The following is a 56,574-nucleotide window of genomic DNA, read 5'->3' on the forward strand; positions in this document are numbered from 1 at the left end:
TCGTATAGCTCGTCCGCCACGGTGGCACTCTTTCTCTGCGGTTACGCAACTGGAGTTAGAAAGACACGATACTTCATTCAAGGAGGTCCGCAATGTGGCGGTGGCCTCCGTGATTTTTAGCCGCAGCAATGCAGTATCGTGTCGCTTTTAGCCCCAGTGCTTAAGCGCTATTATCGCGATCTAATTATTAGTCGAGCTAATTAATGGCGAACGAAAACTTCAATGATTTGGCTGCATTTGCCGCCGTCGCTAAGGAACGGAGTTTCACGCGTGCTGCGGCGAAGCTCGGAGTGTCTCAATCCGCCCTGAGCCAGACGATCCGGGCGCTGGAGGAGCGGATCGGCCTGCGTCTATTGACCCGGACGACGCGAAGTGTGGCCTCTACGGAAGCTGGCGAACGCCTTTTACGTACTGTCGCGCCAAGGTTCGAGGATATCGAAGCGGAACTCGCTGCATTGAGCGAATTGCGCGACAAACCGGCTGGAACCGTCCGCATCACCGCCGGGGAACATCCGGCAATCTCGGTCCTGCAACCCGCTCTGAAAAGGTTCCTGCCGGACCATCCCGATATCAATGTCGAAATCATCGTCGATTACGGCCTCACCGACATCGTCGCCGAGGGATACGACGCCGGGGTCCGGCTGGGTGAGCAGTTGGCCAAGGATATGATCGCCGTGCGCATCGGCCCGCAGATGCGGATGGCGGTCGTCGGGTCGCCCGATTATTTCGAGCGGCATCCACCGCCGCAGGCACCGCAGGATCTGACCGCCCATAAATGCATCAACATGCGGCTTCCGACCTATGGCGGGCTGTTTCCCTGGGGCCTTGAGAATGGTGGCCGCGAGGTGAAGGTGCGCGGCGAAGGTCAGCTTGTATTCAACAATCTCGCCATGCGGCTACACTCGGCTCTGGACGGGCTCGGGCTCGCCTACATGCCGGAAGACCAGGTTCTCCCCCATATTTTGGACGGGCGGCTGATCCGGGTTCTGGAGGATTGGTGCCCCTGTTTTCCCGGATACCATCTCTACTATCCGAGCCGCCGGCATTCATCGCCGGCCCTGAGCATGCTGGTAGACGCGCTACGCTACCGCGGAAGCTGACCTCATGCGACGCGTGCGACGCTGGATCCACCCCATAATATAGTAAGTCAGCACGACATAGAGCCCGGCGGCCGCGATACAGTGGACGAAAAATCCAGCGACCGAGGCCTCGAAATTCCACCAGTCGAGAGTCATCCGCATCATAAGCTTGGTGCCGAGGCCAAGCTCGAACGAACTCCATACGCCATGGATCGCGATCACAGCGGCGACGGTCCGGAGCACGGCGGTACGGGCGGCGTGTGGGCGCGAGATCCCGAAAAGAGTACCGGCCACCCCCATAAGCAGGGGCCATCGCAGCCCCAGATGGACCGCTACCAGCACCAGCCCCCAATAGGCAGCGAGTGTATGGATTTGCCTCACGGTGAAGCCGCCAAAAGGCGACATGAACCCGGACAAGGCGTCGGAGATCAGCACGCTGCTACCGAGCAGCACGAGCATCGTCGCAAGCAGTGCCGCGGTAGCCAGAATGTTGACCAGACCGCGCGGCTGGCGACGCGCCCTCGATATCGTGCCGTACCAGCGTCGATTTAAGACGTTATGCGTAATGACAAGCAGGAACATCGCTGTTCCCGCCAGTTCATGCGCGGCGTTACCGAGCCACCAATAGGAGAAGCAGAACAGCAGGAGGGCCGCCGTAACGAGATCGAACAGCAGACGCGTGTGAAAAAAGGAGATCATCAGCAGCCCTATCGCTTACTCGACGGGCGAGCCGTCGAACCGGGGAATGCGGTAGCCGGTGAAGAGGTACTCGCTGTCTTCCTGGCTGCTGTGGCAGGATTGGCAGCGGGCGGTGTTCTCGTCCATGTTGATTGACCTGTCCGGCCAGAACCACTGGAACTGCCAGTCACCGGTGCGGCGGCGTTCCTCATACTCGGCCCCGTACCCTTTGCCCTTTTCCATGACAAAGTACCGGTAGACCTCCTCATCCCGGTAATCGACCAGGACGAAATGCGTGCCGGAAGGGATAGGCTGGCCATTCCGGACCGCGTCTATCGCCTCGCGCGTGGTCATGATGTGTTCCGTCACTTCACCACGTCTGACGGTGGTGTAGTGCACCAGTTCATCAAGATTCTCAGGGAACATGACGCGGTTCGGCTCCGCCCGGACTGGCGTTCCGGCAAACAGGGCGCCAGCGGCGAACAGGGACGCAAGAGAAAGCCGGACAACAAGCTTCATCATTGATGACCTCGTTTGGTTATGTGGATCGAAACGGACTTTCGGAGCCGCCAATTTGGCGGATCAATCGAGGTCCTTTTCCGTAAGGAACTTCGATACAAGGTCCGCGATTTCGACATTGTTCAGATCTGAGAACGGGAAGTGGGTGTTGCCTGTAATGCCGATATCCGGGAGATGCACGAGGGTTACGTCTCCGCCGTGCTTGTTCACCGTCTCTGACCAGATACGCGCCATCTCGAGACGCACCCGCCACGCATCCTGCGTCGGGATATTGGTTGGCGTGCCGGGGATATTGTCCCCGTAGAAAATGATGATTGGGATCTTGGTCAGCTTCAGGAAGTCCGACATGGCCACAGGCACGCCTTTCAGCGTGTCGAAGGAACTCGGCAGCGGGTCGGGCACTTCACTTTCCGGGAACGTAAACCCGCTGCCCGGCTCGAAGGCGACGATTGCCTTGATATCGGCACTCTTCATCGCAGCCGACCAGCCCATGCCGCCGCTATGGGAATGGGTAAAAAGAATCCCCGGGCCGATTTTGTCGAAAAGGTCCGAGACAGTGTCGGACATGAGATTTACGTCGAGAGGACCGGTATCCGGAGTCATCGCCCGGAAATACTGGTCCAGCGATTCCGCATCGCGTGGAAACTGCACGCCATCGAAATAGTTAGGCCAGACTCCCACCCGGAACTGACCGAACCAGAACTGCTCATCCGGCTTCGGAGTGAGCGTCGTACCGGCCATGCTGCGGCCGGCATTGCCGCGGCGCGGCTGATCTATGAGATAGACCGGAAATTTCCGGCGCAGAAAGATGTTCTGGAACCCCTCCCGGCCATCCGCAGTGGTCTCCCAGGTCTTGGAAAACTGGCCATAGCCATGCCACATCACGATCGGGTATTTACGCGGCGAGACCGGGATCTGGTAAAATGTGTATAGATGATCGCCACGGTAGGTTTGGCCCGCTGGTTCAAACGGTTTCCGCGGATCAAAAGAGCCCGGCTCTGTCGAAATCGTTCCACCGGCGGTAAAGCTGCCCTGCTCCCTGATCGTCAGTGGTCCGTGTTCGCCGCCCCCCTGGGCCAGGGCCATTGGCACCGAACCGATGCACGCCGAAGTAAGCAGCATCGCTGCGAGAATTGTTCTGGACATCAAGATCGTCGCTCCCTGCCGAAATGCGGACCGACCTCAATATGACCTCAGAGCAAATAATTATTAGATCGCAAAATCTGATAAGTTTAATTAGCCACTCTAATAAGTAATCCGCATTGAAATGGCAGGACGTTCGATTCAGGAAAGTCGGACACGGGACGGGCACTAAATAAACGGCCCACCGGCCGTCAGGATTAATGCTCTTTTGACCGACGCGCACGAGACTTGGCGAGCCTCACACCCAAGGGTCGCCCCTTGCCAGACCCGCCACTCCGTCCGACACTCTCCCCATCTCGCGCCCGACCGGCGCACATCAATCAAAAAAACGGCGAGGAAACCATGAACAAGCGGTGGAAAAACCGTCCCGAGGGGTCGACCTGGGGGGATTTCGGGGCGGATGACGAGAAGGGCCGGATCAATCTGCTGACGGCCGAGAAGGTCCGTCAGGGCGTGGCCGAAGTGCAGACCGGCGAGACCTTCTGCCTGTCCCTGCCGCTGGATTATCCGGGCAAGCGCTTACTGAACCCCCGGCGCTTTCCGCCCCGGCATTTCGCCACCGCACGCGGCGGGCTGGCGAATTTCAACTTTCCCCTCAGCCTCAACGACGAACGTCTGGTCGATGTGATCTCGGACGATTCCGTGCTGCTGTGCCTGCAATACTCGACCCAGTGGGACAGCCTCTGCCATATCGGCGCGCGGTTCGATGCGGACGGCGATGGCGAGGCCGAGATCGTCTATTACAACGGCTGGCGCGGCGGTGAGGACATTACCGGGCCGACCAGCGAGCAGCCGGGCAGCGAGCATACCCGCTTCGAGGGCACCGACGCCAAGCGGCTCGGCATCGAGAACATGGCCGAGACCTGCGTCCAGGGCCGCGGCGTGCTGATCGACATCGAGAAGCATCTCGGCCGCGAGCGAACCTATGTCGGCTACGACCAGCTCATGAAGATCATGGAAGCGGACAAGGTGGTCGTCGAGAAAGGCGACATGGTGCTGCTGCATACCGCCTTCACTAAGGTCATCATGGACATGAACAAGGAGCCGGACGAAGACACGCTGCTGCATGCCTGCTGCGTGCTGGACGGCCGGGACGAGCGCCTGCTGAACTGGATCACCGACAGCGGTCTCTCGGTCCTGATCGCGGATAATTACGGCGTCGAGGACCCGCACGCACCGCTACCGGACGACGCCACGGTGTTCATGCCGCTGCATCACCATTGCATCTTCAAGCTCGGGGTTCATCTCGGCGAGCTGTGGTACCTGCACGACCTGGCGCTGTGGCTGCGCGCCCAGAACCGGTCGCGCTTCCTGCTGACAGCCCCGCCGCTGCGCCTGCCGGGCGTCGTCGGCTCGCCGGCCACGCCGGTCGCCACGGTCTGACGGCGCACCGCTCTTCGCCGCCCGCCATTGCGCTGGACAGCGGGCGGTGATCCCTGTCAATTGACTCTCTGCGGCACGACGTTCGGGATCGTGCAGCACCGGCAGAGGGCGCGGCTGAAACATGACGATGGATCGTTTCGGAGCGTCCGAGGACGCGGACGGCACGCGCGCCGGTGTCGGCATCATGTTCGCCGTCACCTTCGCCTTCTCGGTGATGGACACGCTGACCAAGATGGCGGCGCAGATCTATCCGGCGCCGCAAATTCTCTGGGTCCGTTACATGGTGTTCGGCAGCGTGACGCTGGCGCACGGCCTGCGCAAACGCGGCCGCCGGGTTTTCGCCTCCCGCGCGCCGCTCCTACAGCTCACCCGCGGGTTCCTGCTGGCCGGCGAAATTCTCGTCTTCATCGTGGCCCTGCGCCATCTGCCGCTGGCGGATGTCCAGGCCATCGCCGCCGCCGGTCCGCTGATCACCACCGCCCTTTCCGTGCCATTGCTGCGGGAGCAAGTCGGGATCCGGCGCTGGAGTGCGATCGGTGTCGGTGCAATTGGGGTCATGATCATCATCCGGCCGGGCTTCGCCGCCTTCGATGCGATGCTGCTGGTACCGCTGTTCGGCATTGCCCTCTTCGCCCTCTACCAGGTGCTGACACGCCGAGCCTCGCGGCATGACGATGCCAGCACGACGGTGCTCTATACGGGCATTACCGGGCTCGTCGCGATGACCTGTGTCGGCCCGTTCTTCTGGATCACGCCGGACTGGCAGGGGCTGGCCTTGATGGCGGGTATCGGTGTCATCGGCCTGACCGGTCACGGATTGCTGATAAAGGCCCTGTCGCTGGCGCCGGCGAGCGTGCTGCAGCCGCTGAACTACCTGATGCTGCCCTGGGCGGTGTTGTGGGGATACCTGATCTACGACGATCTGCCGGACCTGGCGACAATCATCGGCGCCGCCATCGTCGTCGCCAGCGGCATCTACACCTTCCACCGCGAACGGATCGTCCGCAGCGGCGGCTGACAGGCAACAAAAAACGCCAACCCATAAAATGGATTGGCGTTCCTTGGACCGTCGCGGAAGAGGCTCAGGGAGCCGCTTTCCGAAAGGCCGGTCCGGGGGCGCTGTTCTCAGGAACAATGCCGCCCGGAGCTATCTCTGAAAGGGTCTGACTTAGACCATTTTCAGGTTAGCAGCAGAAGACTTGCCGCGCTGGCGGTCTTCTTCGATGTCGTAGCTGATCTTGTCGCCTTCGTTCAGGCCGTGCATGCCTGCACGCTCAACGGCAGTGGCGTGAACGAACACGTCGTTGCTGCCATCATCCGGCTGAATGAAGCCATAACCCTTGGTGGTGTTGAACCATTTCACTGTACCTGTAGCCATGATCATATTCCTTATACTGATCGTTGTGGTCTGGTAGTCATTCCTGTTGCCGCCTTCAGGCGGGGACAGCTGGTGTTGTGGCGCCGATATTGCCCAACATACGGAAAAGTCCCGCCATTGGAGCATCGGGGCCAGGTGTGCGTTCGCCCGACATATCGGTACGTCGCGCATTCTTTTCAATCCGACGCGGGCCCACACCGGGGCGCCGGGATTTCGTCCCGGACCGGTTAGAGGCTGCAGTCTTCATGGAGATGTTTTCGCCATTGGCGTGAGCAGGCACGCGCCCAGCCGCCTTGATGGCAGGGGTCACTTCGTCCTGAATGGGAGCTGGAGTGGGAATGCTGTGTCCTTCGGCTGATACGGCTCGAAGGTGGGACTTGGCTTGGCCAAGGTCGTTAAGCTGTTTCAAGTAGGCTCTTTCATCGGTCACCCCCTGATCGCGCCGAACTGGCTGCGGAAGGTGACCACTTTTCTGTTCTGGTAGCTTGCGTAGATCAGCTGCCGTTCTGTTAATCTGCCCAGTTGGGCGTTCTGGCAACGATCGATACGACGTATTGCGAGAATAGACGCTACTGACGATACATTCATCATCTACGCGCAGCGCACTGCCCGCAAGAGGCCACGTCGCGGCCACAGTTGCAAGAGAAATTTTTGACATACCTGAACATAAGCCCCTACCCGACGTCCATTCTCCCTCGAAAACCACCCGTTCTTCACGTAGCGTGAGCTTCTCCACTTCAACTCCCCGGGGCTGCCTGCGACAAAGTGCGCGCACCACGAAGCGGAACTGGCTTTCATTCTTCTGGTATTTTGTATCCCAGAGAGGCAATACTTTGCCCGAGCGAATATTTATCGGCCCGCCGTGCCGGAAGAAGCACGAGGCGCCGGCACGGGAGGAGATGAGAGATGAGCGACCGTATCGAACGGGATCTGCCGGTCGACCTGGAAAAGGCGACACTGCTGGGCCGGGTGTCCACACCGGAAGGTCCAGCCGTCTGTACCCTGCGCGGCGATGACGTTATCGACATCACTGCCCGCATCCCGACCATCGCCCATGCGCTGAAAGCCGCCTGCCCAGCCAGTATCGTGCGCGGCGCCGAAGGCACTGTTATCGGCAAGATCGGCGATATCCTGGAGACGAGTTTCGATCCGAAGGCCGCCGGGCCGCGCCTGCTCTCCCCGATCGACCTGCAGGCCATCAAGGCCGCCGGTGTGACCTTTCCGAACAGCATGATCGAGCGCGTGGTCGAGGAGATGACCAAGGGCGATCCGCTGAAGGCGGACGAGGCCCGGGCGCAACTTGGCCGGGATATCGGCGACGATGTCTTCTCCATCGTACCGGGCTCGGAAGAAGCGATAAAACTGCGCAAGACCCTGCTGGCGAAGGATCTGTGGTCCCCCTATCTGGAAGTCGGCTTCGGCGTGGACGCCGAGATCTTCACCAAGGCGCAACCGATGTCGTCTGTCGGACACGGCGCCGGCGTCGGACTGCATCCGCGCTCGGACTGGAACAATCCGGAGCCTGAAGTCGTCCTGGTCTGCGGGCCGGACGGCAAGATCGTCGGCGCCACCCTCGGCAACGATGTGAACCTGCGCGACTTCGAGGGCCGCAGCGCCCTGCTGCTCGGCCGGGCCAAGGACAATAATGCATCCGCCAGCCTCGGACCGTTCATCCGACTCGTGGACGATCATTTCACCATGACCGATATCCGTAATGCGGACCTGTCGCTCGAGATTGCCGGTACGGACGGCTATACGCTGAGCGGCTCCAGCACCATGCGGGTGATCAGCCGTGACCCGGAAGACCTGGCCCAGCAGATGTTCGACTGCCATCAATACCCGGACGGCGCCGTACTCTATACCGGCACCCTGTTCGCCCCGACGGACGACCGGGACCGGCCGGGCGAAGGCTTCACCCACAAGCTGGGCGATGTCGTGCGGATTGCCAGTCCGCGGCTCGGGTGTCTTGAGAATGTCGTTGGCCGATCCGACGCCCTGCCGGAGTGGGAGGACGGTGCGCTTGCGCTCTTCCGTTCGCTCTCCAAACGTGGGATCGCGCTCTGACGGGCCGGCCTGCCCCTACTCTTTCCGCGCAGGCATAAAATAAAAAACGGCAGAGCCCATTGATCCCTGCCGTACGCGGCGTAAGCTCCCCTCCGATTCAAAACCCGGCCCGAACGGCGCCGGAACCGAGAGAGGGAACTCATGACACTGCACCGCAATCTGATCGCCGGAGACTGGGTCGAGGGCACGAACGCGAGCGATAACATCAACCCGTCCAACACCGGCGACGTGGTCGGCCAGTTCGCGCAGGCCGATGCCGCCGCAACGGAGCAGGCTATCGACGCCGCCGTCGCTGCTTCCCACGCCTGGGCTCGCAGCCCGATCCAGCAGCGCCACGATATTCTGGCCGCCGCTTCCGCCGAGATCATGGCCCGCAAGGAAGAACTCGGCCGTCTGCTCGCCCGCGAGGAGGGCAAGACCCTCCCCGAAGGTATCGGCGAGACCATCCGCGCCGCCCAGGTGTTCGATTTCTTCGCCGGCGAGTGCCTGCGTCTGTCCGGCGAGAAAATCGCCTCCACCCGACCGGGCCTCGAAGTCGAGATCACCCGCGAGCCGATCGGTGTCGTCGGCATCATCACGCCGTGGAACTTCCCGATCGCCATCCCGGCCTGGAAGATCGCCCCGGCGCTCTGCTACGGCAACGCCATCGTCTTCAAGCCGGCCGGCCTGGTACCGGGCTGCGCCTGGGCGCTGGTCGATATCCTGAAAAAGGCCGGGCTGCCGGACGGCGTGCTGAATCTGGTAATGGGCAGTGGCGGCGTCGTCGGCGAGGCCATCCTTTCCAGCACCAAGATCAATGCCGTGACCTTCACCGGTTCTGTCGCGACCGGTGCGCATGTGGCAGCGAAATGCTCCGCCTCCATGAAGAAGTACCAGCTCGAGATGGGCGGCAAGAACCCGCTGGTCGTGCTGGACGATGCCGATCTCGCAACCGCCGTCGACGTTGCCGTAAACGGCGCCTTCTTCTCCACCGGCCAGCGCTGCACCGCCTCTTCCCGGCTGGTTGTGACCGAAGGTATTCACGACAAGTTCGTCGCCGCTTGCATCGATAAGCTGAAAAGCCTGAAGGTCGACGACGCACTTGCCGAGGGCACACATATCGGCCCTGTGGTCGATGCCAGCCAGCTCGCGCAGGACGAGGAATATATCAAGATCGGCCAACAGGAAGGCGGCAAGCTCGCTTTCGGTGGCGAACGCCTCGAACGGTCCACACCGGGCTTCTATCTGCAGCCGGCTTTGTTCACCGAGACCACCAATTCCATGCGCATCAACCGCGAGGAAGTGTTCGGCCCGGTCGCCAGCGTGATCCGGGTGAAGGATTATGACGAGGCCCTCGCTGTCGCCAACGACACGACCTTCGGTCTGTCCTCCGGCATCTGCACCTCCAGCCTGAAATTCGCCAGCGACTTCAAGCGTAATTCCGAGGCCGGCATGGTCATGGTCAACCTGCCGACGGCGGGCGTTGATTATCATGTACCGTTCGGCGGCCGGAAAGGCTCCAGCTACGGCGCCCGCGAGCAGGGCCGCTATGCGTCGGAATTCTACACAACGGTGAAAACCGCCTATATCCTGCCGATCTGACGAAATCAGATTGAGGAACGCGCCGGCGCAACCTTGCGCCGGCGCCTTTCATGACCGGAGAAATCTCATGTACACACCGCCGCATTTTCGCGAAGACGATATCGCCCTGCTGCATGAGACCATCCGCCGTATCGCCTTCGGCACCCTGGTAACGCTCGGGCCGGACGGGCTGGTGGCCAGCCATGTGCCGATGTTGCTCGACACAAGCAAAGGCGAGAATGGAACTCTGACCGGCCATCTGGCGAAAGCGAATATACAGACCAAGACCGAGGCATCGGACATCGAGGCGCTGGCAATCTTTCAGGGGCCGGAGGCCTATATCACTCCGAACTGGTACGCGACGAAGCAGGAGCACGGCAAGGTGGTGCCGACGTGGAACTACGTCGCCGTCCACGCCTACGGGAAGATCAGCTTCTTCGAAGATGCGGAACGTTTGCGCGATCAGGTCTCAAGCCTGACCGACCGGCACGAAGCCGCGAATGCCGAACCCTGGGCCCTGAACGACGCACCGGAAAAGTTCGTCCAGTCACAGCTCAAAGGCATCATCGGCTTCGAAATTCCGATTGCCCGGATGGACGGCAAATGGAAGCTGAGCCAGAACCGTCCGGCAGCGGACAAGGAGGGCGTGATTTCCGGACTTGATGCCCGCGACGGTGCGGACGCGGCGATCTCCTCCGTAACGCGCGAACGCCTGCAAAGCTAAATCCATTCGAAAACGAAGAATGGCCGCCAGGGGAATAGCGGCCATTCTATCGGTGGGAGGATCTCTTGGGGGAAGAGATACTCTCGGGGGAAATCGTCTTTGATCCCAGTCTCGAAGAAAAAGTACTAGTCGACGAGGTAAACGGTACCGGCGCCGACACCGGTACCAACACCGACGCCGCAAGAAACACAGCCGTCATACAGAGCCGTTCTCGAACTCAGCCCCGTACCGATGCCGCCACCCGACAGAACGTGCTGTCTGGTCGAATAGGTATCGGCGCATGCCGACAGCAGAAAACCAGCGGTGATTAAGGCCGGGAGGACAAGCGTGCGTCGCATCCGTCATCTCCTCGATTTGATTCCATGGGAGGCACTGTGCCTCGCTTGAAGGGAAAACGCGGGTGCCTCGGAATGGTTCCATTGAGGGTGATGAATTCTGCCGTCAGCCATCCGCGCGGACGAACCCCCGAAAGCACGTCCGGGCCGCCTGGACCTGCTGGCCTGTTCACCTCGAGTTCCTCGAACTCCGCAAACGACAGCCAGCCGCTCCCGTCGGCATCCGCCTCAGCCACGTGTTACTGAAAACGGGCCAAAAACGCCCTATCATACTGATAAAAATTGTTAATTCAGATAAGGGACATTCATATAGATGAGATATGTGATAGCGGAAAAGCGGAGCTAGGCGGGAACGAAGCTGACGACTTGTTCGATCTGCGTCTCGGTCGAGTCCGTGCCTGAAACCCGAACGACCGGACACGGTAGACGTTCGATCCAGGCCTCATGCATCTTCAGGCTGCGAATTTCGTGGCCGCCCGTATCGTAGGATGCCGCCCATTCTAAAAAGGCCATATGCGCTTCGTAATGCGCCCCGCCCGGCTCAAGAGCCTCGACACCGTAACGGGCCTCCTCGCGGGCGATCAAACGCTCCATGCGCAGGTTGAAGGGTGTGTAGATAAAGACGGCCAGCTGAAAGCTGTCGATCAGCGGCTCGCCCCAGGACACCATGGAGCCCGTCAGGATCCAGCTTTCCTCCTCCTCGAAGGCCTGTTTCAAAAGCCGGATACGCTCCGGGACCGGACGCTTCTCCTGAAAGGCCGGTTCCGTCGGCATCCAGTAAAAGTCGTCCGTATCGAGATGCTTGTGGCCAAAGCGGGCGGCCCAGGCTCGACCGAAAGTGGACGTGCCCGATCCGGAGGCGCCAAAAACATGCAGTCTTTGCGGCAGTTCCCGGTCGACGGTACCCGTGCCGCCCGTCATCACGTCATGCCGATCTGGCGAGCCGGGTTTCGACCAGCTTGCTCCAGTAGCTGGCGCCGACGGTCAGGGCCTCGTCGTTGAAGTCGTATTCCGGATGATGCAAGCCGGCGGTGTCGCCATTGCCACACCAGATATAGGCGCCCGGCTTTTCCAGCAGCATGTAGGAGAAGTCCTCGGCGCCCATGCTCGGCGGCAGCTCCCGGTCGACTGTGCCCATGCCGCCCGAAATCTCGGCGCAGACAGAGGCGGCGAAATCGGCTTCCTTCTCGGTATTCACGGTCGCCGGATAGCCGGAGATGTAGTTCAGCTCGGCCGTCGCCCCGTAGGTCGCAGCGATACCGTCCGCCACCCGCTTGATGCGCTCCGGCAAGGTCGCCTGCAATTCCGGGTTCAGTACCCGGCAGGTTCCGCGCAGGATGATGTCGTCCGGGATCACGTTGAAGGCATCGCCGGCATGGAACTGGGTGGCGCTGATGACAAGCGCCTCCGCCGGATCAGTATTTCGGCTGGTGATAGTCTGGAGGGCCATGACGATGTTCGCGCCGACCACCACGGGATCGACACCCTGATGCGGCATGGCGGCATGCGCGCCACGGCCGGAGATGAAGATCTCCCAATTGTCCCGCGCTGCCATGACCGGGCCGGCGGAAACGCCGAAGCTGCCGACCGGCATTTCCGGCCGGTTGTGCATGCCGTAGACCTCGTCCACCGGGAACAGCTTGAAAAGACCGTCCTCGACCATCTTCTTGCCGCCACCCTTGCCTTCTTCGGCCGGCTGGAAGATCAGCTGCACAGTGCCGGCGAAATTGCGGGTCTCGGCAAGATACTTGGCCGCGCCGAGCAGCATGGTGGTGTGGCCGTCATGGCCGCAGGCATGCATCTTTCCGTCATTCTTCGACCGATATTCCGGCGTACCCTTTTCCTGGATCGGGAGTGCATCCATGTCGGCCCGCAATCCGATTGCCGGGCCATCCCCGCCATTGCCCTTGATCGTCGCCACCACGCCGGTGCCGCCGAGACCGCGATGGATCTCAAGCCCCATATCCGTCAACCGTTCCGCCACGAAATCGGCGGTCTCGAACTCTTCGAAACCAAGCTCCGGGTTCTGATGGATATGGCGTCGCCAGCCGGTCAGTTCGGCATGGAAATCGGCGATGCGATTGACGATAGGCATGAAGTGGCTCCTTGCGGGCGGGACGAAATCTCGGGAACTGGAACACCTCGCACGATGGCGCACCCGGCGCCCCTGTCAAGTGCCGAACAGGCGCTTAAGACTTACCCCTCTAGAACCTACCAGCGATGCGCGACTTGGAGCCTTTTCGGTTATCCTCCCGGAAAAAAAGAGAACGACTAATAATGGGGAGGACTTAATGACTGCATCGACGCCGCTACTTTTCCAACCGATCCAACTCCGGGGCATAACCCTGCCGAACCGGATCGTGATCCCGCCCATGTGCATGTATTCCGCTGAAGAGGGTTTTCCGACCGACTTCCATATGGCCCATCTCGGTAAGTTCGCCATCGGTGGCGCCGGCATGGTCATTCTGGAAGTCACGGCGGTGACCCGCGACGGTCGGATCACGCACGGCGACCTCGGCATCTGGGATGATGAACACGCCAAGAAACTGGCGCCGCTCGCAGCCTTCCTGAAGTCCGAGGGCAGTGTCCCGGCGATCCAGATCGGCCATTCCGGCCGCAAGGGCAGCATGCAACGCCCATGGAAGGGCAACGGCCCGCTGACACCCGAGAATATTGCCGATGGAGACACGCCCTGGCAGCCCGAAGCGCCGAGCCCGGTGCCGCTGGCCGACGGCTGGCTGACGCCCCGTGAGCTCGATCTCGATGACATGAAGCGGCTCCGCGGTGCCTTCGCGGACGCGACGAAACGCTCGGTCGATGCCGGTTTCGAGTCCGTCGAAATCCATTGCGCGCATGGCTACCTGCTGCAGACGTTCCTGTCCCCGCTCGGCAACTTCCGAACCGATGCCTATGGCGGCGACCTTGAAGGCCGGATGCGCCTCTCGCTGGAGATCGCGGAAGATGTCCGGGCTGCATTACCGGATAATCTGCCTCTGTTTGTCCGCATCTCATCCGTCGATGCCATCGAAGGTGGCTGGGAGATGGAAGACAGCCTGACCTTCGCGCGCGAGCTGAAAGCCCGCGGCGTTGATGTGATTGATTGCTCCTCCGGCGGCCAATCACCGAAAGGCGCAACCAACTTCAAGCTGGTCCGGGAGCCAGGCTATCAGGTGCCCTACGCAGCCCAGATCCGGCGCGAGGTGGATATCATGACCCAGGCCGTCGGGCTGATCACCGACCCGCACCACGCTGAAAGCATCCTGCAAGCCGGGGACGCAGACCTGATCGCCATCGGTCGCGAGGCGCTCTATGACCCGTTCTGGCCCCGCCATGCAGCCGATGCCTTTGGGCAAGACCCTGATTTCAAAACCTGGCCTCCACAGTATGCCTGGTGGCTGGAAAAACGGGCGGCAGGTCAGCGCGCACAGGATAAATCCTGAAATCTCGCTGTCGCGCAGAGCACACGTTTGTTTGAGCAGGCGTGACCCTACATACGTTCGAACTCATGACACTCTCTCCAGAAATAAGAAACAGCACCAATTCAGGTGACTGCCTTTCTGGAGAGAGACATGAAATACACCAGAGCATCGCGTGTTCTGCTTTCGGCGTCGGCAGGTCTGATGGGCCTCGGCATTGTCGCCGGTCTGACTGTGCGGGCCGAGGCCGAAAGCATGGACACGCTGGAAGCCCGCCTTGACGCGGTCTGGAACCACAGCAACCAGCTTGCCGCATCGGCCAGCACCTGCACAGTGAAACGGGTCGAGGACGCGTGGAAAGCCTCCGGGAGCCCGAAAAAGGTCAAGGGAAAGGCCGATTTGACGGATGAGGAAGCGAAAGCGGCTTACGAATGCATCAAAGCCACGATGTATCCGCGCTTCGCCAAGTCCGACCTGCCGGGCGCCAAGGAATTCCACACCTGGAACCAGTACAACACCCAGCCCTACCAGTCCGGCACGCATGGCAACCGTTATGTGAACAACTGGGGCAACGATACCGGCAACGCATATGGTGGGTTCGAGGAAACCAAGTCCGTTCCGGTCGGCACCGTGCTCGCCAAGGACGGCTTCCACGTCACCATGAAAGGCGAGGTCAAGCGCGCGCCGCTCTTCACGATGGTGAAGAAGGAGGACGGCTTCAACGTGGGCACACTGGACTGGGAATACGCACTGATCTTTCCAAACGGAAAAACCATGGGTGTCACCAACGGCAAGAACAGCAAGAAGGTCCAGTTCTGCGCTGATTGCCACAACGCCGCGGAAGACAATGACGGCATGTTCTTCCTGCCGGACGAGTATCGCGTGTCCTCGAACTGAGGTAGCCCAGCATTGTCATTCGTCTTCCGCCGGTCATTAGGATCGGCGGAGACTCAGTACTTGCCGCTCTAGAAACGCGCCGCTTAAATGCCTTTTTCGCGTTAACCAAGAAAACCTCAGGCAATCGACTCAATTTTAGATACTCTTCGTAAAACGCAGTGCCCTCGGGACCTGACGGAGAGAGAAAAAACCTTCCGATATTGACCTGCATCAATGAAGCGGATCCCTCCCCGTGCAGAATGCTGCGCAAGAATTAATAAAAAGCCTTAAACGGGCTTGGGGGGAGAGCAATGGATTCCGATCAGTCGGCCGCAAAGTCGCGCGAGCTCAAATCCTTCCTGTTTCTGACAATCGTCCTGGCACCAGTCGTCGCCGTCACACTCGTCGGCGGCCTCGGCTTTGCGATCTGGATCTATCAGATCATCGCGGGTCCGCCCGGCGCTTAAAGCGTGACGGCGGCCGCTGCGATGCCGCCACATCCATCCACGACCAGAATGTGGGAGAAGCAGATGGCCATGGAACGAGAAGACGGGGTCGACCCGTCAAAGCGGAAAATTCTCTTCGGCGATACAGGTTCCGGCACGAATGACGCCAGCGCTCCCTATCAGATCGCCAGCATTCTCATTCAGGCCGAACCGAAGAACATGCCTGCGATCAGACAGCGCTTTTCACCGGTCTCCTCCATCGAGTTTCACGACGCCCCCGGCATCGGAAAACTGATCGCGACGATCGAGGCGCGCAACGATCACGAATTGGTCGAATTCGTCGACCTTTTCGAGCAGACCCCCGGGGTGATGAGCGTTGCTCTCGTCTACCACCAGATTGATGACGGAGGCGACGATGCCTAGAGACGGCGATAGCCCCAAACTTTCCCGACGCGAATATATCAAGGTCCAGGCGGTCGCAGCCGCGACGGCGGCAGCAGCGGCAAGTGCCGGCCTTCCCATTCCAGCCGAGTCAGCGGAGCTGAAGGCCGCCGCCCAGCTTTCCGAAATGCGCTGGTCGAAGGCCGCCTGCCGGTTCTGCGGCACTGGATGCTCGGTCATGGTCGGCGTCAAGGATGGCCGCGTCGTAGCCACTCACGGCGACGCCAAGGCAGAGGTCAATCGCGGCCTCAACTGTGTGAAAGGGTACTTCCTTTCCAAGATTCTCTATGGCGCCGACAGACTGACCAAACCGCTGCTGCGAATGACGGACGGCAAGTACGACAAGAACGGCGAATTCCACGAAGTCAGCTGGGATCAGGCCTTCGACATCATGGCAGAGAAGTTCAAGGCCGCCATCGCCAAGACCCGCAACAGCGAGGAGATGCCGCCGGTCGGCATGTTCGGCTCAGGCCAGTGGACGGTCTGGGAGGGCTATGCCGCCTCCAAGCTCTACAAGGCCGGCTTCCGCTCCAACCATATCGACCCGAACGCCCGTCACTGCATGGCTTCGGCCGTCGCCGGTTTCATCCGGACCTTCGGCATCGATGAGCCGATGGGGTGCTACGACGACATCGAGGAAACGGACGCATTCGTGCTCTGGGGCTCGAACATGGCGGAAATGCATCCGATCCTCTGGACCCGGATAACCGACCGCCGGCTTTCCGCTCCGCATGTCAACGTCACCGTGCTGTCGACCTATCAGCATCGCTGCTACGATCTGGCGGACAGCGGTCTCATCTTCACCCCGCAGACCGACCTGGCGATCCTCAACTTTATCGCCAACTACATCATCCAGAATGATCGTGTGAATCAGAACTTTGTCGGAAAGCACGTGCGTTTCCGGCTCGGCAATGCCGATATCGGCTATGGCCTCCGCCCGGAACACGAGCTGGAGAGAAACGCCAAGAATGCCAAGAAGGCAGGCGGCTCCACGGATATGAGTTTCGAGGATTACGCCAAATTCGTTTCGGCCTATGACGTCGATAGCGTCTCGAAACTCTCCGGCGTGCCGACGAACCAACTGATCGAATTGGCCGAGCTTTACGCGGACCTGAACCGCAAGGTCGTCTCGTTCTGGACCATGGGTTTCAACCAGCACACCCGGGGTGTTTGGTGCAATAACCTGATCTACAACATCCATCTTCTGACGGGCAAAATCTCCGAGCCCGGCAACAGCCCGTTCTCGCTCACCGGACAACCTTCCGCATGCGGTACAGCGCGTGAGGTCGGGACCTTCGCACACCGGCTTCCGGCAGACTATGTCGTGGCCAAGAAGGAGCATCGGGACATCGCCGAGAAGATCTGGCAGATCCCCGAAGGCACGATCCCCGGCAAGGTCGGCTACCATGCCGCGCTGCAGAACCGGATGTTGAAGGACGGCAAGCTCAACGCCTACTGGGTCCAGTGCAACAACAACATGCAGGCGGCAGCCAACATCAATGAGGAAGGCTATCCGGGTTACCGGAATCCGGACAATTTCATTGTCGTCTCGGACGCCTATCCGACAGTCACGGCGCAGGCTGCAGACCTGATCCTGCCAACCGCCATGTGGGTTGAAAAGGAAGGCGCCTACGGCAATGCCGAACGCCGCACCCAGTTTTGGTATCAGCAGGTGCAGGCTCCCGGTGAAGCGAAATCGGATATCTGGCAAACCGTCGAGTTTTCCAAACGGTTCAAGACGGATGAGGTCTGGTCCGACGATCTTCTGGACAAGAACCCCGAATACCGCGGAAAGACCCTCTATGAGGTGCTCTTTGCCAATGGCACCGCGAACAAGTTCCCGCTGTCGGACGCGAGCCTCGAGTTCGAGAATGCCGAGTCCCAGGATTTCGGCTTCTACCTGCAGAAGGGCCTGTTCGAGGAGTATGCCACTTTTGGCCGGGGCCACGGGCACGACCTGGCGGACTTCGACACCTATCACAAGGTGCGCGGGCTGCGCTGGCCGGTCGTCGACGGCAAGGAGACGCGCTGGCGGTTCCGTGAGGGGCTCGACCCCTATGTCGAGGCGGGAAAGGATGTCCAGTTCTACGGCAAGAAGGACGGCAAGGCCTGGATTTTCGCCCTGCCCTACGAGCCGCCAGCGGAAGCGCCGGACGAGGAATACGATCTCTGGCTCTCCACGGGACGCGTGCTGGAACACTGGCACTCGGGCTCGATGACGCAGCGTGTTCCGGAACTGTACAAGGCGTTCCCGGATGCTGTGGTCTTCATGCACCCGGACGATGCTCAGAAACGGGGCCTTCGCCGGGGCGATGAAGTCACCATTACATCGCGGCGCGGCGAGATCCGTACCCGCGTCGAGACAAGGGGCCGGAACAAGCCTCCGCAAGGGCTCGTCTTCGTCCCCTGGTTCGACGCCAGTCAGCTGATCAACAAAGTCACGCTGGATGCAACCGACCCGATCTCCAAGCAAACGGATTTCAAGAAATGCGCAGTCAAAATCGCCAAGGCCTGATGAAGCCCGTGCGGCACGCAGCGTTTCTTCTGGCGCTGATCGTGACCGCCTCCATGGTCCCCGCACTTGTGAGCTTCGCGGAAGATCCAACCGCAACGCTTCGGGAGGCCGAGATATCGGTGAACAAGGAAGCCCCGCGGATGGGGCGGATCACCAACAACGACCTCCGGCAGGCCCGAAACTATCCGGAACAGCCACCGTTGATCCCCCACAAGATCAGGGGATATCAGGTCGATAAAAACTCAAATCGCTGTCTGACCTGTCACAGCCGCTCCGCGGTCGAGCAGTCCCAGGCGCCAATGATCAGCGTGACCCACTACATGGATCGCGACAATCAGGTGCGGGCCACCGTTTCGGCCCGGCGCTACTTTTGCAACCAGTGTCACGTTCCGCAGACCGACGCCAAACCGCTGGTGGAAAACACCTTCGTTGACGTCGACACTCTGCTGAACAGGTGACGGGAGGGCCCATCAATTGTCGCTTTTCCGGATCCTGAAATCGTACTGGGAGACCCTGACGCGGCCGTCGCGCTATTTCTCCCTCGCCTTCCTGACGATGGGTGGATTCATCGCAGGGATCATCTTCTGGGGCGGTTTCAACACCGCTCTCGAAATTACCAATACCGAAAAATTCTGTATCTCCTGCCATGAGATGCGGGACAACGTTTATGCCGAACTGAAATCCACCATCCACTACACCAACCGCTCCGGCGTCCGTGCGACCTGTCCCGATTGCCATGTCCCCCATAACTGGACGGACAAGATCGCCCGCAAGATGCAGGCATCGAAAGAGGTCTGGGGCAAGATCTTCGGCACCATCAGCACGCGAGAGAAGTTTCTGGAAAAACGCTTCGAATTAGCCAGCCACGAATGGGAACGGCTCGAAGCAAATGACTCGCTCGAATGCCGAAACTGCCATGACTTCACCTACATGGATTTCACTCAGCAAAGTCCACGTGCGGCTGACCACCATGCGCGCCTGCTCGCGACAGGTGAGAAAACCTGCATCGATTGCCACAAGGGCATCGCACACCAACTGCCAGACATGGCACAGAAAAACTGAAACTAGGGTAGCCGCGCCGGTCTGCCACTCACGCACATCGCCGTGCAGGCCAGGCCGGAGAATACGAGCAAAGCGACCTCCCCGCCTTTCCAGTCATAGAGCGCCCCGAAAAGGGGCGCTCCTGCAACCTGACCCGCCGCAATCGCCAGAAACCCGGCCCCCAGACCGAAAGCGGGACTGCTCGGAACCATTTCGACGCCCCATACCAGAATGACGCCCGTCAGCATGATGTAGGCCGCACCGAATAATGCGGCGGCGATAAGGGGCACAGCGCCAGAGGCATTGGAAAAGAGGATCAAAAGCAGGGATAGGGCGAGCGCGACGAGCGAAACCCGGTGCACCGGATTGAGCCCGAAACGCCGGATCAGAGGCCCCGCAGCCGCGCCGACAATTCCCGCAATACCAATCACGATCCAGACCCGTGCAATTGCCTCTTCTCCCCACCCGGCGAGCCCGTGCAACAGCGCTCCCCCGAATGTCCAGACAGCCGTGCTGGTCATGCCCATGAGAAATGCCGCCAAAAGAACCGGTCTCAGAGCGCCGGGAACACGAGCATTCGGGCTGGCGCGTTCCTCTCTACGCGCAGCAACCGAAGCGACGACTGGCATCGCATAACCAAGCCAGACCGTCACTCCGAGTGCCATTACCGCAAAGACCGCATAAGCCTCCCGCCAGGCTTCGGCAAATCCGATCGCCACCGGGCCGGAAAGGATCACGCCCGCACTGGTACCGCTGTTGATCAGTGTGTTTGCCGCACCCTGACGTGCGCCGGAAATGCTCTGCGAAACGGCCAGCGCCAACGGCGGCGATGCCAACCCCGTACTCACCCCAGCGAGGAAAACAGCCGCACCCAATTGCCCGGCCCCATCGGACCATGCAATCCCCGCCATGCCCGTCGTGGCGACAAGACCGGCAATCAGCACAGTCCGGCGCGCGCCGAGCCTGTTGCTCGCCAGAGCCGCGACGGTAATCGCAAGGCAATAGGCCGCAAAGGCACCGGCGCTGATCAACCCGGCCTCGGTCCGGCTGAGACCGAGATCGGCTGTTATCGCCGGAAGAAACAGTCCGTAAGCGAAACGCGCCAACCCGTAGGAAGCGGCAATCAAGGCAAATCCGGCCGCAATGAAGGATATCGTTCCCGCGGGTTTCACCTCTTGGAGGCCGCAGCGACCAGTGCCTCTGCCGCATCCCGCGCGGCATCCACCATCTCGTCACCCGCGACTGCCGCAGCGGAAACCGCCCCTTCGAAGAGCAGCCAAACCTGGTCTGCCAGACGCGGATCGGGGGCTCCGACAGCCGCCTCAACCCGCTCGGCGATCAGCGCGCGCATGCGCTGCTTGTGCGATTGAGCGAAGGCCGCGATCTCCGGATCTTCGGAGTGGTATTCGCCAAGCGCCCGCAGGAACGGACAGCCGACGCCTCCCTCTTCACCCATCCAATCCAGCAAAACATCAAACATACCGGAGACCGGGCCAGTCTCGGCAACGGCATTCATCGCGGCAAAGAAGCGTTGGTCACGGCCCTTCAGAATGGCCAATGCCAGCCCGTTCTTGGAGCCGAAATGCTTGTAGAGCGTGCGGGTCGAGGCTCCGGCCGGCTCCAGCAGGCGGTCGACCCCAGTTGCCCGGAAACCCTCACGGCAGAAAACCTGCTCGGCGGTTGAAAGAATGACTTCGCGCTTATCCATGACGCCAAATGTAAAACGTTCGTTTTACATTTGGCAATCCTTTTACCCGCCGCGGGTTACCCGCCGCTGGCCGCCTGCCGGTTAATGCCATCGTGCCGAGCCCGTATTTCCGCAGGCCATGTGCTCTTGATGAAAGACAGCACGGCGACGATTTCCCTGTCGCTGAGCGTTCCCTCGAAACCGGGCATGTCGCTTTCGTAACCGTCACCGACAATCCGGGCCGGGCCGAGTTTCGTAAGGGCGAAAAGCTGCCCATCGGGATGATGCCAGGTATGTCCGGACGGGTCGTGCGGCGGGGCCGGGAGCCTGCCGTCCGGGTTGCGCTGTTTCCAGTTCGCCTGGCCTTCAAGGGCCGCGCCGTGACAACTCGCGCAGGCCTCTGCGTAAATCTCGCGCCCGTCTGCGACCAGTCCGGTATCCCCGGGCCGCAGCCTGATTACAGTGCTGTTCTCGGCGTCAGTTGCTCCCGGAACGATCTTGGAGATCACGGACGGGCGTTCCGGATCCTGCATACGCGAATAACCGGCAAGGCCGAGCAAGATGAGGACAGCAGCGCCGGAAACCAGAAAGCGCCAGTTCATGCCCCATCTCCGATGCCCGCCAGATCGTCGAGGATCGGACAATCGGGCCGGTCGTCGCCATGACAGGCATGGACCAGATGCGCCAATGTCTGGCGCATCCCTTTCAACTCCCGGATCTTTCGATCGATCTCATCCAGATGGGCTTCGGCAATGGCCCGAACGTCCGCACTCTCCCGGCCCGTCTCGTCATAAAGCGACAACAGCGCCCGGCAATCCTCGATGGAGAAGCCGAGTCCCCTCGCCCGTTGCAGAAAACGCAGCCGGTGCACATCCTCGGTCGAATAGATGCGATAACCGTTATCCTGCCGGTTCGGCCGGACCAGACCTATTTCCTCGTAATAGCGGATGGTCTTGGCCGGCAGTCCTGCGCTCTGTTCAACCTCCCTGATTTGCATCGCCTGTCTCCTCAGAGTTTCGCCGACCGGAGCCGGAGCGCGTTGCTAATGACCGACACGGAACTAAGGCTCATCGCCGCTGCCGCCAGCATCGGGCTGAGGGTCAGCCCGAACAGCGGATACAGCAGACCGGCTGCAACCGGAACGCCCAACGCGTTGTAAATGAAGGCAAAGAACAGATTTTGGCGGATATTCCGCATGGTCGCCCGGCTCAGGCGGCGGGCCTTCACCAACCCGCGCACGTCGCCTTTCACCAAGGTTACTGCCGCGCTCTCCTTGGCGATATCCGTGCCGTTGCCCATGGCGATTCCGATATCGGCCAGTGCCAGTGCCGGGGCATCGTTGATGCCGTCTCCGGCCATGGCAACAGTGCGCCCCGCAGCCTTCAGGTCACGGACCAGATCCGCCTTGTCGGACGGCATCAGTCCGCCATGCACTTCCGATATCCCGAGTTCGGCACCAATGACGGCCGCGGCTTTCGGGTTGTCGCCCGACGCCATGACCACGCGAATACCGTCGCGGCCGAGATCGGCAACCGCCTCCGCCGCACCGACCTTGATCCGGTCGCGTACGGCAAGCAGGCCGATAGCCGCACCGTCATGAGCGATGTAAAGCAACGTCGCCCCTGCTTCAGAAAACCTCTCCGCCGCTTCCGCAAGCATGGATATATCGACATTGAGCGTTTCCATGAAACGGGCGGACCCGGCGGCCACAGGCGTTCCGTCGACCAGCCCGCGCAAACCGAGCCCGGCCTCTGTTTCGACCCCCTCCGCATGCTGCACGGCGATATCCCGCTCCCTGGCAGCCCGGATGACCGCGGCGGCCAGCGGATGTTCGCTACCGCGCTCAATCGCCGCCGCCAGGCCGAGAACCCGGTCTTCGCTCGCGTCTGCCACCGTGGCAATGTCACTCATGTCTGGCCGCCCCTCTGTCAGGGTGCCGGTCTTGTCGACCACCAGCGTATCGATCTTCTCGAACCCTTCGATCGCCTCCGCATCGCGGATCAGGATGCCCGCCGAGGCGCCGCGCCCGGCGCCAACCATGATCGACATCGGCGTTGCCAGGCCAAGAGCGCAGGGACAGGCAATGATGAGGACCGAGACAGCCGCGACAACACCGTGCGCCAGCGCAGGCTCCGGGCCGAGCAACGCCCAGGCCACGAAAGCCGCCACCGACGACAGCACCACCGCCGGCACGAAATACCCGGCCACCGCATCGGCGATTTTCTGCACCGGCGCGCGGCTCCTCTGCGCTTCCGCCACCATTGCGACAATACGGGACAACACTGTGTCCTGGCCGACAGTCTCCACTTCCATGACCAGCGTCGACCGGCCATTCAGAGTGCCTCCGACGAGGCTGTCACCGACATTCTTCTCAACCGGCAAAGGCTCGCCTGTCAGCATCGACTCGTCGACCGCGCCGGTGCCCTCCAGAAGGCGGCCGTCCACTGGAATGCGTTCCCCCGCGCGAATGCGGATACGGTCGCCCTCACGGATGTCATCCACGCCGACTTCTTCATCATCACCGCCGTCGGTGAGGCGTCTGGCCGTCTCCGGCGCGAGACCGAGCAGCGCTTTCAAAGCATCGGACGTGCGCTCGCGCGCGCCGAGCTCCATGACTTGCCCCAAGGCCACCAGACAGATGATGACAGCGGCGGATTCGAAATACAGTCCGACATGTCCGCCCGCGCCTCGGAAGCCCTCCGGGAAAAGATCCGGCAGCAGCAAGCCCGCAAGGCTGTAGAGATAGGCAGCCCCGGTACCGATGGCGATTAGCGTGAACATGTTGAAATGGCCGGTGCGCAGCGACGTCCAGCCACGCTGAAAGAACGGGAATCCGACCCAGAGCACAACTGGCGTTGCCAGCACCGCCTGTATCCAGGCGTTCCAGGGGCCTGCGACCAGTTCGGCCAGCCCGGGCACCATCTCCCCCATCGAAAGGATGAATACCGGCACGGTCAGGACGGCCCCGATCCAGAACCGGCGTCTCATATCGAGATATTCAGGATTGGGCGGCGTGTCCCGGGTGATCATCTCCGGCTCGAGCGCCATCCCGCACATCGGGCAGCTATCCGGCTCCGGGCTCCAGACGCTCGGGCACATCGGGCAGATATACCCCGGGCCGGCACCCTCGGGTTTCCCGGTCATGACTGCCTTGCCAGAACTGACACCGCCGCCATGGCCGTGACCGCAACAGGCACTGACAGGCTTTTCCACCACAGCATGGCAGCAGGATTTAGGCGCCTCGGCTTTTTCAGGGGCGTGGCAGGACATGATGGCTCCGTCGGGTGTTCCTTCAGCCGGTAATTTCCGGCTCTGTGTCCCTGCATAAAGCTTCCAGCTGCTGGAAGGTCAAGTATGAACCGCCGCCGCGCCCTCCTCAGCTGCCGAGCAGATGAAGAACCACTTCGCGGCGGTGCGGCGCACGGCGATGCTCCATTAGATAGACCGCTTGCCAGGTGCCAAGCAGCATTCGGCTGTCAGCCACCGGGATCGAAAGAGTCGTTTGGGTCAGCATGGTGCGGATATGCGCCGGCATGTCGTCCGGTCCCTCGATCCCGTGCCGGTATCGGCCCGGATCTTCCGGCGCGATATCAGCGAGATAGTCCGCAAGATCGGCCCGGACGTCGGGGTCGGCATTTTCCTGGATCGTCAGCGATGCGGAAGTATGGCGAACAAAGAAAGTCAGCAATCCCGTGGATATGCCGCTCTCGGCCAGCCAGGAGGACGCATCCCGTGTCAGGTCATAGAAGCCATGCCCCGCCGTCCGAACCGTCAGAATGTTCTGAGCCTGCCGATCCACATTCAACACAGCCGCACCTCCGTTACTGTCCTTATCAAATCCCCGAGTCGGAACTATGCTCACGACAGTGAAGCGGCACAACAAGAGGGCGGCCATGACAGGCACCGACGGTCAGGACAACGCTCTCCACAAGGCCGTAATCGAATTGACCCGGCGCGATCCCGACATTCAGTCGCTATACGAGAAGCTCGGCCCGCCGCCATCAAGGCGAGAGCCGCCCGGATTCGCGTCTCTGATCCGCATCCTCACGGCGCAGCAGGTCTCGCTCGCCTCTGCAAGCGCCATATGGACAAGGCTGAACCAGCAGATCGACGTCTCCCCCGCCGCCATCGCAGCCGCAACCGACGAAGATTTCAGGCAGGTTGGCTTCAGCCGACCGAAGATCCGCTATGCCCGCGCTCTTGCCGAGTACGTGCTGGACGAGCGGCTCGATCTTGAGAACCTGCAGAACCTGCATGATGAAGCCGTCGTCGGAGCTCTGACCCAGGTCCCCGGCATCGGACGCTGGACTTCCGACATCTATCTCCTGTTCTGTCTCGGCCGGCTGGACGCCTGGCCCGGCGGCGATCTCGCCATTCAGGAAGCCGTGCGGGCCTTGAAAAACCTGGATGTCCGACCGCGGGAAAAAGACACCCATCCAATTGCCGAGCCTTGGCGCCCATACCGCGGCGCGGCGGCGCAATTGCTCTGGCAATACTATCGGATGCTGAAATTTGGCGGTAAAACCTCCGGAATTGGAGTGTTTCCCGTGACAGACGATGCATCGCCCTGATATCTTTCGGGAAATCGATACGAAACTAGGGCAAAAGAGAGCCCGAACAACCGTTCTCCTAACCGCCAGAATCGGTCCAGCGGGCGCCTCCAGGCAACGGAACGGAGAGTCAGAATGACGCACCCCATCCTGCTCCTGTTATCCGGCGGGAAACGGATTTGCGCGGCATGGGAAGTTAAAGTGACGCAATGGGCATGACCAAGCCGGCAGCTCTGGAAAACCACCCGACCGAACTGCTCGGCGCTCTGGAAGAGATTCAGGTCGGCCTCTGTCATTTCGATCAAAACGGCAGCATTACCTCCTGGAATGCCCAGTTTCTCGATCTCTATCCGGAACTCGACGGTATCGCACTTGTTGGAAGAACCCTCGAGAGCCTGCTGAGCGAGCCGGAAATCATACAGCGCTGGGTTACCGACAGCCCGTCTGATCGTCCCGAGCTGTGGCGCGAAAGGCGGCTTCAGGCGCACCGGGAGCCAGGTGGCCGCGTTCTGCTGCACGACCACAAAAACCGCTGGATCGAGATTACGGAACTCAGGACCGCCAGTGGCGGCCTGCTGAGCTTTCACCGGGACATCACCGAGGAAAAAGCAGCCCGGCAGCATGCTGAAGACCAGACCATGCTGCTGCGCGCCACACTCGACAGTATCGATCAGTCCATCGCCGTATTCGATACAGCACTGACGCTCAGGGTCTGGAACGCCAAACTGGTCGAGATGTTCGATTTCCCAGAACACCTCATGCGCATTGGCACGCCGGTTTCCGAACTGGTCGATTTCATGATGGCGCGGGGAGACTTCCTGGAAACCGACCGGGAGACGGTGCTCGAAGAAGTCGTCGGCTATCTGCGGCTGGAACGCTCCATGACCAGCAACCACCGTCTGGCGTCAGGCCGTATCCTTGAGCACTATTTCACGCCCATGGCCAACGGCGATGTCATTATGGCCAGCTCGGACGTGACATTGACCGAGATTGCGCGCCAGGGACTTGCCGAGAGCGAGGAGCGATACGCTCTTTCCGCAGCCGGCTCCAACGACGGCCTGTGGGATTGGGATCTCCGGCGGGAAAAGATCTATCTGTCGCCGCGCTGGAAGGAGATGCTCGGGCTGGAAGACGAGGAGCTTACGGACAGCCCTGTCGAATGGTTCAGTCGCATTCATCCAGATGACGTTGCCCGCGTCACCACGCAGATGGATGCCCATCTGGACGGGAAAATTTCTCATTTCGAGTGTGAATTCCGGGTCCGTCATGCCGACGGCACCTTCCTCTGGATGCTGACCAGGGGGCTCGCGGTTCGAGGCCAGGATGGCACAGCGCATCGCGTCGCCGGCAGTCAGACGGATATCACCGGGCGCAAGCAGGCCGAACAGCAACTTGTACACGATGCCCTGCATGACACCCTGACCGGGCTTGCCAACCGGACACTGTTCCTCGACCTTGTGCGCAGGGCGCTTGCGCGCTTGCGCAGGGAACCCGACGCCCGCTTTGCTGTCGCCTTCCTGGACCTCGACCGATTCAAGATCGTGAACGAGAGTCTCGGGCACGTGCATGGCGACGACTTGATCTTTGCCACGGCCCGGCGGTTCGAGAGCACCCTGCGCGACAGCGATACGGTCGCCCGTCTCGGCGGGGACGAATTCGCCATCCTGCTGGAAAACATCAAGACTCCGGAAGAGGCCACCCGGCTGACCGAGAGCTTGCACCAGGCGCTGGACACGCCCTTCCGTCTCGGCGGCAAGGAGATTTTCGTCTCGGTGTCCCTCGGCATTGCCCATTCCGAACAGGGATACGGGCGGCCGGAAGATATCCTGCGCGATGCCGAGCTTGCCATGTACCAAGCGAAGGAACGCGGCAAGGCCCAGAGCATCGCCTTTCAGGACACCATGCGGGTCTGGCCGGTGACCCCGCTCGACCTCGATTCGGATCTCCGCCGGGCGCTGGAACGCAACGAGATGCAGTTGTACTACCAGCCGATCATCGACATGCGACGCGGGAAGATTGCCGGATTCGAAGCCTTGCTCCGCTGGTTCCATGCCGAGCGCGGAGAGATTTCACCGGTCGAGTTCATCCCGGTCGCCGAAGAGACCGGAAGCATTTTCGCACTCAGCCAGTGGGCTCTGCACACTGGCGGATTACAGATGACAGCCTGGAACGCCGACCGTCCAAAGGACGATCAGCTGGAAATAAGCGTCAACCTGTCTGGCCGGCAGTTCGCCCGCCCGGAAGTCGTTTCCGGAATTATCGATTGCCTGGAAGGCGTCGGCCTGCCGACGACCCAGCTCAAGATCGAGATCACCGAAAGCACCCTGATGCAGGATGTCGCGCTGTCGACCCAGATGCTGGACCGGCTGAAGGCGGCGGATATCAGGATCTGCGTCGACGATTTCGGCACCGGTTACTCGTCCTTGTCCTATCTGCACACTTTCCCGATCGACACCCTGAAGATCGACAAATCCTTTATCGAGGACATGACCAGCAATTTCCAGAACCTGGAGATCGTGCGCACGATCACGATGCTGGGACAGAATTTGCGCCTGGATGTGATCGCGGAAGGTGTCGAGACATCGGAGCAGCTTGCCCAGTTGCGCGCGCTCGATTGTCATTACGCCCAGGGATTTCTTTTCTCCCGCCCAATGAGCGCCGAGAATGCAACGGCGTTTCTTGCGGAAGACAAGAGTTGGTAGCACGGTTATCATCGGGTCCGTCATGAAGCGATACGCGCATTATTATCTCCAGTCCCGCCCCGCCACCGATCGTGGCGGTCATTGGGAAACCGTCGAGCAGGCCCGTGCCTACTCCGTCCTGAAATCCGGATTGGCGCGGGAAATCGCGAACGATCGCGGCGCAGAAATCCGGCTGGTCGGCGCGTATCACGACGACGCATCCGGCGACTGGCAGTATGCCCAGTTGTTCTATCTCGATCAGTCCAGCATCAACCTTCCCATGGCCGAAGATCAGCCGCCCTCGGGTTTCGATGACGATGCCGTAGACGGTTACGGCGAAGAATCAGAACCGGAAGATCATTACGAGGAGCGCACCGAGGCGCCGCGCCGGGACGAAAGTGTCTCGATGAGCTACGAGTCCCCGCCGGAAAGCGAGGACGAAGAGCCCTGGCCGAGCGATCGGGGGGAAGCGTCGGAGCGTCCGGCGTACGATGACCTCCCGCCCGTCTTCCGAAAGCCTGTGCCCAGGAAGAAGCGCTCCGCGTTCAGAACCATCATCCTGCTCCTGCTGGTCTTGCTTCTTGTCGGCGGCGGCGCGGTGTCAGTGATGCTGTATCTGCAGCATCCGGCAATGCTCTCTCTCGCCGACAAAGTCGGGCTCGGCAGCTACGCACGCATGTTCCCGCATGCCTCCATGGCCAATGAAGAGTCCATGATGGATAGCCAAACGGCGGAGGAACCGACTGTGATGCCTCTGACCACCGGCAATGTGATCCGTTACCGGGGCATCGCGCCGACGCTGGTCGGCCGCTGGTCTCCGGACAATTGCGGGCAGAATTACGTGATCTTCACGGATACCGGCTACACGGTAACCCGTGAGGGCAAGACCTCCCCCGAAACCGTCGAGATCACCGAGACCCTGGAAGACGATTTCCAGTTCTATCTGCGGCGGTCTCCCACGCTCGTCGAACATCTGCAAAAGCTCGGGCCGAACGATATCCAGATGGCGGGGTCGACCGGTACAGGCGGCTTCATGGCAAGCGGCAACACAATCCAGATCCTGAACCGCTGCCCCCGGGAATAGCGTCAGCCTGTGTTAGAACCCGGTCTGTATTAAAACAAAGAACCCTGTCGAGGTGCGGGAGGTTCAGGCGTATCCTGTTCCGCCGCGTCCATCTCGGCGACCGGTTCGATCAGCGCTGGATCGTCGTTCCGGACATTGCCGACACGGTTCGAGACTGGCGTGAAAACAAGATCGACCTTGCCGTAAGGCCGCAACAGCGCCGCCCTCTCCTCCGCATCGCCATCCAACCAGCGGGCGAATTCGTCCTGCTCAGACAGCATAACCGGCATCCGGCCGTGGATATGTTCGATCCTGGGATCCGCGTCCGTTGTCAGCAGGGTGAAGGTCTCGACCGGCTCGGCGCCTTTGTCCCAGCGCTCCCAGAGGCCCGCGAAGGCGAACGGGCGGTTCCCCTCAAGTGAAACGCGATAGGGTTGCTTGCCACCTCCGACCTTGCGCCACTCGTAGAATCCGTCGGCCGGTATCAGACAGCGCCGCTTCGCATAGGCATCGCGGAAAGACGGCTTCTCAGAGGCCGTTTCCGACCGTCCGTTGATCAATGAGGCGGCGCGGCTCTCGTCCGGCGCCCAGCTCGGCACCAGCCCCCAGCGGAGCCGGTCCATATGGCGTGTGCCGTCGCGCTCACGGATCACAGGCGCGGTCTGCATCGGCGCCATATTGTAGCGCGGTTCCAGATTCAGCATGTCCGTTACCGCGAATAGTCGGCGCAGGGCCTCTGGTGCCGTTGTGATGCTGTAGCGACCGCACATGCCTGTTCAAATCCGCTCGGTTCCGGTATTCCAAGTCGAAACTACGACCGCACGCGCGCCTCTATCAACACTTTGCCGGACATATCATGGACAAACAGACGCTGCTGAACGAAGTCATCCTGATTGCCCGGGACGCCTCGGCCCTGATCCTGAAGTATTACGAGGGCGAGATCGCCGTCGACGAAAAGACGGACGGCTCGCCGGTCACTGCCGCAGACCGGGCCGCAGACGCGCTGATCTTCCCGGCTCTCGAGAAGCTGACGCCGGAAATCCCGATCATCTCTGAAGAGAGCTTCGCCGACGGCCACAATCCCGATGTTTCCGGCGGCACCTTCTGGCTGGTCGATCCGCTGGACGGTACAAAGGAATATATTCGCCGCAACGGCGACTTCACGGTGAATATCGGTCTAGTGGAGAATTTCGAGCCGACCCTCGGCGTGGTCCTGACCCCGGTCGATGGCCGGGCCTCCGCCGGTTTCGTCGGCGGCGGCGCTTTCGAGGAAGAAGCCGACGGCACCCGCACGCCGATTTCGGTGCGCGAGGCGACGCCGGAGACGCTGACAGTCGTTGGCAGCCGCTCCCACCGCTCACCGGAGCTTGAAGAATATATCGCGACCCTGAAACCGGCCCAGTCCATATCCCGTGGCTCGGCGTTGAAATTCTGCCTCGTGGCGCGCGGTGAAGCGGATGTATATCCGCGCACCGGCCCGACCTGCGAATGGGATACCGCTGCCGGCCATGCCGTGCTGAATGCCGCCGGCGGCACCATGACCGCGTTCGACGGCACGCCGTTCCGCTATGGCAAGTCCGGGGAAAAGTTCCTGAACGGGATGTTCATCGCCAAGGGCCGCAACGTTTAACGCGTAGAGCCGCTTAACCGGCGGCTTTCAGCACCGCCTTGGCGAGCGCGTTGATTTCCTTCGCGGCGACGCTGCTTCTTGCGAATTCCACAACGCCCAGACCGTCCGCCATGCTGCTCGCCAACGCTACGCGATTACCGACCTGCGTTTTGGCCACCGGCAGATTCAACTCGGTCAGCGCCGCCACCATGCGCTCCGTCAGCTTAGCTCTCGGCGGAACCCGGTTAAGCACCAGCAACACAGGGGTCTTCTCCTTGGCGGCCATCTCCAGGGTCGGCTTCGTCGCCCAGACATCCATCGGGCTCGGCTGCACCGGCACGACAGCCAGATGCGCATTGCGCACCGCGATCCGTGCCTCGGTTTCGGCATGTGGCGGGGAATCAACGATGACCACGTCATTCTCTTTCGCCTGACGCTCGATCTCGGACGCCGCGCGCCAGCCGGTGACCTGCAGGATCTCCAGCGCGCCCTTTCCCTTGTAGACAAGATCACCATGCATCTCGGCCCGCATGGCGAACCAGGTGGCCAGACTCATCTGCGGATCGATATCGATGGCCGCGACGCGCTTGCCGCTTTGGGCCAGGGCAACAGCAAGTTGAGCTGCCAGAGTGGTCTTGCCCGCTCCGCCCTTCTGTTGCGCAATGGTGATGATGGTTCCCGTCATGGCCGCACTCCCAGGCTGCTTCACGACTGTATCTCACACGGCACGTTAACACCATTTTTGTGCAGCGCAACATGAGACCGTCTCTTGACCGCACCCGCCGGACCGGCGGATAAGCGGCGGTCATGATCGAAACACGGGTTCTGAAACCAACCGACGCGGCCCTCTACGAAGCCGCCGCAACGCTCGCGGCCGGCGAGCTTGTGGCGTTCCCGACCGAGACCGTCTACGGGCTCGGCGGCGATGCGACCAGCGACACGGCCGTCGCCAAAATATTCGAGGCGAAGGCCCGGCCGAGTTTCAACCCGCTGATTTCCCACGTCCCGGACCTGGACGCCGCCTTCGCGCTCGGGAATTTCAACAAGCGCGCCCGGGCCGTTGCCGAAGTCTTCTGGCCGGGCCCGATGACCCTCGTGGTGCAGCGACGGGAAAACTGTCCGATCTCCCTGCTGGCCAGCGCCGGGCTCGACACCATCGCTATCCGGGTACCGGCGCACCCGCTCGCAGCAGAACTGCTGCGCACCGTTGGTCGGCCGATCGCCGCCCCAAGCGCCAATCCGTCAGGCCGGGTAAGCCCGACCACGGCAGAGCATGTCCTTGCCGGGCTGGCCGGGAAGGTCTCGATCATTCTCGATGGCGGCCCCTGCTCTGTCGGGCTCGAATCCACGGTACTTGACCTCTCCGGAGAGGCCCCGACCATCTTGCGGCCTGGCGCCGTCACGGCTGAAATGCTCGAACCGCTTCTGGGATCGGTCGCGGCGGCCGGCGCCAGCGCGAAGATCGCCGCACCGGGCATGCTGGAAAGCCATTATGCGCCGGCGCTTCCCGTGCGCCTCAATGCCGAGACCGCGGAAGAAGGCGAACTGTTTCTGGGTTTCGGAGAGGTAACCGGGCCAAACGGCGCGGAAACCCTCAGCGCGGCGGGCGACCTCACTGAAGCGGCAGCCCGCCTGTTCTCCCTGCTGCGCGCACTCGACCGGCCCGGCGCAATCGGCATCGCTGTCGCCCCGATTCCGGAGACCGGGCTCGGCGTCGCCATAAACGACCGGCTTCGCCGCGCCGCTGCGCCGCGCGCATAGGTGCCTTCTCAGCGCGGCGGGTTGTCGTTCCGGCGCTGCTGCCTATTATTGCTGCCGAATTGCATTCGCACCGGAGATCCGTTTTATGTCCGCCCCGCGTACCATGGCCCTTTCCGACGCCCCTTATGCGCCGACCGCTATCGAAATCGCCGCCCTTGAGAAGATCAAGGAAATCGTCGGCCCGAAGGGCTGGACCTCCGATCCCTCCGCCATGGAGCCCAATCTTGTTGAGGATCGCGGGCTGTTCCATGGCCGCGCGCAGATGGTGGTCAAACCCACCAGCGCCGCTGAAGTCTCCGGCGTCCTGAAGCTCTGTAACGAAGCGGGCATCCCGGTCGTCCCCCAGGGCGGCAACACCAGCCTTTGTGGCGGGTCCGTGCCGTTCGAGACCGGCAACGAGATCGTCCTGTCGCTGGCGCGGATGAACAAGGTGCGTTCGATCGACCCGCTGAACTATACGATGACCGTGGAAGCTGGCTGCGTACTGCAATTCCTGCAGGAAGAAGCAGCCAAGGCCGACCGTTATTTCCCGCTCAGCCTCGCCGCCGAAGGAAGTTGCATGATCGGCGGCAATCTCAGCACCAATGCGGGCGGCACGAACGTTCTGCGCTATGGCAACACCCGCGATCTGACGCTTGGCCTTGAGGTTGTGCTGCCTGATGGCCGGATCTGGAACGGCCTCGGCAGCCTCAGGAAGGACAATACCGGGTACGATCTGAAGCACCTTTTCGTCGGCGCCGAAGGCACCCTCGGCATCATCACCGCTGCGGTCGTTAAACTGTTCCCGAAGCCGCGCGATATCCGCACCGCCTTCTGCGCCATCCGCGACGTGGACGCGGCCATTGAACTGTTGCAGCGGGCCCGGGCAGAAAGTGGCGACAGTGTCGAGACGTTCGAGCTGATCCCGCGACTGGTCATCGATCTTGTGCTGAAACACATGCCGGACTGCCAGGACCCTCTTGGCGAGCAATACGACATGTATACGCTGATCGAACTGGTCACCACGTCGGACAATGACACCGGTATCGAGGAACGGTTCGAAGCCATTCTGGGCGCCGCCATGGAAGATGGCCTGATCCTTGATGCAGCCCTTGCCCAAAATGAAACGCAGCGTCAGGAATTCTGGAAATTGCGCGAGAATGCGTCCGAGTCCCAGAAGATCGAAGGCGCTTCCATCAAGCACGACGTCTCCGTGCCGGTAGCCAGCCTTCCCGCCTTCTACAAGGCCGCTGCGGAAGCAATCAGCAAGGTGGACGAGAATGCACGCATCGTTGCCTTCGGGCATGCCGGGGATGGCAACCTGCACTACAATGTGGCGGAGCCCGAAGGCGGCGATTCAAACGCCTTTGTCAATCGCTGGGACGAATACAACCGGGCGGTTCACGATGTTGTCGTGTCCTTTGGCGGCTCAATCAGTGCCGAGCATGGTATCGGTCGCCTGAAGCGCGATGAACTGGCCCACTACAAGGATCCCGTCGCCCTCGACCTTATGCGGACGCTGAAGGCCGCCATCGACCCGAACGGGATCATGAATCCTGGCAAGGTCATCTAATTCTTTTTTACCCACTGCGGACGCTCATTGACCTAGCTCAATGAGCCGCGGGCGGCGACAACCTATCCTCTCAGCTCTGAGCATTACTTAATGTTTCTGAGCGAAGGAGAAACGCCATGGGAAACATCACTGAGAGTAAAAGTTCGGAACCCGCGAAGACATATGCCGATCCGTTTTCCGCCTTTCGTGCAGAAATGGACCGTATGTTTCATAACTTTCTGCAATCTCCCGCCATGTCCATGTCTCTACCCTTCACGGGGATGCATGGCGGCCTTGTCGTTCCCACCACGGACATGAAGGAAAGTGACACTCAGATCAGCATCACGACTGAACTCCCCGGCATGGGTGAGGACGATGTCGAGGTCACGGTGAAGAGTGGCACCCTTACCGTCAAAGGCGAGAAGACCGAGGAGAAGAGAGACGAGAAGGACAACTACCACCTGACGGAACGCCGCTATGGCCAGTTCCAGCGCTCCTTCAAGCTCCCGGAAAATATCGATGAGGCGAAAATCAAAGCCTCCTTCGATAAAGGCGTTCTCACCATTACGATGCCAAAGAGCAAAGACGGCACCCACGCCGAGCGCCGCATCAAGATAGGCGCCTGACTGCCTTACCCGGCTCTATTCGGGAGCCGGGTTTTTCTCATCACTTCCTCATCTTGCGTTCTGTCCTATTTGGATTACAACGCGCGCCTCAGGCACTAAACTGCGGCAAACAATTGAGAGCCGGGTGCAACAGCCTGGTCCGACGAAGTGTGAGGAAACCGATGTCTGTTTATTCTGCCCCGCTTGATGATATGCGCTTCACGCTGCGCGAGATTGCCGGCTTCGACAAGATTGCCGCGCTGCCCGGTTTCGAGGGCACCGATCAGGAACTCACGGACCAGATTCTGGAAGAAGCGGGCAAGTTTTCCCGCGATGTCCTGGCCCCGCTGAACGAGATTGGCGACAAGGAAAAAGCGCATCTGGAAAATGGCGTTGTGCGGCCGGTTAACGGGTTTGCCGAGGCCTACAGCCAGTTCTGGCAAGGCGGCTGGAACGCCATGCCGTTCGAGGAAGAGTTCGGCGGTCAGAACCTGCCGATTTCCCTGACCACGGCGGTCTGGGAAATGTGGAACAGCTCCAACCTCGCCTTCGCCCTCTGCCCGCTGCTGACGCAAGCCGGCATCGAGGCCATGACCAAGCATGCGAGCGCCGAGCAGAAAGAGAAATATCTGCATAAACTGGTTTCCGGCGAATGGACCGGAACCATGAACCTGACCGAGCCGCAATCCGGCACGGATCTGGGTGCAATCCGTACCCGCTCCGAGCGCAAGGGCGATCATTATCTTCTGAAAGGCCAGAAGATCTACATCACCTGGGGCGACCACGACATGACGGACAATATCGTCCATCTCGTCCTCGCCCGCTCACCGGACGGACCGCCAGGCAGCAAGGGGCTTTCCCTCTTCATCGTGCCGAAATTCATGGTCAATGACGACGGCTCGCTCGGTGCCCGGAACGATGTTCGCCCTGTCTCTCTTGAGCATAAACTCGGCATCCATGCCAGCCCGACCTGCGTTATGTCCTATGGCGACAACGAAGGCGCTACCGCCTACCTGATCGGCGAGGAAAATCGCGGCATCGAATACATGTTCGTGATGATGAACAATGCCCGTCTCGGCGTCGGCCTGCAGGGGCTCGCCATTGCCGAACGCGCCTACCAGCAGGCTGTCGCCTTTTCCCGTGACAGGGTGCAAAGCCGCGCCATCCAGGGCAGCGACGGGCCGGTTGCAATCATCCAGCATCCGGACGTCCGGCGCATGCTGCTCGGCATGAAAAGCCAGATCGAGGGCATGCGCGGTCTCTGTTATTACACCGCCGCCGAGATCGACCGGGCCAACCGGGAAGAGGATCCGGATACAAGGGCACGCGCGCAGCGCCGGGTCGACCTGATGATCCCGGTGGTGAAGTCCTGGTGCACCGATACCGGCCTCGCCATCACCTCGACCAACATCCAGATTCATGGCGGCATGGGTTTCATCGAGGAGACAGGCGCCGCCCAGCATTACCGCGATGCCCGGATCACCACGATCTACGAAGGCACCAACGGCGTGCAGGCGATGGATCTGATTGGCCGCAAGGTCGCCCGCGACGGCGGTGAAGCGGCAGCAGAACTGTTCGCCGATATCCGCACCGACCTGGAGCCGCTGCGCGCCAGTGACGACCTGTCCGCCCGCGCCATCGTCCGGAACATGGACACGGCACTCGCAGCGGCGGAAAGCGCCGTTCAATGGCTGGTCACGACCTTCCCGGCCGATACCGGCAAAGCCGCCTCGGGAGGCGTCTCCTTCCAGAACCTGATGGGCCTGCTCTGTGCCGGTTGGCTTCTGGCGCGCGGCGTCAGGGCAGCAGCCGAACAGAAGCAAAGCGCCAACGGAAATGCGGCCTTCCTGGAGAGCAAGCTGATCAGCGCCCGATTCTTCGCCGACTATCACCTCAGCCAGGCCCCGGCCCTGCTGACACAGATCACGGACGCAGGCGACAGCGTGATGGCGATGTCGCTGGACCAGTTCTGATTGGCGAGGTGAAGAAGCCTCAGGTCGTCACATCAAGGAACAGCCCGGACGGGCTGCTCTGCGTCGATGTTTTTCGTCGGGAAGACGGCAGTTTCGGGTTTGAGGAGTTTCGCCGAGACCCGGAGGATGCCAGTGGCTGGTATGGCGTTGGCGGTTATAGCAGCTTGCGGTACGCGTCTGCCCATGATGCCGACAAGGACGCTACCGCCCGCGTCTCATGGTACGGAAACGAATAAGCGGCCATGTGACATCAGGGCTACGGTGACGGACCCTCTAAAAATTCGATAAGCGAAGATTCTCGCGATCCCTGTCGCGGTCCCGTTCAATCGGGAAAAGCTCGTTCATCATGGTGCGGATCATCCGGCGGAAAACCGGATCGCTGGCTCCCGCCGGGGCCGGCGCCTCAGACCACGCGGTACTGAGAGGCTCGGATTTGGCGCAAAATGCCGCATCAAGCCGCAATTTACCGACGGTTTGACGCGTCGGAACCGCATCTTCTTCACACAGCTGATCGGGTGAACCGACAATTGCAGCATTTGCCAGAATCACGATCCGGTACTCCGGATGAGCTGTGCTGGCGCAATCGGCGGTGAAGCGTGCCGAAGAGCCGAGGATTGCACCGGAGGCATACTCCGCCGCAGCAGCCGTAACCTCAGAGGCCTTGGCATGAGTGTCCACAAATGCCGCACCGGACAGGGTCATGCAAACAGGCGTTTTCGACGCCGCATAGGTCAGATACTCGCGCTTACCCTCATTATCGACACCGGAATATCCGTGCATCGAGGTTACGCAACCACCGAGCAGACTAACGGTGCAAACCGCGCCGACTGCAATCATCCGCGACGTGATTTTCTGTCCCACAGCACTCTCCCTTTTTAGCGCCTGAAAAGCGCGCGTGACTTAGATATGGGCGCTCCCGCAAAGCGATCAATCGAGGCAGAGTGACGCGGCCCGAAGAACGGATATTTCTAGAAAATTCCTTCGAACGGATTCAGCTTGATCCGGGGCTTCGGATCGAATTCGAGAACACCGAGGCTACCAGTATCATTCGCATCGGCCTGGAACATTTCGCGCGCAGCCTGCAACAGCAGATTGCGGTAGTTCGGGTCCGTCAGCGAGGTCATCCGGTCCGATCGCGCCTTGACCGCCGCGATCGAAACTTCCTGCCGGCAAAACACCATGAAGAGTGTCTGTCGTGCATCGCGCCGGTCATAGCTGAGCGGTTTCTGCGAGCTCGCCGCGCAGACTTGATCAGGTGTCGTCGAGACCGGCGGATCGAATGCAATCCTGAACCTGAATTGCGGCGCCCCAGCAGCAGCCGGGTTCAGCGTGAAACCGCGCGGCACCTCGGAATAAACGCCGGAAAGAATGCGCGCTGAAGCAGCCGCCGTCTCCCCCTTGCCTTCCCGGAACGGCTGACCGGAAACCTGGAGCAGCACCGGCCCCTGCTTTCCGGCAAAGGCCAGCACGCGTTTCTTGGCACCTCCGCTCACTCCGGTCGGGGACTGAACAACGGTTGCGCCGCATCCGGCAACGAGCAATAGAACGATAAGGGACGCAAAGCATTTACTGAGGGGGCGGATCATGTCCTCTCCAAGTCTGGACCGGTGGCAGGCGACTGTCACATGGCGGGTTCCGTCCTGTCACCACTTGGATATCCGCAAAGCGGAAGTCCAGCGCATTTACCTTGTCCGCACCGCCGGTTTATCGTTCCGGTTCAACGGGACGGAACCAAGGCCAAAATATGCGCGACATCGATCAGGTTTACAGCTTCTGGTTCGAGGAATGCTCCGAAAAGCAATGGTTCGAAAAAGATCCGGAGCTCGACCGGCAGATTCGGGAACGCTTCGGCACGCTTGTCGAGGCCGCGGCTGAAGGGAAACTGGAAGACTGGCTGGAAACCCCGCGCGGCGCCCTCGCCTATATCCTGTTGCTGGATCAGTTTACCCGGAACATCCATCGCGGATCGGGCAAGGCTTTCGCCGCCGATGCGAAAGCGCGTGCTGCCGCCATCAAGGTCTTGGTGGACGGCTATGACGGGGAATTTCCAGACCGTGAGAAGACTTTCCTCTACCTGCCGTTCGAGCATAGCGAGAACCTTGAAGACCAGGAACGTTGCGTCGCGCTGTTCGAGGCTATCGGCGATGAAAGGTTGACTGACTACGCGGTGCGCCACCGCGACATCATCGCCCGCTTCGGCCGTTTTCCGCACCGCAATGACGTTCTCGGACGCGAAAGCACCGAAGCTGAACAGGAATTCCTCAAACAACCGGGCTCTTCTTTCTGATCCCAACCGGCACCGACAGGCCAGGACAAGGCCGCAAGAAAAGGAAATATACAGTGGCAGAAAAACCTCACGTCCTGATCCCCGCCCCCTATTACAAGCCGGCAATGGACCGGCTGGACGAGATCGCCACCACGCACCACCTGTACAGCGCGCCGGACCCGAAAAAGATGCTGGCCGAGGTCGGTGAGAAATGCGTTGCCTTCGCCACCTTCATGAAGTGCGACCCGCCGCTGCTGGACCAGGTGCCGAACGCCAAGCTGATCGCCAATTTCGGTGTTGGCTACGACGCCATCGACATAGAGGATGCTAACCGCCGGGGCATAAAGGTCACCAACACGCCCGACGTGCTGAACGACTGCGTCGCCGACCTCGCTCTCGGCCTGCTGATCTCCGCCCGCCGTCATATTGTCGACGCGGACCGTTTCGTCCGGGCCGGACAGTGGCCGGTGAAGAAGCAATACCCTTTCGTGAACAAGGTACATCACTCCAAGGTCGGTATCGTCGGTCTCGGTCGCATCGGACTCGAAATCGCCGATCGCTGCGCCGCGTTCAAGATGGACATTTCCTATCACAACCGGTCCATGAAACCGGACGCGCCCTATCGCTACTACCCCGATCTGGTGAAAATGGCCCAGGACGTGGAAATCATGGTGGTGATCACGCCGGGCGGTGCCGCCACCAACAATCTGGTGAACGAGGCAGTGCTGGAAGCTCTTGGGCCGCAAGGCCTGCTCGTGAATGTCGCCCGCGGCTCTGTCGTTGATATGGATGCCCTGATTGCCTGCCTGAAGGACGGCCGCCTCGGTGCTGCCGGACTCGACGTCTATCCGGACGAGCCGAATGTGCCGGAAGAACTGTTCGGCATGACAGAGAACGTGGTGCTCACCCCGCACATCGCCAGCGCTACGCACGACACCCGCATGGCCATGGGCATGCTGGTCTATGACAACATCAAAGCCCACTTGGCAGGCGAGGACCTGCTGACGCCTGTCAACTGAGCCTTATTGATCAGGCGCGGGAGAAGGCGCGGCGCAGACTGTCGCTCATAGTAGCGCACAGCTCCGGATTGCCGCCCTCTCCCCGCTCGATCACCAGATAGGATGGCGGTAGATCCGAAAACCCGTCAGCGGGCGAAAGCATGACCAAGTCGTCATGGATCGCGGAGCGGTTCAGGACACCCACAGCAATCCCCGCTCGAATGGCCGCAGCCACGCCAACGGCGGTTTCGCTGGAATAGACGATACGGTACCGCCGCCCGCTGTCCCGCAACGATGAGATTGCGACGTCCCGCCACCAGCAGGCCCTGTCGAAGAGAGCAACCGGCAACGGATCGTCCTGCTGCACGGAATGCGCACGGGAAGCCGCCCAGCCGATTGGCTCGGCCCAGAGCTGCTCCATGCCGGGCCCGACGCTGCCAACTTCGTGGACCGCAAGGTCCAGCTGACCTTCCGCCAATGCCTTCGGGAATCCTGCACTGAAGGAGCAATGCACGCTGAGTTCGACACCGGGATATGTCCGGGCAAAATCGGCCACCACACGTGAGAGCCGGCCTTCACGATCATCGTCGGGAATACCTACCCTCAGCTTCCCCGTCAGCACGCTCCCCGTCAGATCCGCCAGGGTTTCATCAAGCTGGCGCACCACACCGCGCGCCACCGGCTCCAGTTTCTCACCGGTCGCCGTCAGACGCACACCACGGCCGTGACGTTCGAACACATCAGCCCCGAGCAGGGCTTCAAGCTTTGCGATCTGGGTACTGGCGGCGGACTGGGACCTGTAGATCCGCGCCGCGCCGCCGACAAAACTTCCCGCATCACTGATTGCGAGGAAAGTCCGCAGCAGATCGCTATCGAGATGAGACATACAAACCAATCGATAAAACCAATACCTGCCTTCAATATTATTCGTTTTTCAAAACGCTTCTCAAGCAGCAATCTGATCTGGACACCTTCCGGAGACGAGACATTGAGCGATTGCGCATCCACCAGGCCAACCATGGGCCGCCGGACCATCTGGACGTTTGGCGCAATCTTCGCCACCCTGCTCGGACTTGCGCTGGTTTTCCCGTCCCTGAGCATGGAAACATTTCAGTTCGTTGGCTGGAGCCTTCTGGAAGTTTCCCCACTCGTCATTCCCGGCGTGCTGCTTTCAGCCTGGGTCCGGGCCAGTGGCGCCAGCGGACGAATATCCGAGATCTTCAGGGGCAATATGCACCGCACCGTCCTGGCTGCGGCGGCGGTAGGCGCAGTCACGCCGGTCTGCGGCATCTCCGTCTTGCCTCTGATGGTCGGGCTGCTTGCCGGCGGCGTCCCGCTCGCCCCGGTCATGGCATTCTGGCTTTCCTCGCCGGTCACCGACCCGGCCATGCTGGCTACGACCGCCGCCACCCTCGGTGTCGAATTTGCTGTCGGTAAAACGCTCGCCGCCTTCTGTATCGGGCTGGCCGGAGGAAGTCTGACGGCAATGATGGCGCACAAGCCCTGGGCCATGGCGGCATTACGGGACAACTCAATCGTCGGCAGTCTCGGCCAGGTCTGCCAGACAAACGGCTTCACCCCTGCGATCTGGAAGGATGCAGAAAACAGAACGGGCTTCTATCGTGAGATCCGGGCGACGACGCGCCTCATCCTGATCTGTCTGATCCCGGCCTTCGCCATGGAGCATCTGCTCGGCTATATGCTGACGCCGGAAGCCCTCTCCGCCTATGTCGGCTCGGGCAACTGGTGGTCGATACCGTTGGCAGTGCTGATCGGCGGGCCGCTCTACCTCGACGGCTTCGCCGCGCTGCCCCTGACGCGCTCCCTGCTGGACCATGGCATGTCGCCAGGAGCGGCCATGGGCTTTCTGGTCTCGGGCGGTGTCGTCAGCATTTACGGGGCGATGGCGATCCTGCCCGTTCTGAAGCTGAAGCCCTTCCTGCTCTACCTGATCGTCGCCCTTACCGGCTCGCTCGCCGCAGGATGGGCCTTTGACATGATTATGTAGGGCTTCAGCCCTCGCCGGTCGGTCCGGCGAGCTTCATCAGACCCGCTCTGACATCGTCGGGAATCGGCATTGATTTGCGGGCCTGCATGTCGAAGCAGACACCGACCACGCGGGCCAGGCCGGTGACCTCGCCGTTGAACAGTATGGCCTGACGCATGACGAGAGAACTGTTCCCCAGTTTCTCGATCCGGGTGCCGACGCGAACCTGCCCCGGATAGTGCATTTCCTTCAGGTAATCGACCTCGATCCGGGCCACCACCCAGGAGAAACCGCCCCGGTTCCCGCCATACATTTCGCCGGCCGCATCCGCGAACAGCATCACACGAGCGGACTCCAGATACACTCCGATCGCGTTGTTGTTCACATGGCCGACGGGATCCAGATCGGCGAAGCGGATTTTCTCCTCGATCCAGTAGCTGTAGCTATCGGCATCGCGTTCGTCGAAGCTTTCGAAATCACTCATTCCGTCCCCGCATACAAAAAGGGCCGCGCACAATGCGCGCCCCTGATGCTCGTGTCCGTCCGGCTCAATCGCCGTCGGGTTCAGGCAGGTCCTCGCGCGTGACGCGGTCGCCCGGACGGTAATCGAGGATCACCGAAAAAACCAGCAACACCGCCATCGCCATCGTGATGCCGACGAAAATATTAAATTGGCTGACATGCAGGTGATAAATGCCGGTCAGGAAGAAGCAGACAGCAACGACCGCGAAAAGCAGCCAGTGCCGGGCCTTGCCGAGAAATATCTCACTCATCTCACATCTCCTACCGTGCTGGCTGAACGGCGGGAACAGCGCGCCGCCAAACATAGATCGAACCGGAAGCAACCAGCCCGACACCAACGATGAGAACACCCGGAACACCAAACGGACTACCCGTGACCGGCACCATCAGGAACAGGGCCGAGACCAGGAACACAGCGCGTTGCAGCGGTCCGATCCGCCCCCGGCACCAGCCTTCGAGGCCAAACGAAAGCACCCAGAGTCCGAACAGCACCAGCGCGGTCGAAGTGAGCGTCATCCAGGTCGGCCCCTCAACCAGCAACGATGGGTTATAGACGAAAGCAAAGGGCACCAGGTATTTCGCAACCCCGACTTTCGTCGCCTCGAACGCCGTTGCCATAGGCGGTGTTCGGGCTATGGCAGCTCCCGCAAAGGCCGCCAGCGCCACAGGAGGCGTGATGGTCGAGACCACACCGAAGTAGAAGGCGAACATATGCGCCGCGATCGGATTCACGCCGATCTTCTCCAGTGACGGCACGATCAGTGCGGCGACGGTGATATAGACGGCTGTCGTCGTCATCCCCATGCCGAGCAGGATCGCGGCGACCGCGGTCATGCTCAGAAGCAACGCAAGATTGCCACCGGACAGCTCGATCACCGACTGGGTGAACTTCAGGCCGAAGCCGGAAGCGAAGATCGAGCCGATGATGATCCCCGCACAGGCGCAGGCGACCGATACCGCTACCGTTGACCGTACGCCGGATTCAAAAGCCGCGAGGATATCGACGGGACTCATCCGGGTGTGAGGGTTGATGAAACTGAGCGCGATCAGGCTGAGAATGCCCCAGAAGGCGGATTTCATCGGCGTATAACCGACCATCAGGAAGGCGATCAGGATGGCAAGCGACAACAGCAGGTGCCAGCCACCCTTGAACACTTCCCAAGCCTGCGGCAGGCGCTCGACCGGAATGCTCTGGATGCCGTGTTTCTCGGCTTCCAGATGCACCATGAAATAGACGGTGACGAAATACAGGAAGGCCGGAATGGCAGCGGCGATGATCACCGTGAAATAACTGACCTGCAGGTTCTCCGCGATGATGAAGGCGGCAGCCCCCATGATCGGCGGCGTGATCTGCCCGCCGGACGAGGCACAGGCCTCCACGGCGGCGGCGAAACGGCCGCGGTAGCCGGTCTTCTGCATCAGCGGAATGGTGAAGGACCCGGTGGTCACCACATTGGCGACGGCGGAGCCGGAGACGGTTCCCATGAAAGCGCTCGAAAGGGTCGCAGCCTTGGCCGGACCGCCGACACGGTGTCCCGTGAGAGCAACCGCAAGGTCGATGAAAAAGCGCCCGGCTCCGGACCTGATCAGGATGGCGCCAAAGACGATGAAGAGCACGATGTAGGTCGACGCCACATAGAGCGGAATGCCGAACACGCCATTGCTGCTCATGAACATGGTGTCGATATATTTCGAGAACCGGGTCGGCGGCCCATAGAAGATCCCGAAGAAATAGTGCGAATAGAGTGTGTGCACGACGAAAAACCCGGTCACGCAGACCATGGCCAGACCAACGGCCCTACGCGTGCTCTCAAGCACCAGCCCGATCAGTATTGCGCCGAAGAACATATCCAGGGGCTCCTTGGAGCCGAGACGCATATGGAAAGCGTCGATGTCCAAAAGCGTCCAAACCTGAATCACGATCACGAATCCGACAAGGATCATATCGATGCCGAAGCCCGCAGCGCGCAACACATTACGCGGATCGCCGGGCAGCAAGATCGGGTCCTTGTGGCTTTTACGGAAGAGCGGATTGACCAGAACCGCCAGGGCCAGCATCACCGTCAAATGGATGGATCGGAAGGAACGTCCCTCCGGCGTGCCGTACAGCGCGACATAGAGATGGAACAGCGCCAGCGCGATGCTGATGGTGCAGCAAACGAGCGTGACGATATAGACAAGGTTCACGCGCCGGGAGACGAGAAGGTCTTCAAGGAAAGAGTATTCCTTGACCTCATCGTACTCTAAGCGCCCCGCCGGCGCGGGCTGGCTGGATTCGCTCATGATCGGTCCGATGTTCTGAAAGAAGGTCATGGACCGGGGCGAACCCCGGTCCATGCATAAGAGTTAGCTTAGCTTAGCTGCCGGTTTTGACACCAAGCTCGTCGTAGCACTTCTGCGCACCCGGATGGACCGGGATGGCCGCGCCGTTCAGAGCGTTCTCCACCTTCACGCGGTTCCACACTTTCTTCACTTCGGCGAAGGCAGCATGGTTTTTCCAGAAGGACTTGCACATCTGGTAGACGGTTTCATCCGGCAGGTCCTTGCTCACCACCATGTTGGTGACGATACCGAGGGACGGGATGTCGCTGGACAGGCCTTCATATGCAGCCTTCGGAATCGAGCCCGTGATGAAACCCGGGTTGTCGTTCAGGATCTGCTTCATCTTGTCGTCAGACAGACCAATGAAACGGATGCCCGGGCTGTGCTGCAGCTCAATGAAGGAGGCCTGCGGCACCGAGGTCGCCGCCATAAAGACATCGACGTGGCCGTCTTTCATCAGCGCAACAGATTCGGTGTAGCTCACATAGTGAACCGTACCGCCGTTTTCCTTGATTTTGGCGAAGTCGAAACCGTAGGCCTTCAGGATCGACTCGGCGAACGCGGTACCGGTCCAGCCGGCCTTACCCGGGCTGACATTGGCGGCCTTCATGTCGTCAAAGGTCTTGATCGGTGAATCGGCTCGCACCGCAACCTGGAAGGTTGCCGGATAAAGCGTTGCGAAGTGGCGGACATTTTCATGCTTTTTGGTGAATTTTCCGCGCCCGGCAAAGCCGTTGTAAGACGTGTGAGCGTAGGACCAGCCGATTTCCGCATCGCCGCCATCAACGGCCTTCACGTTGGAAATGCCGCCACCGGACGTGTTGGACGTCGAGATACCGGGCACTTCATCACCGAGTACCTGCATGATTTTGGCGCCCAGCGGATACCAGGAACCGCCGGCGGGGCCGGACACCATGCGGACAAATGTATCGGCGTCTGCGGCAGTGCCTGCAAAGGCCAACGGGGCAGCGACAAGCGCTGCCTTCAAGACATGCTTCATAATTTCCTCCCATTGAGCGCGACCTTGTGGCCGCTTTCGTGACGCCCCCCTGGAAAAGGGAAGCAATCTCGGCGCCCATACTTCAGGACAAGGACGTCCGGTGCAAGTGCGGGCGCTAAGGAGATTGCCTCTTTAACGGAAAGATGACGGCGACATTTGCGAATATGTCGCCGGAATATATGCGTACTTCTAGTGGATTTCCGGCTCGGGCGTTGGCGCCGTGCCTTCCAGCACGTCGAAGTCGCAGCCCTTGTCCGCCTGGGTGATATGGGCCGCATAGATCGCCCCGAAACCACGCGCGAATTTCGCTTCCGGGGCTTTCCAGGCGGCCTTCCGGGTCGCGAGTTCCGCCTCATCCACAAGCAATTCCAGCGTACGCCCCGGAATATCGAGGGCAATCATGTCACCGTCCCGGACAAGAGCCAGCGGGCCGCCGACGAAGCTTTCAGGCGCCACATGCAGCACGCAGGTGCCGTAGCTGGTTCCGCTCATCCGCGCGTCCGAGATCCGCACCATGTCGCGAACGCCTTGCTCCAGCAGCTTCTTCGGAATAGGCAACATGCCCCATTCCGGCATACCCGGGCCGCCCTGCGGACCGGCATTCTGCAGCACGAGGACCGAGTCCTTCGTCACAGGCAGGTCCGGATCGTCGATCCGTGCCGCCATATCATTGTAATCCTTGAACACTACGGCCGGGCCGGTATGTGTATGCAGTGACGGATCGGCGGCGATGTGCTTGATGATCGCACCACCCGGCGCCAGATTGCCACGCAACACAGCGAGGCCGCCCTCGGCCGAAAGCGCGTTGCCCCGCCGCCGGATGACGTCCTCATTATGGATATCTTTGCCCTCGATGTTCTCGCCCAGGGTCTTGCCGTTCACGGTCATGCAGTCGAGATGCAGGATGTCCTTCATTTCGTTCAGCAGCCCCGCGAGGCCACCGGCATAGAAGAAGTCCTCCATCAGGTATTTGCCCGACGGCCGGATATTGGCGAGGAACGGTGTGCGTTTGGAAATCTCGTCAAACCGCTCGAGATCAAGCTCGACGCCGAGACGCCCGGCCATGGCGATCAAATGTACCACCGCGTTGGTGGAGCCACCCATCGCCATCACCGTGGTGATGGCATTCTCGAACGACTTCTCGGTGAACACGTCGGAAGGTTTGACGTCTTCCCAAACCATGTCGACGATCCTGCGCCCGCAACGGGTCGCCATCCGGGCATGGTTACTGTCGGCAGCCGGTATAGAGCCCGCATCGGCAAGCGTCAGACCGAGCGCCTCGGCGGCGCACATCATCGTCGCCGCCGTTCCCATGGTCATGCAGGTGCCGGGCGTCCGGGCGATGCCGTCCTCGATCTCTTCCCAGTCATCCTCGGTGATGTTCCCGGCGCGCAATTCGGCCCAGTATTTCCAGGTATCGCTGCCGGACCCGAGCGTCTTGCCGCGCCAGTTGCCGCGCAGCATCGGGCCCGCGGGCACGAAAAGCGCCGGAATGTTCATGCTGGCCGCGCCCATGAAGAGCGCAGGCGTGGTCTTGTCGCAGCCGCCAAGCAACACAGCCCCGTCGCAGGGATAGGAGCGCAACAGCTCTTCCGTCTCCAGCGCCAGCAAGTTGCGATACATCATCGTGGTCGGCTTCTGGAACGGCTCGGAGAGCGAGATCGCCGGCATCTCGACCGGGAAACCTCCAGCCTGCCAGACGCCGCGCTTCACTTCTTCGGCGCGGTCGCGAAAATGGGTGTGACACGGGTTGATATCGGACCAGGTATTGATGATCGCAATGACCGGCTTCCCGGCCCAGTCTTCGCGGGCATAGCCCATCTGCTTCGCTCTGGAGCGGTGCCCGAACGAGCGCAGGTCGTCGACCCCATACCAGCGGTAACTCCGCAATTCCTCATAGGATTTGCGCGCCATGAATTCCTCCCATTATCTCCGCCGTATGAAGCCCGCGGCGGGCCGGGTCCGCCTTTTCGGCGTGTTCTTTTAGAGTGGTTTTTCCAGGACAAGCTCCATCGGATCGAAGCCAAACCCCCGGTAAGCGGCGAGTGCCGCTGCGTTGCGTGCGAGCGTATGAATACGGAGCCGTCTGGCCCCCTGGTTTTTCAGGTGGGACTCAATTGCCCCGAGAAGCTGCAGGGCAATGTCCTTGCCGCGCCATCGGTGCAATACGAAAACATCGGAAACATAGCCGTGCGAGGCGAGTTCCGGAAAATTCAAAGGATCCTGATCCAGCGCCATCCAACCGGCGACGAAACCGGCGATATCGGCGCCAACCCAGGCAATGAAGATGGCCCCGGCGCCCTCCTCCGCGGAATGGATCAGATAATCGACATGTTCCGCCGCGACCCTGTCGCCCGGCTGCCGCGCCTGATGCAGGTAGCGCTCGAAATCTTTCAGCTCGCGCACAAGGTCGGTCAGCCCTTCCCTGTCACTTGCACGAGCCGGCAAAATTTCTACTGCATCCATGACTTAGGAACGTCCCCGGGATAGCTGCGCGGCTCCTGCCGCATTCGGAAATGCAGTGAAACCGGGGATCCGGATCGAGTCAACCAACGCGAATACTAGAGCACGGGAGCGGACAGGATACCGCAGTCCGGCGCTAGGGTCAGTTCCGGCTCGGTAAGCTCCTGCAGCCCCGCGAGGGTCAGGCCCTCGGCCATTTCGCGGACAACCAGCCCCTTGTCGGTCACGTCGATCACCGCGAGATCCGTGAAAATCTTCGTCACCACCTGCTTCGCCGTCAGCGGATAGCTGCAGCTGTTGACGATTTTCGGCGCGCCCTTGCGGGTAACGTGGTCGGTCAGGACCCAAACCTGCTTGGCGCCAGCCGCCAGATCCATCGCGCCGCCGACACCTGGCGGAAACTTCGGGTTCTCGGTCGTCCAGTTCGCAAGATCGCCTTTCTCGGAGATTTCGAAGGCTCCCAACAGGGCGAGATCGATATGACCACCGCGGATCATCACGAAGGCATCCGAATGCACGAAGAAAGAGCCGCCTGGAACCAGGGTGATCGGGTCTTTCGAGGCATTGATCAGTTCAGGATCTTCCGTACCCGGTTCGGGGGCCGGGCCGACGCCGAGAATGCCGTTTTCACTATGCAGAACAATCTCGCGGTCCTCGGGCATGAAATTCGCGCAGGTGGTCGGCAAGCCGATCCCGAGATTGACGTAACTGCCGTCCGGAATTTCGTTGGCTGCACGCCAAGCGACCTGATTTCGCGTCATTTTTTTTGCTGCGTTATCCTGAACCGCCGCTTCCATCGCCATACCGATACTCCAACTGCGTGTTTTATCCTGCCTTACAATAGCGGCTCCCCATTGCTTTTGAAGTGTTGCCGCCTTGCGCGACTGACCATATAACTCAGCTCGCACGTCCCGAATAGACGGGATTCCTTACGGATCACCCAAAGAAAAACGTGGATAGTGCCGGATTGCTGCCGGGTGAAGCTTGCTGTACCCGCGTTCCGGCGCGGAGATACAGGAGCTACGAATATGTCTGGTTACAGCGTCAAGCGCGGTCGGAGCCTGCTCAACACCCCCGGCCCGACCAACGTGCCAGAGCGGGTTCAGCAGGCGATGGTCCGGAACCCGATGGATCTCAGCGATCCCATTGCGCTCGCCATGATCGAGACCTGTTTCCAGGATCTCAAAAAAGTCTTCCAGACCGAGCACGAGATCTTCATCTACGCCGCCAACGGACATGGTGCCTGGGAAGCAGCCCTGGTTAACACCCTGTCACCAGGGGATCTGCTGCTTGTGCCGGAACTCGGGAACTTCTCGACCGGCTGGGGTGAGATGGCGGAAGCGCTGCAGATGCGCACCGAAACCATCAAGGGCGACTGGCGGCAGGCCATCGATCCGGCCAAGATCAGGGACCGCCTCGCTGCCGACAAAAATCACGAGATCAAGGGCATCCTGGTGATCCAGACGGATACAGCCACCAGCGTTACCTGCGATGTCGCGGCGATCCGCAAGGCGATGGACGAAGCCGGGCACCCGGCCCTGCTTTTTGTCGACACGATCCCGACCCTGGCCGTAAGCGATTTCCGGATGGACGAATGGGGTGTCGACGTCGCCGTCAGCGCCTCTCAGAAGGGGCTGATGATGCCGCCGGGCCTTGGCTTTGTGGCCGCCTCGCCGAAAGCGCTTGAGGCGCACAAGAAAGCAACCTCTCAGCGCCGCTATTGGGACTGGTCCCTGCGGCTCGCTTCGGAAAGCTACCGGACCTTCTGCGGCACCAGCCCGCAGATCCAGCTCTACGGCCTGCGCGCCGCCCTCGACATGCTGCTCGAGGAAGGACTGGAGAATGTCTTCGCCCGCCACAAACGGCTGGCCCAGGCAACCCGGCTCGCGGTCGAGCATTGGGGCCAGGCCGGTGCCATGGAACTGAACGCGATCAACCCGGATCAACGCGCGGACGGGGTCACCACCATCCTGCTCAAGGAGGGTATCGACGGCACGCAGATCCGCGATGTCTGCCGCGACGAGCTGCAATGCGCGCTCGGCGGCGGTTTGCGCAATCTCAGCGGCAAGGCGTTCCGGATCGGCCATATGGGCGACATGAACGAGCCGATGCTGTACGGAGCATTGGCAAGCGTGGAGGCCACTTTCGCCTATCTCGACATCCCTTACACGCCAGGCGGCGTGACCAAGGCAATCGAGTATCTGGTGGAATGCCGCAAACGGGGCGGCAAGGCCTGAGCCTGCGCGCCGAGACCTGCCAACCTGAGCCCGGCCGCCTTCAGGCGGCCGCGGCGACTGCCGGTACGTGGAACACCCGGTCGACGAAAACCCCCGGCGTCACAACAATCTCAGGGTCGATTTCGCCCAGCTCGACGATCTGGCGTGCTTCAACGATGGTGAGGTCGGCCGCAGTGGCCATGACCGGACCGAAATTCCGGGCCGACTTATTGTAGACGAGATTGCCCCAACGGTCCGCCTTTTCGGCCTGAACAAGCGCGACATCGCCTTTCAGGGCATATTCCAGAACATATTCGCGCCCGTCGATCTCGCGGACTTCCTTGCCCTCGGCGAGCTGCGTTCCGACGCTGGTCGGCGTGTAGAACGCCGGAATCCCGGCGCCGGCAGCGCGCATGCGCTCGCTCAGCGTACCCTGCGGCACCAGTTCGAGTTCGATCTTTCCGGCAGCATAGAGTTCGTCGAAAGCGACCGAGCCTGCGGAACGCGGGTAGGAACAGACGATCCGGCGCACCCGGCCCTCTTTCAGAAGGGCGGCAAGGCCGCGATCCCCGGTCCCGGCATTGTTCGAGACAACAGTCAGATCACGGGCACCCTGATCAAGCAGCGCGTGGATAAGGTCCGTCGGCACGCCAGCGGCACCAAACCCGGAAATCAGGACAGTACTGCCGTCCTTCACCCCGGACACCGCGTCAGCGCGGGCCTCAACGATCTTGTTAATCGCCACAACCGAACCCCATATATATTGCAACTGGACTATCAGAGGGCCTTTATGCCGCTGCCATGCCGCTCCGTCCAGCATCGATTAACGTAAGCCAAGATCCGAAATTGCCCTTCTTTAACGAACCCTTAAACTGCGTGGCTTAGCATGATGAGCATGAGCTCACTCCGTTACATCTCGAAAGCGTCGCTGGAAAACACCCTTCTTCAGCACATGCTGTGGCTGGACGATCCGACAAAGGGAAAGCCCGCCGATCTTTCCGGAAAGAATCTTTTCGGCAGCGATTTCCGCAGCAGAAAAATGCGGAACATCCTGATGCGCGACGCGAATCTCCAGGGCGCAAATCTGGAAGGTGCCGACCTTTCCGGAGCCGATCTGAGCGGCGCTGACCTGATGTCCGCGAATTTCCGCGGCGCGAAACTCGAAAAGACCAATTTCAACTCGGCGATCATCGCCTCGGTCGATTTCACCGACGCGGACATGCGCGGTGCAAATCTGTCCCGCGCGCGGGGGCGGATGACCGAAACCAGATGGTCTGGGTCCGAAAACGATACGGCACCGCTCAATCTCTCCCATGCAAAGCTGCATCACGCCAAGATGGAGAGAGCTGACCTGTCGGGTGCGATCCTCGAAAATGCCGACCTGTCTGGCGCGAATCTGGAACGCACCAATCTATCCCATGCAAAGCTGTGCGGTGCCACCCTGCGGAACGCCAAACTCGTCGGCGCAGCTCTCGACGCGGCCGACCTCAGCGAGTCCATCGCGACCGGAGCCGACCTCAGCGGCGCAACCCTCAACAATGCGATGATCCAGGGCGCAAACATGATCGGAGCCCTGATCAAAGATGCAGACCTCACCGGGGTCGACATGAAAAGTGCACGATTGCACGCAGCCATGGACCCGATGTCCGTTGAATTGCACCGTCAACTCATCGAGCACGATTTCTGGGTTTCGACAGGAGGCGCCAGAGGTGCACGCGCCGATCTCGAGGGCGTCAATCTCGATAATGCGGACCTCAGGAACCTCAACCTCAGCGGCGCTCAAATGCGTGGCGTCAGTTTCCGGGGAACCCAGTTCAATGGGTCCATGCTGATCCTGGCAGATCTCACCAATTCGGACTTCGAGATGGCGAGCCTGCGCGGCTGCAATCTTTCCGGGGCCTGTCTGTGGGGGTGTAATCTGCGCCGGGCAGACCTGACGGACGCAATCATCCAACCCGCGCCGATCAGCACAAGCGACGGCTCGAGGGCCGGCCGCGTCCAGAAAACAAATTTTCGGTCGGCAAATCTTGAGAATACCCTGCTCGGACCGCTCAATCCGGATGACGTTCTGATGGACGATCCGCGGGTCGCATCCTGAACCAAGCCCGATCCGGTTCATGTCAACGCCCAGCGGGGAAAGCCCGATGGGTAAAACCACCACCATTAGTCATAGGGTTGGCTGGAGCGCACTCTATGGCGAAGCTCCGAAAGGCTCACGGTGGAAACGCTCTTGAGCGGCAGGAGGTTGCCGAGCCCCATCCGCAGCGTGTGCTCAATCTTTTCTTTTGAATAGCGCGCGACAGGATCGCTGACCGCGAGGGAAAGAGCGTCAGAAAGCGCTTCGTTGATCCTCTGCCGGTTCGCGAGAATAAGATCTGCGACCCCGGTATCGTGAACGTAGATCAGAACCCGGCCCAAACACTCGAACTTGTCGATTTTCGGGTCACCCGTATTTGGGGATGCGACAATCTCGTCCGGAAACGGCACAGCATGGGTCGAATTTTCCACCGCCACCAAGCGCAATCGAAGCAGGTGCGTTACCAGAGACATGCCGGTGAATACCCCTGTCACGCGCAACATGCCGAGGTAATTTGCGCCACCGACAAGAGGAAAACCGAAAACCATGTCGAAGGCAAAATTCAGTATGAACAGCCCGAGGGCCATCAGCATACTTACCGAAGCAAGAATAGCTGTCGCGACGGTCGCCAGCCAAAGGAAGTATTTGAAATCAAGGCCTTCGACCTTCACATGCGTCTTCGCATTCGTGGATTTCTTGGGCGAAGGCTTACCGCCGCCACCGGCCGCAGGTTGGCTCGGTGCTTTATCCTCAGCCTCTGGCGGCTTTGCCTCTGCATCCTGTTTTTGACTTTCGTCCTCAGACACAGATGCGCTCCCTCACTTTTGGGAGAGCATTCGGACGCCAATCGGCCGCCAAAAATGTCAGCAGTGAATTCAGAAAAGCGGAGCCCATACGGGAGATCTCACACAAGGATCGCCATATCTTGGTCGATCTGATTGCGATATGAGTGCAATTCACGCAGCCGTGCTTCGACAGCCTCCGGCGTCAAAGGTTTATCGAACAGATACCCTTGCGCCAGATCGCACCCATGATTTTGAATATCGGCAAACTGCTTGTTTGTTTCGACGCCTTCCGCAACGCAAACAGCCCCCATGGCCTTTGTCATTGCAACGATGGCCTGGACGATCGCATTGCTGCCTCTGCTCGTCTCCATTGTCTGCACGAATGACCGGTCGATCTTCACCACGCTGACCGGCAAATCGACAATATGAACAAGCGATGAATAGCCGGTCCCGAAATCGTCGACCGCCGTCGTCACGCCCATTTCAACAAGCTGATCGAAGAGTTGTTTCGCAGCCCGGATATCGGCAACAACGCTTGTCTCCGTCAATTCGCATTCAAGAGCACTTGGCTCCACCCCGGCATCGCGTAGAAGGCTTGAGAGAAATGGTATCAGCCGATTTTCCCGAACATCCTCCGCACCGATATTGAAGGCGACGGGAACAGTCCTGAGCCCTGCCGCTTGCCACTCCTTGAGCTGCGCCACCAGCCGTTCGAGCACAATAAATGTCAGGTCCGATGCGATACCGGCCTGACGAGCAATCGGCAGAAACTCATTTGGCCCGACGAGACCGCGTTTCGGGTGATTCCAGCGTATCAGTGCCTCAAACCCCAAAATCGCACCGGTCTGACAATCGACCTTCGGCTGATAGGCCAGCCAGAACTCTTCTTTGCGCTCGGAAACCGCACGCCGGAGGTCATGCTCGACAACCAGGTGCCGAACCGCTTCACGGTGTGTCTCGTCTTCGTAAATCTCTGTGCTGCCGATGGCTTTCTGCATAGCTGCATTCAGGGCGAAACGGGCCTTGCGCACGACGTCTTCTGGGTCCAGATCCGGATCGGTGATCCTGCTGATCCCGAAATGCGGAACGATTCGAGCGGCGTTTTCGCTCGGCGAGTAGCTGACCTCGACACAGAGCCGCAGCTTTTCGACCAATCCCGCAAGATCGTCAGCCTCACCTTCGATCGAGACCACAACTCCAAGGGTGGAATCGTCGAGCAGGGCGATTTCGGAGACCGCCTCGAGATGCCCCAGTCGATCCCCCGCTTCCCTGACAATCCGCGACCGCGTTGCTTCACCAAGCGTGCCGGCAAAGAACCCGAGGCGGCCGAGAGAGATCGCAATAACCATTGCCGTGCCATCGAGCGGAAATTCTCCGGCGTGAATCCGTTGTCCAACCCGGGTACAGAACCCGACCAGATTTGGCAGCCTCGTAGCCGGGTCGTTGAATGCCGCCCAGACGAGTTTCTCTTCCAGCGAGACCCTGCTGTGCCGATCGCGCAAAACCAGAAGACAACATCTGCTGGCATCGCGATAGACAACGGACGAACGGCCTTCGAGCAACAAACCGGAGCCGTCGCTGCGGCGCCCGCTGATCTCGATGACATCCCCGTCCCCGCCGGGAACCAGCGTGCCGCAATCCGGAAAATATTTGGAGAAAGGGCTGCCAACCAGCTGCATCGCTGTCAGCCCGAGCGTTTCAAGCGCAGACGTGTTCGCCGCTATGACAAGACCGCCCGGATCGATCAGAAACACGCTGTCATGCAGCGCGTCGAACGAACTGAATTGGTCAGCGATGTCTTTGTCACTCATCAATTGGTCCAGAAGTCTGTGCAAGCTTAGGCATCAAGCTCGCGAAAACGGCTTGAACTCTTACAAACCATCGGCTGAAAGATTTAGCCCCCGTGAACCTAAGAAACGGTAAACGCGTCCAGTTTTCTTTGGCACAGAGTCTTCATCGATAACGATTTTCACGTTGAGCAACGGCCCCAGTGACGGCGTCTCACGTTGCATGACCAAAACCAGCACGATTACCGGCCGGCTTCTTCCAGCACAGCGGTAAGCTCATCGGGCATATCGACCATGATGTCATGCCCGCAAGGCAGGCTTCTCACATCCCAGTCCGGAGTGCCGCTCAGTTTCTCGACACAGGCGTCGAACTGCGGAGCTTTATACCCGCCTGCCCGGACATAGTACTTGCTGGAAATACTATCCACTGCGCCCGTCAGCCGGACCGGCTGGGTAAAACAGGAAATCGGGAAATTCGTGCATTTCGCATCGACCCACCCCTGATCCGCCTCGTTCACACGAAACGACGCAGCCGGGGTCGGCGGCATCCACCATCCCTCGCCGACAGACCTGATTTGCTCGAAGGCCAGCTTGACCCGCTCTGGCGGGCGCGAGTCCATTGCGCTCTCCCCGTCAGAAGGGACAAAGGCATCGACATAGACTAGCGATTTGATCCTGGATGCTTCCCGGTCCGCGGCGCCGGTGATCACCATGCCGCCATAGGAATGCCCGCACAGGATCACGGACTCCAGATCCTCCCAGGACAACAGGTTGGCAACATCGAGAATGTGGGTCTGGAGCCTGACGGACGGAGACAGCAGATGCGAGCGGTCGGCAAGTCCCGTAAGGGTTGGCGTATAAACATCATGTCCTGCAGCGCGGAGCCGGTCGGCGACCCGCCGCCAACACCAGCCACCATGCCATGCTCCGTGAACCAGTACGAAAGTTGCCATAACCAAGCCATTCCAGAACTATCGTTCGTCAAGACCACACAGATTTCATGGTCGTGCGGCGCCACTGGATGGTGACACCAGCAGGTGTGTCCGACAAGCGCTGTAAGGCTTCTGGCGTGTTTCATCGGGAAACAAGTTCA

Annotated in this window: 58 protein-coding genes (1 of these 58 cut by a window edge); 27 read left to right on the forward strand and 31 right to left on the reverse strand. The window is 60.6% G+C overall.

Annotation, left to right across the window (positions count from 1 at the left end; all coding sequences use genetic code 11):
• Positions 1–20, reverse strand: partial view of a DnaJ C-terminal domain-containing protein gene (locus tag IG629_RS06490; protein ID WP_193171156.1) — the start only. Its footprint begins 916 nt before the window's first position; only the first 20 of its 936 coding nucleotides appear in the window; the start codon lies at positions 18–20; the stop codon falls past the left edge of the window.
• Positions 21–203: 183 nt separating this feature from the next.
• Between IG629_RS06490 and IG629_RS06495 the strand changes: the two genes are divergently transcribed.
• Positions 204–1,100 (forward strand): LysR family transcriptional regulator, encoded by an 897-nt coding sequence (locus IG629_RS06495; protein WP_193171157.1) that lies wholly within the window; start codon positions 204–206, stop codon positions 1,098–1,100.
• Here IG629_RS06495 and IG629_RS06500 read toward each other — a convergent pair.
• From IG629_RS06500 to IG629_RS06510, 3 genes are read right to left on the reverse strand one after another with little or no spacing between them, the layout of a single operon-like run.
• A complete protein-coding gene (locus IG629_RS06500; RefSeq protein ID WP_193171158.1) occupies positions 1,080–1,778 on the reverse strand; it encodes a DUF4405 domain-containing protein in 699 nt (232 codons plus the stop codon). The genes IG629_RS06495 and IG629_RS06500 overlap by 21 nt on opposite strands.
• Before the next feature lie 15 nt (positions 1,779–1,793).
• The gene (locus tag IG629_RS06505) at positions 1,794–2,279 is read right to left on the reverse strand and encodes a cytochrome P460 family protein (RefSeq protein WP_028465420.1); all 486 of its coding nucleotides are present in this window, start codon (positions 2,277–2,279) and stop codon (positions 1,794–1,796) included.
• Positions 2,280–2,339: 60 nt separating this feature from the next.
• Positions 2,340–3,422: an alpha/beta hydrolase gene (locus IG629_RS06510; RefSeq protein ID WP_193171159.1), complete on the reverse strand. Its 1,083-nt coding sequence runs from the start codon at positions 3,420–3,422 to the stop codon at positions 2,340–2,342.
• 339 nt (positions 3,423–3,761) lie between these two features.
• On the opposite strand from IG629_RS06510, the gene IG629_RS06515 reads away from it, so the two are divergent.
• Entirely contained in the window at positions 3,762–4,802 is a 1,041-nt protein-coding gene (locus IG629_RS06515) for a cyclase family protein (RefSeq protein WP_193171160.1), read from the forward strand.
• Positions 4,803–4,923: 121 nt separating this feature from the next.
• A complete protein-coding gene (locus IG629_RS06520; protein WP_193171161.1) occupies positions 4,924–5,820 on the forward strand; it encodes a DMT family transporter in 897 nt (298 codons plus the stop codon).
• Positions 5,821–5,970: 150 nt separating this feature from the next.
• Here IG629_RS06520 and IG629_RS06525 read toward each other — a convergent pair whose 3' ends face one another.
• Together IG629_RS06525 and IG629_RS06530 are read right to left on the reverse strand one after the other, a co-directional pair.
• The gene (locus tag IG629_RS06525) at positions 5,971–6,180 is read right to left on the reverse strand and encodes a cold-shock protein (protein ID WP_028465424.1); all 210 of its coding nucleotides are present in this window, start codon (positions 6,178–6,180) and stop codon (positions 5,971–5,973) included.
• 55 nt (positions 6,181–6,235) lie between these two features.
• Positions 6,236–6,916 (reverse strand): hypothetical protein, encoded by a 681-nt coding sequence (locus IG629_RS06530; protein ID WP_193171162.1) that lies wholly within the window; start codon positions 6,914–6,916, stop codon positions 6,236–6,238.
• A 170-nt stretch (positions 6,917–7,086) separates the two neighbouring features.
• Here IG629_RS06530 and IG629_RS06535 point away from each other — a divergent pair, with 170 nt between their 5' ends.
• The 3 genes from IG629_RS06535 (at position 7,087) to IG629_RS06545 (ending at position 10,528) form a co-directional block, all read left to right on the forward strand.
• On the forward strand, positions 7,087–8,244 hold the full coding sequence (locus tag IG629_RS06535) for a fumarylacetoacetate hydrolase family protein (protein WP_193171163.1): 1,158 nt from the start codon (positions 7,087–7,089) through the stop codon (positions 8,242–8,244).
• 141 nt (positions 8,245–8,385) lie between these two features.
• On the forward strand, positions 8,386–9,825 hold the full coding sequence (locus IG629_RS06540; RefSeq protein WP_193171164.1) for an aldehyde dehydrogenase family protein: 1,440 nt from the start codon (positions 8,386–8,388) through the stop codon (positions 9,823–9,825).
• A 67-nt stretch (positions 9,826–9,892) separates the two neighbouring features.
• Positions 9,893–10,528, forward strand: a complete 636-nt coding sequence (locus IG629_RS06545; protein ID WP_193171165.1) for an FMN-binding negative transcriptional regulator — start codon at positions 9,893–9,895, stop codon at positions 10,526–10,528.
• Positions 10,529–10,653: 125 nt separating this feature from the next.
• On the opposite strand, the gene IG629_RS06550 is transcribed toward IG629_RS06545, so the two are convergent.
• From IG629_RS06550 to IG629_RS06560, 3 genes are all read right to left on the reverse strand, one after another.
• Positions 10,654–10,866, reverse strand: coding sequence for a hypothetical protein (locus IG629_RS06550; protein WP_193171166.1), 213 nt, complete (start codon positions 10,864–10,866; stop codon positions 10,654–10,656).
• 339 nt (positions 10,867–11,205) lie between these two features.
• Positions 11,206–11,784, reverse strand: coding sequence for a P-loop NTPase family protein (locus tag IG629_RS06555; protein WP_226886510.1), 579 nt, complete (start codon positions 11,782–11,784; stop codon positions 11,206–11,208).
• Between the two features lie 4 nt (positions 11,785–11,788).
• On the reverse strand, positions 11,789–12,958 hold the full coding sequence (locus IG629_RS06560; RefSeq protein ID WP_193171167.1) for a M20 aminoacylase family protein: 1,170 nt from the start codon (positions 12,956–12,958) through the stop codon (positions 11,789–11,791).
• A 196-nt stretch (positions 12,959–13,154) separates the two neighbouring features.
• Here IG629_RS06560 and IG629_RS06565 point away from each other — a divergent pair, with 196 nt between their 5' ends.
• The 7 genes from IG629_RS06565 to IG629_RS06595 all read left to right on the forward strand — a co-directional run bounded on the left by IG629_RS06565 (position 13,155) and on the right by IG629_RS06595 (position 19,619).
• Entirely contained in the window at positions 13,155–14,303 is a 1,149-nt protein-coding gene (locus IG629_RS06565; RefSeq protein WP_028465431.1) for an NADH:flavin oxidoreductase/NADH oxidase, read from the forward strand.
• A gap of 129 nt (positions 14,304–14,432) precedes the next feature.
• Positions 14,433–15,176 carry a cytochrome P460 family protein gene (locus IG629_RS06570; protein WP_193171168.1) on the forward strand — a complete coding sequence of 248 codons (744 nt, stop codon included), beginning with the start codon at positions 14,433–14,435 and terminating at the stop codon, positions 15,174–15,176.
• Positions 15,177–15,466: 290 nt separating this feature from the next.
• Positions 15,467–15,622 carry a periplasmic nitrate reductase, NapE protein gene (gene napE / locus IG629_RS06575; RefSeq protein ID WP_028465432.1) on the forward strand — a complete coding sequence of 52 codons (156 nt, stop codon included), beginning with the start codon at positions 15,467–15,469 and terminating at the stop codon, positions 15,620–15,622.
• 63 nt (positions 15,623–15,685) lie between these two features.
• Positions 15,686–16,024 (forward strand): chaperone NapD, encoded by a 339-nt coding sequence (locus IG629_RS06580; protein WP_193171169.1) that lies wholly within the window; start codon positions 15,686–15,688, stop codon positions 16,022–16,024.
• Positions 16,017–18,557 (forward strand): nitrate reductase catalytic subunit NapA, encoded by a 2,541-nt coding sequence (gene napA, locus IG629_RS06585; protein ID WP_193171170.1) that lies wholly within the window; start codon positions 16,017–16,019, stop codon positions 18,555–18,557. The genes IG629_RS06580 and napA overlap by 8 nt, the downstream gene beginning before the upstream one ends.
• Positions 18,530–19,015 (forward strand): nitrate reductase cytochrome c-type subunit, encoded by a 486-nt coding sequence (locus tag IG629_RS06590; RefSeq protein WP_226886511.1) that lies wholly within the window; start codon positions 18,530–18,532, stop codon positions 19,013–19,015. The genes napA and IG629_RS06590 overlap by 28 nt, the downstream gene beginning before the upstream one ends.
• A 16-nt stretch (positions 19,016–19,031) precedes the next feature.
• Positions 19,032–19,619 carry a cytochrome c3 family protein gene (locus IG629_RS06595; RefSeq protein WP_028465436.1) on the forward strand — a complete coding sequence of 196 codons (588 nt, stop codon included), beginning with the start codon at positions 19,032–19,034 and terminating at the stop codon, positions 19,617–19,619.
• A 2-nt stretch (positions 19,620–19,621) separates the two neighbouring features.
• Here IG629_RS06595 and IG629_RS06600 read toward each other — a convergent pair whose 3' ends face one another.
• The 6 genes from IG629_RS06600 to IG629_RS06625 all read right to left on the reverse strand — a co-directional run bounded on the left by IG629_RS06600 (position 19,622) and on the right by IG629_RS06625 (position 25,093).
• On the reverse strand, positions 19,622–20,770 hold the full coding sequence (locus IG629_RS06600; RefSeq protein WP_193171171.1) for an MFS transporter: 1,149 nt from the start codon (positions 20,768–20,770) through the stop codon (positions 19,622–19,624).
• Positions 20,767–21,306 (reverse strand): TetR/AcrR family transcriptional regulator, encoded by a 540-nt coding sequence (locus IG629_RS06605; RefSeq protein ID WP_193171172.1) that lies wholly within the window; start codon positions 21,304–21,306, stop codon positions 20,767–20,769. The genes IG629_RS06600 and IG629_RS06605 overlap by 4 nt, the downstream gene beginning before the upstream one ends.
• A gap of 56 nt (positions 21,307–21,362) precedes the next feature.
• A complete protein-coding gene (locus IG629_RS06610; protein ID WP_226886512.1) occupies positions 21,363–21,887 on the reverse strand; it encodes a c-type cytochrome in 525 nt (174 codons plus the stop codon).
• Positions 21,884–22,282 (reverse strand): Cu(I)-responsive transcriptional regulator, encoded by a 399-nt coding sequence (cueR, locus tag IG629_RS06615; RefSeq protein WP_193171173.1) that lies wholly within the window; start codon positions 22,280–22,282, stop codon positions 21,884–21,886. Before cueR ends, IG629_RS06610 begins: the two co-directional genes overlap by 4 nt.
• 11 nt (positions 22,283–22,293) lie before the next feature.
• On the reverse strand, positions 22,294–24,555 hold the full coding sequence (locus IG629_RS06620) for a copper-transporting P-type ATPase (RefSeq protein ID WP_226886513.1): 2,262 nt from the start codon (positions 24,553–24,555) through the stop codon (positions 22,294–22,296).
• Between the two features lie 106 nt (positions 24,556–24,661).
• Positions 24,662–25,093: a secondary thiamine-phosphate synthase enzyme YjbQ gene (locus IG629_RS06625; RefSeq protein WP_404923492.1), complete on the reverse strand. Its 432-nt coding sequence runs from the start codon at positions 25,091–25,093 to the stop codon at positions 24,662–24,664.
• A gap of 85 nt (positions 25,094–25,178) precedes the next feature.
• On the opposite strand from IG629_RS06625, the gene IG629_RS06630 reads away from it, so the two are divergent.
• The 3 genes from IG629_RS06630 (at position 25,179) to IG629_RS06640 (ending at position 29,600) form a co-directional block, all read left to right on the forward strand.
• Complete coding sequence (locus tag IG629_RS06630) at positions 25,179–25,856, forward strand: DNA-3-methyladenine glycosylase family protein (RefSeq protein WP_193171175.1); 678 nt, start codon at positions 25,179–25,181, stop codon at positions 25,854–25,856.
• A 194-nt stretch (positions 25,857–26,050) separates the two neighbouring features.
• Positions 26,051–28,537, forward strand: coding sequence for an EAL domain-containing protein (locus tag IG629_RS06635; RefSeq protein ID WP_193171176.1), 2,487 nt, complete (start codon positions 26,051–26,053; stop codon positions 28,535–28,537).
• A gap of 22 nt (positions 28,538–28,559) precedes the next feature.
• The gene (locus tag IG629_RS06640) at positions 28,560–29,600 is read left to right on the forward strand and encodes a hypothetical protein (protein WP_193171177.1); all 1,041 of its coding nucleotides are present in this window, start codon (positions 28,560–28,562) and stop codon (positions 29,598–29,600) included.
• 29 nt (positions 29,601–29,629) lie between these two features.
• Here the strand turns inward: IG629_RS06640 and IG629_RS06645 are convergent, their stop codons facing one another.
• On the reverse strand, positions 29,630–30,349 hold the full coding sequence (locus IG629_RS06645; protein WP_193171178.1) for an SOS response-associated peptidase: 720 nt from the start codon (positions 30,347–30,349) through the stop codon (positions 29,630–29,632).
• 86 nt (positions 30,350–30,435) lie between these two features.
• Here IG629_RS06645 and cysQ point away from each other — a divergent pair, with 86 nt between their 5' ends.
• Positions 30,436–31,209: a 3'(2'),5'-bisphosphate nucleotidase CysQ gene (gene cysQ / locus IG629_RS06650; RefSeq protein ID WP_193171179.1), complete on the forward strand. Its 774-nt coding sequence runs from the start codon at positions 30,436–30,438 to the stop codon at positions 31,207–31,209.
• A 13-nt stretch (positions 31,210–31,222) separates the two neighbouring features.
• Here the strand turns inward: cysQ and parA are convergent, their stop codons facing one another.
• Entirely contained in the window at positions 31,223–31,873 is a 651-nt protein-coding gene (gene parA, locus IG629_RS06655) for a ParA family partition ATPase (protein WP_193171180.1), read from the reverse strand.
• A gap of 122 nt (positions 31,874–31,995) precedes the next feature.
• Here parA and IG629_RS06660 point away from each other — a divergent pair, with 122 nt between their 5' ends.
• The 5 genes from IG629_RS06660 to IG629_RS06680 all read left to right on the forward strand — a co-directional run bounded on the left by IG629_RS06660 (position 31,996) and on the right by IG629_RS06680 (position 37,294).
• Positions 31,996–32,949, forward strand: a complete 954-nt coding sequence (locus IG629_RS06660) for an L-threonylcarbamoyladenylate synthase (RefSeq protein ID WP_193171181.1) — start codon at positions 31,996–31,998, stop codon at positions 32,947–32,949.
• 85 nt (positions 32,950–33,034) lie between these two features.
• Positions 33,035–34,501, forward strand: a complete 1,467-nt coding sequence (locus IG629_RS06665; RefSeq protein WP_319025027.1) for an FAD-binding oxidoreductase — start codon at positions 33,035–33,037, stop codon at positions 34,499–34,501.
• A gap of 116 nt (positions 34,502–34,617) precedes the next feature.
• Entirely contained in the window at positions 34,618–35,106 is a 489-nt protein-coding gene (locus IG629_RS06670; protein WP_193171182.1) for an Hsp20/alpha crystallin family protein, read from the forward strand.
• A 161-nt stretch (positions 35,107–35,267) separates the two neighbouring features.
• On the forward strand, positions 35,268–37,058 hold the full coding sequence (locus tag IG629_RS06675) for an acyl-CoA dehydrogenase (RefSeq protein WP_193171183.1): 1,791 nt from the start codon (positions 35,268–35,270) through the stop codon (positions 37,056–37,058).
• A gap of 8 nt (positions 37,059–37,066) precedes the next feature.
• On the forward strand, positions 37,067–37,294 hold the full coding sequence (locus tag IG629_RS06680) for a hypothetical protein (RefSeq protein WP_193171184.1): 228 nt from the start codon (positions 37,067–37,069) through the stop codon (positions 37,292–37,294).
• A gap of 37 nt (positions 37,295–37,331) precedes the next feature.
• Here IG629_RS06680 and IG629_RS06685 read toward each other — a convergent pair whose 3' ends face one another.
• Both IG629_RS06685 and IG629_RS06690 read right to left on the reverse strand, forming a co-directional pair.
• Positions 37,332–37,919 carry a hypothetical protein gene (locus IG629_RS06685; RefSeq protein WP_193171185.1) on the reverse strand — a complete coding sequence of 196 codons (588 nt, stop codon included), beginning with the start codon at positions 37,917–37,919 and terminating at the stop codon, positions 37,332–37,334.
• Positions 37,920–38,026: 107 nt separating this feature from the next.
• A complete protein-coding gene (locus IG629_RS06690; protein ID WP_193171186.1) occupies positions 38,027–38,644 on the reverse strand; it encodes a hypothetical protein in 618 nt (205 codons plus the stop codon).
• Between the two features lie 158 nt (positions 38,645–38,802).
• On the opposite strand from IG629_RS06690, the gene IG629_RS06695 reads away from it, so the two are divergent.
• Together IG629_RS06695 and IG629_RS06700 are read left to right on the forward strand one after the other, a co-directional pair.
• The gene (locus tag IG629_RS06695) at positions 38,803–39,345 is read left to right on the forward strand and encodes a DUF924 family protein (RefSeq protein WP_193171187.1); all 543 of its coding nucleotides are present in this window, start codon (positions 38,803–38,805) and stop codon (positions 39,343–39,345) included.
• Positions 39,346–39,398: 53 nt separating this feature from the next.
• Positions 39,399–40,343 (forward strand): 2-hydroxyacid dehydrogenase, encoded by a 945-nt coding sequence (locus IG629_RS06700; RefSeq protein ID WP_319025028.1) that lies wholly within the window; start codon positions 39,399–39,401, stop codon positions 40,341–40,343.
• A 10-nt stretch (positions 40,344–40,353) separates the two neighbouring features.
• Here IG629_RS06700 and IG629_RS06705 read toward each other — a convergent pair whose 3' ends face one another.
• Entirely contained in the window at positions 40,354–41,208 is an 855-nt protein-coding gene (locus IG629_RS06705; protein ID WP_193171188.1) for a LysR substrate-binding domain-containing protein, read from the reverse strand.
• Positions 41,209–41,310: 102 nt separating this feature from the next.
• Between IG629_RS06705 and IG629_RS06710 the strand changes: the two genes are divergently transcribed.
• Positions 41,311–42,330, forward strand: a complete 1,020-nt coding sequence (locus IG629_RS06710) for a permease (protein WP_226886514.1) — start codon at positions 41,311–41,313, stop codon at positions 42,328–42,330.
• Positions 42,331–42,334: 4 nt separating this feature from the next.
• Here the strand turns inward: IG629_RS06710 and IG629_RS06715 are convergent, their stop codons facing one another.
• The 7 genes from IG629_RS06715 to IG629_RS06745 form a co-directional block, all read right to left on the reverse strand.
• Positions 42,335–42,793, reverse strand: coding sequence for an acyl-CoA thioesterase (locus IG629_RS06715; RefSeq protein ID WP_193171189.1), 459 nt, complete (start codon positions 42,791–42,793; stop codon positions 42,335–42,337).
• 64 nt (positions 42,794–42,857) lie between these two features.
• Positions 42,858–43,082, reverse strand: a complete 225-nt coding sequence (locus IG629_RS06720) for a hypothetical protein (protein WP_193171190.1) — start codon at positions 43,080–43,082, stop codon at positions 42,858–42,860.
• Between the two features lie 10 nt (positions 43,083–43,092).
• Positions 43,093–45,114: a TRAP transporter permease gene (locus IG629_RS06725; protein ID WP_193171191.1), complete on the reverse strand. Its 2,022-nt coding sequence runs from the start codon at positions 45,112–45,114 to the stop codon at positions 43,093–43,095.
• Between the two features lie 73 nt (positions 45,115–45,187).
• On the reverse strand, positions 45,188–46,153 hold the full coding sequence (locus IG629_RS06730; RefSeq protein ID WP_193171192.1) for a TAXI family TRAP transporter solute-binding subunit: 966 nt from the start codon (positions 46,151–46,153) through the stop codon (positions 45,188–45,190).
• A 189-nt stretch (positions 46,154–46,342) separates the two neighbouring features.
• A complete protein-coding gene (gene araD / locus IG629_RS06735; protein WP_193171193.1) occupies positions 46,343–48,067 on the reverse strand; it encodes an L-arabinonate dehydratase in 1,725 nt (574 codons plus the stop codon).
• Positions 48,068–48,136: 69 nt separating this feature from the next.
• Complete coding sequence (locus tag IG629_RS06740; RefSeq protein WP_193171194.1) at positions 48,137–48,619, reverse strand: GNAT family N-acetyltransferase; 483 nt, start codon at positions 48,617–48,619, stop codon at positions 48,137–48,139.
• Between the two features lie 95 nt (positions 48,620–48,714).
• Entirely contained in the window at positions 48,715–49,419 is a 705-nt protein-coding gene (locus IG629_RS06745; RefSeq protein WP_319025029.1) for a 3-oxoacid CoA-transferase subunit B, read from the reverse strand.
• A gap of 225 nt (positions 49,420–49,644) precedes the next feature.
• Between IG629_RS06745 and IG629_RS06750 the strand changes: the two genes are divergently transcribed.
• Entirely contained in the window at positions 49,645–50,853 is a 1,209-nt protein-coding gene (locus IG629_RS06750) for a pyridoxal-phosphate-dependent aminotransferase family protein (protein ID WP_193171195.1), read from the forward strand.
• Between the two features lie 40 nt (positions 50,854–50,893).
• Here the strand turns inward: IG629_RS06750 and IG629_RS06755 are convergent, their stop codons facing one another.
• Positions 50,894–51,577, reverse strand: coding sequence for a 3-oxoacid CoA-transferase subunit A (locus IG629_RS06755; RefSeq protein WP_404923502.1), 684 nt, complete (start codon positions 51,575–51,577; stop codon positions 50,894–50,896).
• A gap of 150 nt (positions 51,578–51,727) precedes the next feature.
• Between IG629_RS06755 and IG629_RS06760 the strand changes: the two genes are divergently transcribed.
• Entirely contained in the window at positions 51,728–52,930 is a 1,203-nt protein-coding gene (locus tag IG629_RS06760; protein ID WP_193171197.1) for a pentapeptide repeat-containing protein, read from the forward strand.
• Positions 52,931–52,995: 65 nt separating this feature from the next.
• Here the strand turns inward: IG629_RS06760 and IG629_RS06765 are convergent, their stop codons facing one another.
• The 3 genes from IG629_RS06765 to IG629_RS06775 all read right to left on the reverse strand — a co-directional run bounded on the left by IG629_RS06765 (position 52,996) and on the right by IG629_RS06775 (position 56,434).
• A complete protein-coding gene (locus IG629_RS06765) occupies positions 52,996–53,715 on the reverse strand; it encodes a hypothetical protein (protein WP_193171198.1) in 720 nt (239 codons plus the stop codon).
• A 98-nt stretch (positions 53,716–53,813) separates the two neighbouring features.
• Positions 53,814–55,505, reverse strand: a complete 1,692-nt coding sequence (locus tag IG629_RS06770; protein ID WP_193171199.1) for a putative bifunctional diguanylate cyclase/phosphodiesterase — start codon at positions 55,503–55,505, stop codon at positions 53,814–53,816.
• A 218-nt stretch (positions 55,506–55,723) separates the two neighbouring features.
• Complete coding sequence (locus IG629_RS06775; protein WP_193171200.1) at positions 55,724–56,434, reverse strand: alpha/beta fold hydrolase; 711 nt, start codon at positions 56,432–56,434, stop codon at positions 55,724–55,726.
• Between the last annotated feature and the right edge of the window lie 140 nt (positions 56,435–56,574).

Origin of the sequence: Nisaea nitritireducens (genome assembly GCF_014904795.1) — a bacterium.
Lineage (GTDB): Bacteria > Pseudomonadota > Alphaproteobacteria > Thalassobaculales > Thalassobaculaceae > Nisaea > Nisaea nitritireducens.

Coding starts and splice junctions, on each gene's coding strand:
- IG629_RS06495 (WP_193171157.1), top strand. CDS start 204: ATGGCGAACGAAAACTTCAATGATTTGGCTGCATTTGCCGCCGTCGCT.
- IG629_RS06500 (WP_193171158.1), bottom strand. CDS start 1,778: ATGATCTCCTTTTTTCACACGCGTCTGCTGTTCGATCTCGTTACGGCG.
- IG629_RS06505 (WP_028465420.1), bottom strand. CDS start 2,279: ATGATGAAGCTTGTTGTCCGGCTTTCTCTTGCGTCCCTGTTCGCCGCT.
- IG629_RS06510 (WP_193171159.1), bottom strand. CDS start 3,422: ATGTCCAGAACAATTCTCGCAGCGATGCTGCTTACTTCGGCGTGCATC.
- IG629_RS06515 (WP_193171160.1), top strand. CDS start 3,762: ATGAACAAGCGGTGGAAAAACCGTCCCGAGGGGTCGACCTGGGGGGAT.
- IG629_RS06520 (WP_193171161.1), top strand. CDS start 4,924: ATGACGATGGATCGTTTCGGAGCGTCCGAGGACGCGGACGGCACGCGC.
- IG629_RS06525 (WP_028465424.1), bottom strand. CDS start 6,180: ATGGCTACAGGTACAGTGAAATGGTTCAACACCACCAAGGGTTATGGC.
- IG629_RS06535 (WP_193171163.1), top strand. CDS start 7,087: ATGAGCGACCGTATCGAACGGGATCTGCCGGTCGACCTGGAAAAGGCG.
- IG629_RS06540 (WP_193171164.1), top strand. CDS start 8,386: ATGACACTGCACCGCAATCTGATCGCCGGAGACTGGGTCGAGGGCACG.
- IG629_RS06545 (WP_193171165.1), top strand. CDS start 9,893: ATGTACACACCGCCGCATTTTCGCGAAGACGATATCGCCCTGCTGCAT.
- IG629_RS06550 (WP_193171166.1), bottom strand. CDS start 10,866: ATGCGACGCACGCTTGTCCTCCCGGCCTTAATCACCGCTGGTTTTCTG.
- IG629_RS06555 (WP_226886510.1), bottom strand. CDS start 11,784: ATGACGGGCGGCACGGGTACCGTCGACCGGGAACTGCCGCAAAGACTG.
- IG629_RS06560 (WP_193171167.1), bottom strand. CDS start 12,958: ATGCCTATCGTCAATCGCATCGCCGATTTCCATGCCGAACTGACCGGC.
- IG629_RS06565 (WP_028465431.1), top strand. CDS start 13,155: ATGACTGCATCGACGCCGCTACTTTTCCAACCGATCCAACTCCGGGGC.
- IG629_RS06570 (WP_193171168.1), top strand. CDS start 14,433: ATGAAATACACCAGAGCATCGCGTGTTCTGCTTTCGGCGTCGGCAGGT.
- napE (WP_028465432.1), top strand. CDS start 15,467: ATGGATTCCGATCAGTCGGCCGCAAAGTCGCGCGAGCTCAAATCCTTC.
- IG629_RS06580 (WP_193171169.1), top strand. CDS start 15,686: ATGGCCATGGAACGAGAAGACGGGGTCGACCCGTCAAAGCGGAAAATT.
- napA (WP_193171170.1), top strand. CDS start 16,017: ATGCCTAGAGACGGCGATAGCCCCAAACTTTCCCGACGCGAATATATC.
- IG629_RS06590 (WP_226886511.1), top strand. CDS start 18,530: ATGCGCAGTCAAAATCGCCAAGGCCTGATGAAGCCCGTGCGGCACGCA.
- IG629_RS06605 (WP_193171172.1), bottom strand. CDS start 21,306: ATGGATAAGCGCGAAGTCATTCTTTCAACCGCCGAGCAGGTTTTCTGC.
- IG629_RS06610 (WP_226886512.1), bottom strand. CDS start 21,887: ATGAACTGGCGCTTTCTGGTTTCCGGCGCTGCTGTCCTCATCTTGCTC.
- cueR (WP_193171173.1), bottom strand. CDS start 22,282: ATGCAAATCAGGGAGGTTGAACAGAGCGCAGGACTGCCGGCCAAGACC.
- IG629_RS06620 (WP_226886513.1), bottom strand. CDS start 24,555: ATGTCCTGCCACGCCCCTGAAAAAGCCGAGGCGCCTAAATCCTGCTGC.
- IG629_RS06630 (WP_193171175.1), top strand. CDS start 25,179: ATGACAGGCACCGACGGTCAGGACAACGCTCTCCACAAGGCCGTAATC.
- IG629_RS06635 (WP_193171176.1), top strand. CDS start 26,051: ATGACCAAGCCGGCAGCTCTGGAAAACCACCCGACCGAACTGCTCGGC.
- IG629_RS06640 (WP_193171177.1), top strand. CDS start 28,560: ATGAAGCGATACGCGCATTATTATCTCCAGTCCCGCCCCGCCACCGAT.
- IG629_RS06645 (WP_193171178.1), bottom strand. CDS start 30,349: ATGTGCGGTCGCTACAGCATCACAACGGCACCAGAGGCCCTGCGCCGA.
- cysQ (WP_193171179.1), top strand. CDS start 30,436: ATGGACAAACAGACGCTGCTGAACGAAGTCATCCTGATTGCCCGGGAC.
- parA (WP_193171180.1), bottom strand. CDS start 31,873: ATGACGGGAACCATCATCACCATTGCGCAACAGAAGGGCGGAGCGGGC.
- IG629_RS06660 (WP_193171181.1), top strand. CDS start 31,996: ATGATCGAAACACGGGTTCTGAAACCAACCGACGCGGCCCTCTACGAA.
- IG629_RS06665 (WP_319025027.1), top strand. CDS start 33,035: ATGTCCGCCCCGCGTACCATGGCCCTTTCCGACGCCCCTTATGCGCCG.
- IG629_RS06670 (WP_193171182.1), top strand. CDS start 34,618: ATGGGAAACATCACTGAGAGTAAAAGTTCGGAACCCGCGAAGACATAT.
- IG629_RS06675 (WP_193171183.1), top strand. CDS start 35,268: ATGTCTGTTTATTCTGCCCCGCTTGATGATATGCGCTTCACGCTGCGC.
- IG629_RS06690 (WP_193171186.1), bottom strand. CDS start 38,644: ATGATCCGCCCCCTCAGTAAATGCTTTGCGTCCCTTATCGTTCTATTG.
- IG629_RS06695 (WP_193171187.1), top strand. CDS start 38,803: ATGCGCGACATCGATCAGGTTTACAGCTTCTGGTTCGAGGAATGCTCC.
- IG629_RS06705 (WP_193171188.1), bottom strand. CDS start 41,208: ATGTCTCATCTCGATAGCGATCTGCTGCGGACTTTCCTCGCAATCAGT.
- IG629_RS06715 (WP_193171189.1), bottom strand. CDS start 42,793: ATGAGTGATTTCGAAAGCTTCGACGAACGCGATGCCGATAGCTACAGC.
- IG629_RS06720 (WP_193171190.1), bottom strand. CDS start 43,082: ATGAGTGAGATATTTCTCGGCAAGGCCCGGCACTGGCTGCTTTTCGCG.
- IG629_RS06725 (WP_193171191.1), bottom strand. CDS start 45,114: ATGAGCGAATCCAGCCAGCCCGCGCCGGCGGGGCGCTTAGAGTACGAT.
- IG629_RS06730 (WP_193171192.1), bottom strand. CDS start 46,153: ATGAAGCATGTCTTGAAGGCAGCGCTTGTCGCTGCCCCGTTGGCCTTT.
- araD (WP_193171193.1), bottom strand. CDS start 48,067: ATGGCGCGCAAATCCTATGAGGAATTGCGGAGTTACCGCTGGTATGGG.
- IG629_RS06740 (WP_193171194.1), bottom strand. CDS start 48,619: ATGGATGCAGTAGAAATTTTGCCGGCTCGTGCAAGTGACAGGGAAGGG.
- IG629_RS06745 (WP_319025029.1), bottom strand. CDS start 49,419: ATGGCGATGGAAGCGGCGGTTCAGGATAACGCAGCAAAAAAAATGACG.
- IG629_RS06750 (WP_193171195.1), top strand. CDS start 49,645: ATGTCTGGTTACAGCGTCAAGCGCGGTCGGAGCCTGCTCAACACCCCC.
- IG629_RS06760 (WP_193171197.1), top strand. CDS start 51,728: ATGAGCTCACTCCGTTACATCTCGAAAGCGTCGCTGGAAAACACCCTT.
- IG629_RS06770 (WP_193171199.1), bottom strand. CDS start 55,505: ATGAGTGACAAAGACATCGCTGACCAATTCAGTTCGTTCGACGCGCTG.
- IG629_RS06775 (WP_193171200.1), bottom strand. CDS start 56,434: ATGGCAACTTTCGTACTGGTTCACGGAGCATGGCATGGTGGCTGGTGT.